We start from the raw sequence: 56822 nt of genomic DNA, 5'->3' as shown, positions 1-56822 counted from the left end.
GGCCCGCAAGGGCGCCATCGAGATGACCCCCGGCGCATCCCGCGGCATCCGTATCCCTGGCCTCGAGCCGAAGAACGACGACAACGGCCTGCCGATCATCGGTCGCGTGGCCGCCGGTGCGCCGATCCTCGCCGAGCAGCACATCGAAGAATCCTGCAACATCAACCCGGCCTTCTTCCATCCCCGCGCCGACTACCTGCTGCGCGTGCACGGCATGAGCATGAAGGACATCGGCATCTTCGACGGCGACCTGCTCGCCGTGCACACCACCCGCGAAGCCCGCAACGGCCAGGTCGTGGTGGCCCGCATCGGTGACGAAGTGACGGTCAAGCGCTTCAAGCGCGAAGGCAACAAGGTCTGGCTGATCGCCGAAAATCCCGAATTCGCCCCTATCGAAGTCGACCTGCAAGCACAGGAACTGGTGATCGAGGGCTTGAGCGTCGGCGTCCTTCGCCGCTGAAACCAGGAGGCGTCATGCAGCCGATCACCCATGCACCCCAGCAAACCCAGCTGCCGCTGTTCGAGGCTTTCCTCGCCCAGCCGGTACTACCGGGCCTCAAGCCCAGCGAAGCGCCGCGCAAAGGCAGCCAGCCCGAGCTGTTCAGCGAGCTGGCCCTGCGCGGCGCGCCCGGGCATTGCCAGAGCCTGCTGGCGCCTGTGCTGCGTGAACTCAGCGAAGAGGACGACAACCGCTGGCTGACACTGATCGCCCCGCCTGGCAGCCTGACCCAGACCTGGCTGCGTGATGCCGGCCTCAACCGTGAACGCATCCTGCTGTTGCAACCCGGCGGCAACCAGACCGCCCTGCAGCTGGCCTGCGAAGCCCTGCGCCTCGGTCGCAGCCACACCGTGGTCAGCTGGCTCGGCACCATCAACAGCAGCGCTCGCCAACAACTGCAACGCGCCGCCGCCATTGGAAACGCACAAAGCCTGAACATCCGCCTCGGCTGATGTTCAGGCTTTGCCTGTCAAACGCTTGAAACCTTGAAGCCTCAAGGTGACTCAGTGAAGGACGCGCGGCCCCTCGTCGCGCTCCAGGTCGCCCTCGACAAGGCGACCGGCCATTTGCACGCCAACACTCAGCATGGCCTTGGCCACTTCCACATGCTGTCCTTGCAGGAATGCCTTGGCGTCCTCGGAGAAGTCCAAGGTTACCAGGGAGCCTTCATCTTCGGCGCGGCGCAGCTCGATCCGGCCATCAGGCAACTCGACGATTTCTAGAAAGGACGTTGACATAAAGGGCCTGCTTTTCACGAAAGGCCAGTAGTGTACCAGCCATGAACGCCATCAGCACTCACTCAACGCGTCGCGGAATCGTCTCACCAGGTCTTTCAGGCTCCCTCGCCAGGCCTCAAGCTCCTTCCTGGAAAGCTCGACCGGCTCTGGCTCGTCCAGATTGACGGCCTGGATCAACGGCTGGGTAACGTCGCCTTTCACGATTTTCTTCGCGACCGGCGGTCTGAACAAATCGGCATAAGCCGCCAGCAATTGTGCCAGCCAGGTTTGCCGATGGCGGACCAGCTCGAGCATTTCGGCCACCTCGGGGATGGCGATGCGATCGAGCGCATCATCGGACAGCGCCTGCTCGACCGTGGCCACCACCGGCAAGCGGTAGAAACCAGCGATCTCATGGCAAAGGCCAAGCAGCGCGCCATACAGGTGAAACAGCGCCGACTCGCGCTCGGCCTGGATCAGTCCCTGGGCGTTCATCGCCTGGCTGTCGGCAGCCTTGGCCATGGACTCCAGGGCAAGCCCGGCGAAGAACAGTTTCTGGTTGGTGCGAGTGTAGAGTTCCTGGGCCATTTTCCATGACCTCCCATGGGCAACAAGGCGATATCGCAGTGTCGGGGATTGTCCGGCGTTACCGCAAGCACAAACGATCGCGGGGCAAGCCCGCTCCCACGGGTGTTATTCAACCTCGTGGGAGCGGGCTTGCCCCGCGATGAGCCTGAGACTCGGATCAGCGCTTGTCTTCGACCTTCCACACCTTGCCGTCGAAGAACGCCTTCCAGCCGGTCGGCTTGCCATCGACCTCGGACTGCACGTACTGCTCCTTGGTCTTGCGGCTGTAGCGGATCACCGCCGGACGACCGTCCGGGTCCTTCTGCGGTGCGTCGCAGAGGAAGTGGTACTTCGGATCGATCTCATGCTTGTGCGGGATGATTTCCAGCACCAGCGGCGCGCGCGTCTCGCGGTTTTTCGGGAACTGGCTGGCCGCCAGGAACAGACCCGAGGCACCATCGCGCAGCACGTAGGTGTCATCGACCTTCTCGCACTTGAGCTCCGGCATGTCCACCTTGTCCATCTTCGGCGGCGCCGCCTCGCCGCTCTTGAGCAGCTTGCGGGTGTTCTTGCACGCCGGGTTGGTGCAACCGAAGAACTTGCCGAAACGGCCAGTCTTGAGCTGCATCTCGCTGCCGCACTTGTCGCATTCCAGGCTCGGGCCTTCGTACCCTTTGATACGGTAGCTACCCTCTTCGATCTCGTAGCCCGCGCAGTCCGGGTTATTACCGCAGATATGCAGCTTGCGCTTCTCGTCGAGCAGGTAGGCGTCCATCGCCGTCGAGCAGATCGGACAACGGTGCTTGCCACGCAACACCAGAGACTCGGATTCACCCTCGTCGTCGGCCGCGATCTCATCGCCCGGCACCAGGTTGACGGTTGCCTTGCAACGCTCTTTCGGCGGCAGGCTGTAACCCGAGCAACCAAGGAACACACCGGTGGAGGCGGTGCGGATCATCATCGGGCGACCGCATTCCTTGCATGGAATGTTGGTCAGGGTCGGCTGATTGGCACGCATGCCGTGCTCAGTGGACTCGGCGGTCAGCAGCTTCTTGCTGAAATCGCCATAGAACTCGTCGAGCACGTTCTTCCAGTCACGCTCACCTTGCGCGACGTCGTCGAGGTTCTCTTCCATGCCGGCGGTGAAGCCGTAGTCCATCAGGTTGGCGAAACTCTCCGACAGCCGCTCGGTGACGATGTCGCCCATCTTCTCGGAATAGAACCGACGGTTGTGCAGGGTGACGTAGCCACGGTCCTGAATGGTGGAAATGATCGCCGCATAGGTCGATGGACGGCCGATACCGCGCTTTTCCATCTCCTTGACCAGGCTGGCTTCGGTGAAGCGCGCCGGCGGCTTGGTGAAGTGCTGGCTAGGATCGAGCTGGATCAGCTTGAGCACCTCGCCCTGGGCCATTTCCGGCAGCACGTCATCCTCGCCAGGCTTGCTCTGCTGCGGCAGGACACGGGTGTAACCGTCGAACTTGAGAATACGGCCCTTGGCGCGCAGCTCGAAGTCGCCGGCCACCACGGTGACACTGGTGGAGAGGTACTGCGCGGGCGGCATCTGGCAGGCCAGGAACTGGCGCCAGATCAGCTCGTACAGGCGCTCGGCATCACGCTCCATGCCGCTGAGCTTGCTCGGGTGGGTGCTCACGTCCGATGGACGGATCGCTTCGTGCGCCTCCTGGGCACCTTCCTTGCTGCCGTAGACGATCGGCGCGGCGGGCAGGTACTGCTTGCCGAATTCGTTCTCGATGTAGTTGCGCGCCATCTCGACCGCGTCGGTCGACAGGTTGGTCGAGTCGGTACGCATGTAGGTGATGTAACCGGCTTCGTACAGACGCTGGGCCATCATCATGGTCTTCTTCACCCCGAAGCCCAGGCGGTTGCTCGCGGCCTGCTGCAGGGTGGAGGTAATGAACGGTGCCGAAGGCTTGCTGCTGGTCGGTCGGTCCTCGCGCTTGCTCACGCTGTAGCTGGAGGACTTGAGCTTCTCCAGCGCGGCCATGGCCTGCGCTTCATTGAGCGGTTTGAACGCCTCGCCTTTCTCGCGGGCCACCTCGAAACGCACCTTGGCGTTCTTGGCGGTGCCCAGGTCGGCGTGCACCTCCCAGTATTCCTCCGGGTTGAACGCACGGATCTCGCGCTCACGCTCGACCACCAGCTTCACCGCCACCGACTGCACACGGCCAGCGGACAGGCCACGGGCGATCTTGGCCCACAGCAGCGGAGAAACCATGTAGCCGACCACACGGTCGAGGAAACGACGCGCCTGCTGGGCGTTGACCCGATCGATATCGAGCTCGCCCGGCTGGGAGAAGGCTTCCTGGATGGCTTTCTTGGTGATTTCGTTGAACACCACGCGCTTGTAGCGGCTGTCGTCGCCACCGATGGCTTCGCGCAGGTGCCAGGCGATGGCCTCCCCTTCGCGGTCCAAGTCGGTTGCGAGATAGATGGTGTCGGCGTCCTTGGCCAGGCGGCGCAGCTCTTCGATCACCTTCTCCTTGCCGGGAAGGATTTCGTACTTGGCCTTCCAGCCCGCCTCGGGGTCGACGCCCATGCGCGCAACCAGGGTACGGCGTGCCTTCTCCTTCGGCGACAAGGCCGGAGCCTCGCCCGCGGTCTTGCCGCGCTTGGCCGCCGGTTCCTTGCTCGCACTGGCGGAACCGCTGGTGGGAAGGTCACGGATGTGGCCGATACTCGACTTCACCACGTACTGGCTGCCCAGGTACTTGTTGATGGTCTTGGCCTTGGCCGGGGATTCCACAATGACCAGCGATTTGCCCATGGATCGGAGTATTCCTGAATCTGAAGATGAAAAACGCGTCAGGTGCCAGACGCGGCACCGCTATATATAGTGGCGAAAGTGCGAGGTCAAGCGCGGTCGATCACTCTTGTGCCTTGCCACGCAGCTCGGGCAAGCCCTCTTCGGCCCTGACCAAAGCAAAGCGTGGCACTTGCTCGCCGTCAACCTCGACGGACTCCTGGAACATGCAAAGCGGTCTCACCCAGAAGCTGTAATCACCATACAGGCACTGATAGAACACCATCCACTCCTCGCTCTCGGAATGGCGTGCCACGCTGAACACGCGGTACTCAGGGCCCTTGTAATGCCGGTACACACCAGGTTGTATCTGCATGTCGCTCGCCCTCTTGAACAAATCCTGTAAAAAACAAAAGCCGGGGCACATGGCCCCGGCTGCTGTCATGCGACGCGATCAGACGCGTTCGAAGACAGTGGTGATGCCTTGACCCAGGCCGACGCACATGGTCGCCACGCCCAGGGTGCCGCCATTTTGCTTCATGACGTTGAGCAGGGTGCCGGAAATCCGCGCCCCCGAGCAACCGAACGGGTGACCCAGTGCGATGGCGCCGCCGTGCAGGTTAACCTTCTCATCCATCTTGTCGAGCACTTTCAGATCCTTCAGCACCGGCAGGGCCTGTGCGGCGAAGGCCTCGTTGAGCTCGAAGAAGTCGATATCGGCGATGGTCAGGCCTGCTCGCTTGAGGGCTTTCTGCGTCGCCGGGACCGGACCATAGCCCATGATCGCCGGATCGACACCCGCCACGGCCATGGAACGAATCACGGCCAACGGCTGGATGCCCAGGTCCATGGCGCGCTGGCCGGACATGACGATCATGCACGAGGCGCCGTCGGTGATCTGCGACGAGGTGCCGGCAGTCACGGTACCGCCTTTGGGGTTGAACGCCGGTTTCAGCGACGCCAGGCCTTCGAGGGTGGTTTCCGGGCGAATGGTCTCGTCGTAGTCGAAGACCTTCAGGAAGCCGTTCTCGTCGTAGCCCTGGATCGGGATGATCTCATCCTTGAACTTGCCTTCGACCGTCGCCTTGTGGGCGAGCTGGTGCGAACGCAGGCCGAACAGGTCCTGTTGCTCACGGGTGATGCCGTGCATCTTGCCGAGCATCTCGGCGGTGAGGCCCATCATCCCGGAAGCCTTGGCGGCGTACAAGGACAGGTGCGGGTTGGGGTCGACGCCGTGCATCATGCTGACGTGGCCCATGTGCTCCACGCCACCGACCACGAACACATCACCGTTGCCGGTCATGATCGCCTGGGCGGCGGTGTGCAGCGCGCTCATCGACGAACCGCACAGCCGGCTGACGGTCTGCGCCGCGGCGGTGTGCGGAATCTGGGTCATCAGCGAGGCCATGCGCGCGACGTTCCAACCCTGCTCCAGGGTCTGGTTGACGCAGCCCCAGATCACGTCCTCGACTTCTTTCGGGTCGATCTTGTCGTTGCGCTCCAGCAGCTTGCTGATCAGGTGCGCAGACAGGTCCTCGGCACGGGTATTGCGGTGCATGCCACCTTTGGAACGGCCCATCGGCGTGCGACCGAAGTCGACAATCACCACGTCTCTTGGATTCAGGCTCATATCAATATTCTCGCTCTAGCTCGTTGGGCGCTCAGTTGAAGAAGCGCTGGCCGTTCTTGGCCATTTCGCGCAGCTTCGCAGTGGGGTGATACAGCGGCCCCAGGTCGGCGTACTTGTCGGCCAGTGCGACGAACTCGGCGACCCCGATCGAATCGATGTAGCGCAGCGCGCCACCACGGAAGGGAGGGAAACCGATGCCGTAGACCAGGCCCATGTCGGCTTCGGCGGCGGTCTCGACGATGCCGTCTTCCAGGCAGCGCACGGTCTCCAGGCACAGCGGCACCATCATCCAGTTGATGATGTCCTCGTCGCTGACCTCACGCTGTTCGAAGACGATCGGCTTGAGCACGTCGAGCACGGTGGCATCGAAGACTTTCTTCGGCTTGCCGCGCTTGTCGGTCTCGTAGGCGTAGAAGCCCTTGCCGTTCTTCTGGCCCAGGCGATTGGCCTCGTAGAGGGCGTCGACGGCGGAGCGGCGATCATCCTTCATGCGGTCCGGGAAGCCCTCGGCCATTACATCGCGGCCGTGGTGGCCGGTGTCGATGCCGACCACGTCCATCAGGTAGGCCGGACCCATCGGCCAGCCGAACTTCTCCATCACCTTGTCGATGCGCACGAAGTCGACGCCGGCGCTGACCAGCTTGGCGAAGCCGCCGAAGTACGGGAACAGCACGCGGTTGACCAGGAAGCCCGGGCAGTCGTTGACCACGATCGGGTTCTTGCCCATCTTCTTGGCGTAGGCGACGGTAGTCGCGACCGCGACTTCGCTGGACTTCTCGCCGCGGATGACTTCGACCAGCGGCATCATGTGCACGGGGTTGAAGAAGTGCATGCCGACGAAGTTTTCCGGACGCTTGAGCGCCTTGGCCAGCAGGTTGATGGAAATGGTCGAGGTGTTGGAGGCCAGGATGGCATCTTCCTTCACCTGGCCTTCCACTTCGGCCAGCACCGCCTGCTTGACCTTCGGATTCTCGACCACGGCCTCGACGACGATGTCGACGTTGGCGAAATCGCCGTAGGAGAGGGTCGGACGAATGGCATTAAGCGCCTCGGCCATCTTCGCCGGGGTCAGGCGACCCTTCTCGACGCGCTTGCCGAGCAGCTTGGAGGCTTCGTTCAGGCCCAGCTGGATGGCTTCCTCGCGGATATCCTTCATCAGGATCGGGGTGCCCTTGACCGCCGACTGGTAGGCGATGCCGCCCCCCATGATGCCAGCGCCGAGCACGGCGGCCTGTTTCACCTCGTGGGCGATTTCATCGTGAGCCTTGGCCTTGCGCTTGAGCTCCTGGTCGTTCAGGAACAAGCCGATCAGGCTTTCGGCGACCGAAGTCTTGGCCAGCTTGGCGAAGCCTGCGGCTTCGACTTCCAGGGCCTTGTCACGGCCGAAGTTGGCGGCTTTCTGGATGGTCTTGATGGCTTCGACTGGCGCGGGGTAGTTCGGTCCGGCCTGGCCGGCGACGAAGCCCTTGGCGGTCTCGAAGGCCATCATCTGCTCGATGGCGTTGAGCTTGAGCTTTTCCAGCTTGGGCTGGCGCTTGGCCTTGTAATCCAGTTCGCCGCTGATGGCGCGCTTGATCAGGTCCAGGGCACCGGCCTGCAGCAGATCCGGCGCGACCACCGCATCGACGGCGCCCACTTTCAGGGCGTCTTCGGCACGGTTTTCCTTGCCGGAGGCGATCCACTCGATGGCGTTGTCCGAACCGATCAGGCGTGGCAGGCGCACGGTACCGCCGAAGCCTGGGTAGATCCCCAGCTTCACTTCGGGCAGGCCGATCTTGGCAGCGCTGGACATGACCCGGTAGTCGGCGGCCAGGCACATCTCCAGGCCACCGCCCAGGGCGATGCCGTTGATGGCGACGACCGTCGGCACCTGCAGGTCTTCGAAGTCGCTGAAAATGCGGTTGGCTTCCAGGTTGCCGGCGACCAGTTCGGCCTCGGGCAGCTTGAAGTTGTCGACGAATTCGGTGATGTCGGCGCCGACGATGAACACGTCCTTGCCGCTGCTGACGATCACGCCCTTGACCGAAGCGTCGGCCTTGATGGCATCCACTGCCTGACGCAGTTCGTTCAAGGTGAGGCGGTTGAACTTGTTGACGGACTCACCCTTGAGGTCGAACTTCAGTTCGACGATGCCGCTTTCAAGAGCCTTAACCGTGATGGCTTTACCTTCGTAAATCATCAACTGATCTCCACGATATGGAAGCTGAACTGTACACGCCGATCGCTGGCGGGAGAGCCGGTCTGTCGGTCCCTCGCCCCAGGCACACCCGTCGGCGCGCTAATCGGGATTCTGTAAGAGCCGTCTGACATACAAACGCTCAATTCATACGCCCGTTTGATTTGGGTATGCACACATTCTCCGAAAAGAACCGCGTTGTCAAATGCTCGCGAACGCCGTGAAAATGCGACTTTCCAGTCATATTCCAGGTGCGTGGTACGAAACATGATGACAGTGATCGCCGACCATTCATGTCAGCGATAGACCATCATCGGCCTTGAATGCTGCATTTTTCTAAACGCATCCGCGGGCGATGGCTACACTGCGTCTGAATGAAGGTGTTTCCGGCCTGCCTGGCCTTTTTCTGCATGGCAGAACGTAAAACGGCGCGTCGGAGCGTAATTGCTCCGGCGCGCCGTTTTACGTTGGCGGCGGTCAGGCCAGGGTGTCGAGGGTCTGGGCAATATCCTGCAAAACAGATTTTTCGCCGCGCTCGCTCCAGTACAGCGCGATCATGCGGCTGTCGGCCTCGACCTTGTAGACGGTTTCCGGCAGGCGCGCGAAGGCCTCGCTCAGACGCGGATCCGCACAAGGCTCACGCCATTGGTTCCACCACACGCCGGGCGTGATCTGCCAGTAGCACCAGCTGTCCTCCCGCCCCTTGCGCCGTGCCCGATGGTATTGCGGACAAGGGCTGGGCGGCTCCTTTTCCAGCCAGTGCGGCCACTGCTGTGGCGCCAGCTGCATGGCCAGCCCCATGCGCCGGCCTTCAAGGCGCAGGTTCATCTGCTCGCTCTGCTTGCGCGACTGGCGCAACCAGGCCAGCGGGCTGAGCATCACTGCAAGGATTGACACCACCAGCCATACCGTCATATCTGTAGACCTTATAAAGCGTTGCAAATGAGCGGGTTACCCAGGCTTCACGAACGCCCGCCCCGAAAGCGACCATACTTCTACTATCGCGATTGTCAGGAGTACTGCACATGTCCTATGAACATCTTCTGGTCGCCGTCGACCTGACCGAGGAATGCGACCCGGTGATCAAGCGGGCCAAGGTAATCGCCCTGGCAAGTGGCGCCAAGGTGTCCCTGGTGCATATCGTCGAACCGATGGCCATGGCCTTTGGCGGCGATGTGCCAATGGACCTCTCGCAGCTTCAGCAGCAGCAGTTCGACCAGGCCAAGGAACGCATGGAGCGCCTGTTCACCAAGTATCCGGACATCCAGAAAGGTGATTCGCACTTGGTCTATGGCCAACCTCGCCAGGAAATCCACCAGCTGGCCAAGGATCAGAAGTGCGACCTGATCGTGGTCGGCAGCCATGGTCGCCATGGCCTGGCATTGCTGCTGGGCTCCACCGCCAATGACGTGCTGCATGGCGCGCCGTGCGATGTGCTGGCGGTGCGGTTGCAGAAGAAGGCCGAGTAAGCCTGTCATCGCGGGGCAAGCCCGCTCCCACAAAGCCCGTCAGACAGGGCTGCGTGGGAGCGGGCTTGCCCCGCGATGCATTTCAGCCTTCCAGCTCGGCCCAGCGCTCCACCAGCACGTCCAGCTCGCCCTGCAGCTTCTCCAGCTTGGCCAGCACCGCAGAGGTTTCATCGATCGGACGCTGGTAGAAGTTCGAGGCGTTGACCTCTTCCTGCACCTCGGCCATCTGCCGCTCCAGCGCATCGATCTGCCCCGGCAACGCCTCCAGCTCACGCTGCAGCTTGTAGCTGAGCTTCTTCTTGCTGGCATCGGCCACAGGCGCGGCGACCGGCGCAGACACCACCTCATCCACCGACTTGGCCACCACGGCACTGTTCAGTTCGGACTTGCCGCCCTTGCTTTCGGTCACACCCAGCAGTTTCGGCGAGCCGCCCTGGCGAATCCAGTCCTCGTAACCGCCAACATACTCACGAACGCCACCCTCGCCCTCGAACACCAGCGTGCTGGTGACGACGTTGTCGAGGAAGGCCCGGTCGTGGCTGACCATCAGCACCGTGCCCTTGTAGTTGGAAAGCACTTCCTCGAGCAGCTCGAGGGTTTCCACATCCAGGTCGTTGGTCGGCTCGTCCAGCACCAGCAGGTTGGCCGGCTTGCTGAACAGCTTGGCCAGCAGCAGCCGCGCACGCTCGCCACCGGAGAGCGCCTTGACCGGCGTGCGCGCACGCTGCGGACTGAACAGGAAGTCGCCGAGGTAGCTGAGCACATGGCGATTCTGGCCGTCGATCTCGATGAAATCACGCCCTTCGGCGAGGTTGTCGATGACGGTCTTTTCCAGGTCCAGCTGATGGCGCATCTGGTCGAAATAAGCCACTTCCAGCTTGGTGCCGCGCTCGACCTTGCCCGAGGTCGGCTCCAGGTCGCCCAGCATCAATTTGAGCAGTGTGGTCTTGCCAGTACCGTTGGCGCCGAGCAGACCGATGCGATCTTCGCGCTGCAGCACCATGGAAAAGTCCTTGACCAGCTTCGGCCCGCCCGGGTGGGCGAAGCTGACATTCTCCAGCACCATGACCTGCTTGCCGGACTTGTCCGCCACTTCGATCTGGATGTTGGCCTTGCCCTGGCGCTCACGACGCTCACCGCGCTCCACGCGCAGCGCCTTGAGCGCTCGCACGCGGCCTTCGTTGCGGGTACGCCGGGCCTTGATGCCCTGGCGGATCCACACTTCTTCCTGGGCCAAGCGCTTGTCGAACAGCGCGTTGGCGGTAGCCTCGGCGGCCAGTTCGGCCTCCTTGTGCACGAGGAAGCTGGCGTAGTCGCCGTTCCAGTCGATCAATCCGCCCCGGTCCAGTTCGAGAATGCGCGTGGCCAGGTTCTGCAGGAAGGAACGGTCGTGGGTGATGAACAGCACCGCGCCGTTGAAACCACTCAGAGCCTCTTCCAGCCAGGCGATGGCGCCGATATCCAGGTGGTTGGTCGGCTCGTCGAGCAGCAGCAGATCGGGCTCGGACACCAGTGCCTGGGCCAGCAGGACGCGGCGACGCCAGCCACCGGAAAGCTCGGCCAGGGTCTTGTCCGCGGGCAACTGCAGGCGGCTGAGGGTGCTCTCCACCACCTGCTGCAAACGCCAGCCGTCGCGTGCTTCCAGCTCATGCTGGACATGCATGAGCTTTTCCAGATCCTCGTCGCCCTGGATGTTCTGGCTCAAGTGGTGGTACTCGGCCAGCAGCTCGCCCACGCCATCCAGGCCAGCGGCCACCACATCGAACACGCTGCGCTCGTCCGCCACCGGCAGCTCCTGCGGCAGCTCGCCGATTTTCAGCCCCGGGGCGCGCCAGATATCACCGTCATCGGGCTTCTGCTCACCCTTGACCAGGCGCAGCATGCTCGACTTGCCCGTGCCGTTGCGGCCGATGATGCAGACCCGCTCGCCACGGGCGATCTGCCAGGAAACCTTGTCCAGCAACGGCATGGCGCCGAACGCAAGGGACACATCGCTGAATTTGAGCAGGGTCATGATCATCTCCAAAAACCGGGCGCGCATTCTACCCGACTTGCCCGGCCACGACATCAAAAGCACGCCGTGCCCAGCAGAGCGTCGGATAACAACTCGATACAAGCGCAGTGCTTTCACCGGCCCGCGGCAAACGGCTAAGCTAGGCAGTAATACCCAACAGTGCTGGCATTGCCGTCACTCTCTATGGTTCAACTGCCCGGACGTATCATGCGCAGCCGCCTGTTACAAATCGCCTCCTGCCTGCTGCTCACCGCCACCGCCGCGAGTGCCGCTCAGGCTGTCGACATCACCCAGCAACGCCAGTACTACGACGAAGCCAAGCGCGCCCTGGCCAAGGGCGACAAAGGCCCGTACCTGCGCTATGCCCAGGCACTGCGCGACTATCCGCTGACGCCCTACCTCGCTTATGACGAACTGACCGCCCGCCTCAAGAGCGCCAGCAACGAGGAAATCGAAGGGTTTCTGGCCGCCCACGGCGACCTGCCCCAGGCCAACTGGATGAAGCTGCGCTGGTTGCGCTGGTTGGCCGAGCGCGGCGAATGGAGCACCTTCTCCAAATACTACGACCCCAAACTCAACTTCACCGAGCTGGACTGCCTCAATGGCCAGTACCAGCTCAGCCACGGCCAGCGTGCGGAAGGCTTCGCCACCGCCGAAAAACTGTGGAACGTCGGCAAGTCGCAGCCTACGGCCTGCGACACCCTGTTCGGCATGTGGGCCGCCGAAGGCCAGCTCACCGAGGCCAAGCGCTGGCAGCGCGCCAAGCTGGCGGCCCAGGCACGCAACTATGGCCTGGCGAACAGCCTGGTGAAGACGCTGACCACTCTCGCCCCCCAGGGCAAGCTGCTGCTCGACGTGGCACAGAAACCCGAACTGCTCAACCAGCCCTCGCGCTTCACCCCGGTCAACGAAGCCATGTCCGACGTGGTCAGCCTCGGCCTACGCCGACTGGCACGCCAGAACCCCGAACAAGCCATGGCGCTGCTCGACGATTACGCCCAGCGCATGCACTTCTCCCGCGACGAGAAAGTCGCCATCGCCCGCGAGATCGGCCTGACGCTCGCCCGCCGCTACGATCCGCGCGCCCTCGACCTGATGACCCGCTACGACCCCGAGCTGCGCGACAACACCGTCAGCGAATGGCGCCTGCGCTTGTTGCTGCGCCTGGGTCGCTGGGAGGATGCCTACGAGCTGACCAAGCGCCTGCCCCAGGACCTGGCCAGCAGCAACCGCTGGAAATACTGGCAGGCTCGCAGCCTGGAGCTGGCGCAACCCAACAACCCGCAGATCCCTCTGCTGTACAAGAACGTCGCCCGCGAACGCGACTTCTATGGATTCCTCGCCGCGGACCGGGCACAGACGCCTTATCAGTTGAACAACAAGCCACTGGTGCTGAGCAAGGCGGTGATCAACAAGGTGCGCAACACGCCGGGTGTGCGTCGTGCCCTGGAGTTCCATGCGCGCGGCCAGATCGTCGAGGGTCGCCGCGAGTGGTACCACGTCAGCCGCCACTTCAATCGTGACGAGATGGTCGCCCAGGCACGCCTGGCCTACGATATGCGCTGGTACTTCCCGGCCATTCGCACCATCAGTCAGGCCCAGTACTGGGACGACCTGGACATCCGCTTCCCCATGGCCCACCGTGACACCCTGGTGCGCGAAGCCAAGGTGCGTGGCCTGCATTCGAGCTGGGTCTTCGCCATTACTCGCCAGGAGAGTGCCTTCATGGAAGATGCCCGCTCCAGTGTCGGCGCCAGCGGCCTGATGCAGCTCATGCCGGGCACCGCCAAGGAGACCGCGCGCAAGTTCAGCATCCCGCTGGCCTCGCCGGCCCAGGTATTCAACCCGGACAAGAACATCCAGCTCGGCGCCGCCTACCTGAGCCAGGTACACGGCCAGTTCAACGGCAACCGTGTGCTGGCTTCGGCGGCCTACAACGCCGGCCCGGGGCGCGTGCGCCAGTGGCTCAAGGGCGCCAAGCACCTGAGCTTCGATGTCTGGGTCGAGTCCATTCCGTTCGACGAGACGCGCCAGTACGTGCAGAACGTGCTGTCGTATTCGGTCATCTACGGGCAGAAGCTCAATTCACCGCAGCCGCTGGTGGATTGGCATGAGCGGTATTTCGACGATATGTGATCGGACCCTATCGCGGGGCAAGCCCGCTCCCACGGTGCGTGGGAGCGGGCTTGCCCCGCGATAGCACTATTCGAGGACCTGGACGGCCATCCCCACCCTCAGCTCCCCCTCACCATCCACCGCCAGGTTCTGGCCAAACAGCACATCCCCCTCCTTCTCGCGGAACGTCTTGAGCGTGGTCAACGGTTCACGGTCAGGGCTGCGCTCGCCCGTGGCAGGATCGAGGGTGGTGAGGATGCAGCGCACGCTCGGCTTGAGCACGCGAAAGGTCATGTCGCCAATGCGGATGCGCTTCCAGCGGTCCTCGGCAAATGCCTCGGCGCCCTCGACCACCAGGTTCGGACGAAAGCGCAACATTTCCATTGGACGACCGACACGCCGGCTCAACTCATCCAGCGAGGCCTGGCCAATCAGCAACAGGGGAAAGCCATCGGGAAATGCCGCCCGGTCACTGTTCAGGCCGTAACCGCTGGGCAGGTAGCGGGCCCGCTGTTCGGGGCAGTGCACCAGCCTTACCGCCTTGCCCAGCAGCTCGCTGAGCCAGGCCGCCGCCTCGTCTCCCGCATCCGGCACGCACAGGGTGTCACGCCAGATGGTCACACCACGCAAGTCGTCGTCGGCATTCGGCACCGCCACCGTCAATGGCGCCAGCCCTGGCGCCTCGAGCAGCAACTGGCCCTGCGCACCATAAGCGGCACTGAGTTGCCCCAGTCGCGGCCAGGCACGCTGGGTAAGGAAGCGGCCGTTCTCTTCTTCCACCACCAGCCAGCGCCGATCACCCTCCAGGCCCAGGGTGCCGACAGAAGACACCTCCAGGCCCTGGGCCCGCCCGGATTTCACCGGATAACGATACAACGCACTCAGAAACATCCTTGCCCGCCTTGCGCCAGTCGAAAGAACCTAGTGTCCTGTCTCGGAAATACGTTCTCTTTTGGCGAGTGGCTTGGGTGTCCGGGCAAGGCGCCGCGACGAGTCATAGCAGGGCTATGGCGAGGAGTGGCAACGCCGGCCGGGCGCCCAAGATGCCGCCAAAAGTGAACAGCTTATTTCCGAGACAGGACACTATCTTATACCGGCTGCGGGCCGCTATCACACCACGGCGTGATCCAGGCTCAAGCGTTGACGCACCACGTCCACCAGGCGATCTGGCTGGAACTTGGAAAGGAAGTTGTCGCAACCGACCTTCTTCACCATGGATTCGTTGAAGCTGCCCGACAACGAGGTGTGCAACACGACATAAAGACCGCGCAGGCGGGGGTCATTGCGGATCTCGGTGGTCAACCGGTAGCCATCCATCTCGGGCATTTCCGCGTCGGTAAAGATCATCAGCAGCTTCTCGCAGACGTCCTCTCCGGCATCGGCCCAGCCCTTGAGCAGGCGCAACGCCTTGAGGCCATCGCTGGCGACGTGCAGTTTCACCCCCAGTTGCGACAGGGTGTCACGCAGTTGCGCCAGCGCCACACTGGAGTCGTCCACCAGCAGCACCTCGCGACCACGGGCACGCGCCAGCACCGGATCGTCCAGCTTGTCGCGGGACACCTTGGCACTGTATGGCACGATCTCGGCCAGCACCTTCTCCACATCGATGATCTCCACCAGTTTTTCCTCGACCTTGGTGATCGCCGTGAGGTAGTGCTGGCGGCCTGCACTGGTCGGCGGCGGCATGATCGCCTCCCAGTTCATGTTGACGATGCGGTCGACGCCTCCCACCAGGAAGGCCTGCACCGAGCGGTTGTACTCGGTGACGATGATGGTGCTGTCCGGCCCTGGCTGCAGCGGGCGCATGCCGATCGCCTGGGACAGGTCGATCACCGGCAAGGTCTGCCCCCGCAAGTTCACCACCCCGCAAACGAACGCGTGCCGCTGCGGCATGAGGGTCAGCTTGGGCAGCTGCAACACCTCCTGAACCTTGAAGACGTTGATGGCAAACAACTGCCGGCCAGCCAGGCGGAACATGAGGATTTCCAGGCGGTTCTCACCCACCAGTTGCGTGCGTTGGTCTACCGTGTCGAGAATGCCTGCCATTGGACAGCCCCTTGGCTTGAGTCGGGAAATTGGATGCATCAGCCTTGTATCGGCGGATATTCGCCTGGCTTGACCCCTGATGGAAAAAGCCATCCGGAGCGATTGATATCACTTTACCATCATGCTTTACTGATGCCACACCCTCGCCTCGAACGCTCGCAACGAGCGACCCACCCGAAACTTCATCAGGGAAACCCCTAGGAGCAATCGGGTGCAACCTGATGTTCGCGATATCCATTAGCCATTAATGTGACGCCATTCTCAATGCATGAACGGAGTCAGGCTTTTGCTAGCGAACATCTTGGTATGGCCGAACTCCGCCACCGAGGCGCCATGATGGACAGCACTCCACTGCTCAACGATGCCGTGCAGGGTTTCCTGCAGGATGCGCAGGTCCTGCTGGCCAGATCCCAGGAGTGCCTGCAGCACCTGAAGCTGATCGACAGCGACCCTGACGCCTGTCACTGCCTGGGCGAAACGCTCGATACACTCGCCCACCGCGCCAGGCAGTTCGGCCTGGTGGAAGTGGCGCATTACACGCTCGCCCTGCAGCAACTGCTCGCACCAGGCTGCCAGCAAGGCCGACTGCATGGCCAGAGCCTGCCGGCACTGGCCGCCTGCCTGACCCTGCTGGACTGGCAACTGGAGCTTCTCGACCCCCTGACCGGTCGCCTGCACATGGACAGCGAAGAACAGCAGCAGCTGCTGGGTGATCTGGCCCTGTCACTGGGCATGCCCGCAACGCGGCTATGCGCTCCCTGTCAGGAGCTCGGCACCCTCTGCGCGCATCCCCATGCTCCAGGGGACCAGCCCGAAGCGCCCGCGATATCGACGGATCGCCAGCACTAACCCGCAGTTGGCAGCAACTAAGCCGTGGCCAACTTGAGAAGTTGGACAAGTTTTACCGAATGTTTAGCCGTGGCGCTTTCTTAGTTGATCAAGGCATTTTAGAAACATCATCTAATAATGGCACTCTGCTAGTCACATTTTCACTCAACTGACCTGTCGAAGCCCGTAAAACACAAGGCTTCAAGCCGCTGTATTCCCGCGACCAGATCCGATCGAAGTGATAACATGCGCACCTTTCGAACATGCGCACCCTGGATATCGGACAACCGGTCGTGCACCGGATGCGTTATTCGAAGCGGAACGCAAAAACTCCTGGCCAGACATGCGCAAAGCTTCCTACGGCACTAACTCAGTGGCTTCCCTATCCATGCTCTCACGCTTGAAGTTTCTCCAGCACTGCCGCTCCAGAGCTGCCTTGCTCCGCTGGATGACGACACTGCTGTGCATAGCCTCACTGGCTGCGAACCTGCTGTGCTACTTGCGCGCCCTTCCCCTGCCGGCGAGCGCGCTGCTGCTGCAGCTGGTGGCGATGATCGGCGTGGGCTGGCACCTGCGGCACTGGGCGCGCTCCATTACCCTGCGACCGGCAGAACTGGCCAACCGCATGCTCAAGGTCCAAGAGAGCGAACGCCAGCGCTTGAGCCGCGAACTGCATGACGACATTGGCCAACTGCTGACGGCCGCCAAGCTTCAGGTCGACTGGCTGCAACGCCGGGTGCCCGCCGAGCTCCAGGCGCACTGCACCAGGCTGCGCAGCACCCTGGACCACACCCTGGGCAACGTGCGCGACGTTTCCGCAATTCTCAATCCACGGCAACTGGCCAGCCTCGGCCTGGAAGCGAGCTTGCGCGCGCACCTGCTACGCACGCTGGAGAACAGTGACGTGCACTGGAGCCTGGAGTGCCAGCAACGCCTCGGAGGAATCAGTGAGGAGGTCACCATGGCCGCCTTTCGCATCACCCAGGAAGCGGTCACCAACATGTTGCGCCATGCCCATGCCCGCAACCTGGTGGTGCGACTGCAGCGCACACCGGCCGGGCTTGCCCTGTCGATCCAGGATGACGGCGCGGGTTTCGTCCCCATCCCGGCGCCCGCCGAAGCCGGCCAGCGTGGCATGGCCGGCATGCTGGAGCGCGCCACCGCCCTGCAGGGCAGCCTGACCATCACCAGCCAGCCCGGCAAGGGCACCCAGATCGACGCTCTCTTCCCATGGCCGCCACGCAGCCAAGAACGCGCCAGGACTTCTGCCGCCAATGACCTGTAGATTACTGCTGGTAGACGACCACTCGCTGATTCGTGCTGGTGTTCGGGCACTGGTATCGGATATCCCCGGCTATGCCGTGATCGGTGAGGCCGATGACGGCGACCAGTTGCTGGAACATGTGCGTCGACTGACCCCGGATATCGTCCTGCTGGACATTTCCATGCGCTCGACCAGCGGCCTCGATGCCCTGACACAGCTGCGCGCCAGCGGTTGCACGTGCAAAGTGCTGATTCTCTCCATGCACACCGACCCGGAGCTGATCATGCGCGCCCTGGAGAGCGGCGCCCACGGCTACCTGCTCAAGGACACCACGGCCACCGAGCTGGAACAGGCCCTGAGCGCATTGCGCAACGACGAGCGCTACCTCAGCCCGGCGATCGCCCACACCGTGATCAATCAGGCCCTGCTGCGCGCGCAGAGCAGCAAGCAGCCCAACGACGAGCGTCACAACCTGACGGCCCGCCAGCTCGAGATCCTGCGCCTGATCGTGCGCGGCAAATCCACCCGGGAAATCGCCAACGGCCTGGGCCTGTCGATCAAGACCGTGGAAACCCACCGTTCCCAGATCATGAAACGCCTGCAGATCTTCGATGTGGCGGGGCTGGTGCTGTTCGCCGTGCGCGAGCGAATCATCAGCCTGGACGACTGAGCAATGGCGAATCCACCGGCAGGTGTACGCGCAACGCCTGGGGCACGGCTTCGAAGCGCAGGCTGGCGGCTTGCAGGGGTTCACCATCGAGATTCATGTCCAGCCCTTGCGCGCTCCTGATTTCTATCCATGGCAACCGGGCGCGCACGAACAGGCCTTCACCAGCCAGCAGGTCGCGCAATACCCCGGTCATTTCCTGCGGTGCCGGCAGAATGCCGATGTCCAACAGACCATCATCGACCTTGGCATCCGGGCACAGCACATGCCCGCCACCGGCCTGACGCCCATTGCCGATGCCGAGCGCCAGCAGGTCGCCCTGCCATTGGAAGTCTGGCCCATGCAGCTCCACCGACGCGGCCTGCAGCTCACTGAAACGTGAAAGTCCGGTGAACAGGTAGGCGGCCGCCCCCAGCACTTTCTTCAGGTCTTCGGAGGTATTGGCCGTGACCTGGCTGCCGAAACCGCCGGTGGCCATGTTCAGGAACCACTGGTCCGCCACCCGCCCCAGGTCGACCGGCCGTGCCGCCACCTCCAGCAGAGCCAGGGCGGCCGCCGGCTCCAGGGGGACCGCCGCCGCCCTGGCGAAATCATTGGCCGTGCCCAGCGGCAGCAGGGCCAGGCTGGCTTGGCTGGTCGCCAGCGCCATGGCCTCGGCCACGTCGCGCAACGTGCCGTCGCCGCCTCCCGCCACCACATGGCCATAGCCCGCCTGCAGTGCCTCATCGACCAGACGCCGGGCATCACCGCCCTCCCAGGTCAGGCGCACATCCAGTGTCCAGCCACGCTCGCGCATCTGGGCAACCGCTGTGTGCACCTCTTCGTTGTCGGCCTGCTTGCCATGCAGGATCAGCAATGCCTTACGCTCGTTCATTGTCGCGCTCCCCGCAAATCGCACAGAAAAGGCCTACCGCAATCTCGACAATCGAAGCACGTGGAATGCTCCCCCGCACACACAAAACTGATCGTTTTCATGCAAATCCCATTGAAAGCCATGCAGCACAGGTGCATCATCCGACAAATATTTGGCCTTCACGGACGATGCCGCTCATAAAAGTCATTTTATTGACTTTCTGCCGCCAGATGCCTGACAGGTCGTGATTCCCTTGCATTGCGCTGCCCTCAGCGCCCTGATTCGAGGCTTTGACCATGAGCGTTCTGATCCCCTGCATCATCTCTGGCGGCGCCGGCACCCGCCTGTGGCCGGTATCGCGCGAGGCGATGCCCAAGCCGTTCATGCGCCTGCCCGATGGCATGAGCTTGTTGCAGAAGACCTACAGCCGCGCCTGCCAGCTGCCCGGCGTGGAACGGATACTGACAGTGACCAACCGCGAAGTGTTCTTCCGGACCCAGGATGAGTACCGCCAGGTCGGCAGCTCACGACTCGTGCTGGACTTCATCCTTGAACCTTTCGCTCGCAACACGGCCCCGGCCATTGCCGCCGCAGCACTGCATTGTGCCCGCCTGCATGGCGAGGACAGTCTGCTGCTGGTCATGCCAGCCGATCACCTGATCCTGGACCAGGGCGCATTCGAACAGGCCACCGAACGGGCCATCCAGCTGGCCGAGCAGGGCTGGCTGACCACCTTCGGCCTGCTGCCAACCCGCGCGGAAACAGGCTTCGGCTACATCGAACAAGGCCCGTCGATCACTGCCGACGGCTATGAGGTCGCCCGCTTCGTCGAAAAACCCGATGCCGACACCGCGCAGGCTTATCTGGAAAGCGGCCGCCACCTATGGAACGCCGGCATGTTCTGCCTTCGCGCCGGCACCGCGCTACAGGAACTGCGGACTCATGCCCCAGAACTCCTCGAGCTCGTGGCCCAGTGCCTGGAACAGAGCCAGGTCAAGGAAGGCACGAGCGGCCTGCAAGTGGAACTCGTCCCCGACAGTTTCGAGCAAGTCCCCGACATCTCCATCGACTACGCCCTCATGGAACCCTCTTCCCAGGTGGCCGTGGTGCCCTGCGACATTGGCTGGAGCGATATCGGCAGCTGGGAAGCGGTGCGAGAACTGCGCGCGAGCGACAGCCAGGGCAACCACTGCAGTGGCGAAACCGTGCTGCATGACGTGAGCAACTGCTACATCGACTCGCCACGCCGGCTGGTGGGCGCCGTGGGCCTGGACAACCTGATCGTCGTCGACACGCCAGACGCCCTGCTGATCGCCGATGCCGCACGCAGCCAGGAGGTCAAGGTGATCGCCCAGCAGCTCAAGCGCCAGGGCCATGACGCCTATCGCCTGCACCGTACCGTGACTCGCCCGTGGGGCCTTTACACCGTGCTCGAGGAAGGCCCGCGGTTCAAGATCAAGCGCATCATGGTCCGCCCCGGTGAGTCGTTGTCGCTGCAGATGCATCACCACCGCAGCGAGCACTGGATCGTGGTCAGCGGCATGGCCTGCGTGACCAATGGCGAGGAGGAGTTCCTGCTCGACACCAACGAGTCCACCTTCATCAAGCCCGGGCGCACCCACCGCCTGACCAACCCCGGCGTCATCGACCTGGTGATGATCGAGGTACAGAGCGGCGAATACCTGGGCGAAGACGACATCGTGCGCTTTACTGATATCTATGGACGCGCCCCGGCATCAGCAGCCCCTGCCTGATTGCCAGTGGGCGCGTCTTGCCATCCAGGGCCGACACCCGGCCAACCGTGAGGATTCGGGCTCATGCGCATACTCTGGACCCTGCCCTACCTGCCCTGGCCGACCACCAGCGGCAGCAAGACCCGGCAATACCACCTGCTGCGCGCCCTGGCGCAGCATGGTCACCGGATCACCTTGCTGGTGCAGTCGAAAGTCCCCTTGAGCGATGCGGCGCGCGAGGCCCTGGAGCCCTTGGTGGAGCGCTTGATCGTATTGCCTCGGCGCCCCTTGCACAGCCCGCTGAACCTGCTGGCCTCGCCCATCATCGACTATCCCATGCGCGCCATCATCAACGGTCTGGCGCCGTGCCTGAGGCACCGCTTCGAGCAACTGCTGGACGAACCCTGGGACGTGATCCAGATCGAGCACAGCTATAGCTTCCAGCCGTTCGAGAAGGCTTTGCAGGCCCGAGGCCAGCCCTACATGCTCAGCGAGCACTATCTCGAATCGGTGATGGGCGCCGCCTGCCATGACCGCATGCCGCTGTGGCTGCGCCCGCTCAACGCCTTCGATCGCTGGCGCTATCGGCGCTGGGAGCAACGGGTGCTGCGCCAACCCACCGAGGTGGTGGCGGTCAGCGCCCACGATGCCGAGCTGATTGGCCAGATCAGCGGCCGCCCGGTGAACGTGGTGGTCAACGGCGTGGATTGCGATCACTACCAGAACGTGAGCCCCACCCCGCACAGCCAGCGCCTGCTGTTCGTCGGCAATTTCGAATACGGCGCCAATCTGGAAGCCATCGAATGGGCGCTGGAAGAGATCCTTCCTCAGGTCTGGATGAGCAATCCGGCGGTGCGCCTGGCGATCGCCGGACACGCGCTGCCCGCCAGCTGGAAGCTGCACTGGAACGATCCACGCATCGAGTGGGTGGGTTACCGCCCCGACCTGCGCGAGTTGCAACGCCGCTCGGCGCTGTTCTTCGCACCGTTGCGCCATGCCGGTGGCTCCAAGGTGAAGATCCTCGAAGCGATGGCGGCGGGACTACCGGTCATCACCACCAGCAAGGGCGCCTCGGGCCTGGCCATGAACAACGGCGAGCATTACCTGGGCAGCGACGACAGCGGCCAGCTGGCGCTGCTGGTCACCCAGCTGCTCAACCAGCCCTGGCGCATGTGCCAGCTCAGCGAAGCCGGGCGCCAGTTCGCCCGCCAGCGTCATGACTGGAGTGTCGCCGCCCAGCAGCTGGAAAACGTGCACATGCGCCTGACCCAGCTGGCGCCGGCGGGCGCGACGCCCGCCAGCGGCGTGCTAGCCAAGTAGCTCGCTGAACGGGATGAACCAGACCGGCTCACCCTGGCGCGGCGTAGTGCCCTCGCGCACTTCCACCACTCCGTCGGCCCAGGCCGCGCTGCGCAGCACGCCGGAACTCTGGTTCTTGTAGATACGCACCCGACCGTCCTCGATCCGTGCCCGCAGGTACTCTCGACGCGTCCCCGGCTGGGGCCAGTCGAAGCCGGCCGGTACGCTGAAGCGCAGCGGCGCGACATTGGCGACGCCCAGGCGGCGCAGCAGGTAGGGGCGAGTCAACAGGCCGAAGGTGACCAGGGTCGAGGCCGGGTTGCCGGGCAGGCCGATCACCGGCACGCCCTGGTAATGACCGAAGGTCAATGGCTTGCCCGGCTTGATCGCCAGCTTCCACAGCGCCAGCTCCCCCGCTTCGCGCAGGGCCATGCCGAGGAAGTCGGCCTCGCCCACCGAAACGCCACCGGTGGACAGGATCAAGTCGACATCACCCAACCGGGCCAGGCACTGGCGAGTGCGCTCGAGGTCGTCCGGCAGGATACCGGCATCCACCACCTCGCAGCCCAGGCGCTGCAACCAGCTGACCAGCAGGCGCCGGTTGCTGTTGTAGATCTGCCCCGGCCCTAGTGCCAAGCCCGGCTCCACCAGCTCGTCGCCGGTCGACAGTACCGCCACCCGTGGCCTGCGCCGCACGTCCAGCGAACCGAAACCCAGGGTCGCGGCCAGGCCGAGCTGGATCGGCCCCAGCCGTGTGCCAGCGCTCATCACCGGCTCGCCCGCACGGGTTTCCTGCCCCTTGGGGCGAACGTTCTGCGCCAGCGTCAGAGGCTCGAGCAAACGCACCCGACCGTCTTCGAGCACCTCGGTGTTTTCCTGCATCTCGACACAATCGGCCCCCTCGGGCAGCGGCGCCCCGGTGAAGATCCGTGCGCAGGTACCCGGCTCCAGGGGCTGTGGCACATGCCCGGCAAAGATACGCTGGGTCACCCGCAGCGGTTCGCCCTGCCAATCGGCCAGCCGCAGGGCGTAGCCGTCCATGGCGCTGTTGGGCCAGGGCGGCAGGTCGAGCCCGGCCACCAGCTCGGTGGCCAGGACACGACCTTCGGCATCGGCCAGGGCGACGGTCTCGGTTTCGCCGATCGGTGCCGACTCGGCCAGCGCCAGCAGGCGCTCCAGGGCTTGCTCCACCGGCATCAGCGGCCGTGCCTGGGCCGCCTCAGCCACGGCTGTCACAGGCCGCTGCCTGCTTCAGGTGCGGCACGAAGTTGCACGGCCGGTGACGGGCGTCCAGCTGCTCGGCGAGAATGCCGTCCCACCCGGTGCGCACAGCATTGGTCGAGCCGGGCAGGCAGCACACCAAGGTGCCGTTGGCCAGGCCGGCCAGGGCGCGGGACTGCACGGTGGAGGTGCCGATGTCGGCCACCGAGATCTGCCGGAACAGCTCGCCAAAGCCCTCGACCTGCTTGTCCAGCAGGCAGGCCACGGCTTCCGGGGTGCTGTCGCGCCCGGTAAAGCCGGTGCCACCGGTGATCAACACCACCTGCACCTGATCGTCGGCGATCCAGGTCGCGACCTGGGCGCGGATCTTGTACAGGTCATCCTTGAGCAGCGTGCGCTCGGCCAGGCGGTGGCCGGCGGCAGTCAGGCGATCGACGAACAGCTGTCCCGAGGTATCGGTGTCGAAGGTGCGGGTGTCGCTGACCGTGAGCACGGCGATGTTCAGCGGCACGAAAGGAGTATCTGCCTTGGCTTTCATGAAGGGTCCGTCGCGAGGGAATACAGGTTGTGCGCTGTTATATCACAGGCCATCGGCCAACGATCCCGGCCTTGTTCTTGGTCAATGCCGCCACGATGGCGCTATGCTGCACTGTGCAAGGAACTTGCGTGGACGCCTCGCGTCTTAATGACATCTAGCACCATCGCACTGGAGAAACACGATGATCCAACGGACCCTTCCCGCCTTCCTGCTCGCCTTGGGCCTGGGCGCCCTCGCCGGCTGCGCTTCGCCGACCGTCATTACCCTGAACGACGGTCGCGAGATCCAGGCGGTGGACACCCCGCAATACGACGAAGACTCTGGCTTCTACGAATTCGAGCAGCTCGACGGCAAGCGCACGCGCATCAACAAGGACCAGATCCGTACCGTCAAAGAGCTGTGATTCAGCCCTGTTTTTTAGCGCAACTCCTTTTTGCAACAAGGGGTTGCGTTGAAAAAAACGATGCAGTAGGATTTTGGGCATCGGAGTGTAGCGCAGCCAGGTAGCGCGTCTCGTTCGGGACGAGAAGGCCGCAGGTTCGAATCCTGTCTCTCCGACCAAATCCCAGAAAACCCGCCTCGAGCGGGTTTTTTGTTGCCTGCGAAACAGGAACCTGCAGGTGGGGGGCAACTGTCTTGCTGAGATTTTTCAACTGGCGTGATTTCTGTAGGAGCGGCCTTTCCGACCGGTCCAACGCCTCGGCAAGGCCGCTCCTACAGCTTGGCGCCGCTCCCACGCTCAGCTCACACGGTTACTCCGGCAACACCGGCACGTATAGCAGTTGCAGGCGCGCACTGCTCCACTCGCGGGTCTTGTTGGTCAGCTCGAGGTCATCGTTCAGCTTCTGGCCGTAGGTCGGCACGATTTCCTTGAGCTTGGCCTGCCATTGCGGACTCTTGATTCGATCCTTGAAGGTCTTCTCCAGCACGCTCAGCATGATCGGCGCGGCGGTCGAGGCGCCGGGCGAAGCGCCCAGCAGCGCGGCAATGCTGCCGTCCTCGGCGGCCACCACTTCGGTGCCAAACTGCAGCACGCCACCGTGCTCGGGATCCTTCTTGATCACCTGCACCCGCTGGCCGGCCTGGAGCAGCTTCCAATCTTCGTTCTTGGCGTTGGGGAAGTACTCGCGCAGGGCCGCCATGCGGTCATCGAAACTGAGCATCAGTTGCCCCATCAGGTAGGTGCTCAGGTCGATGTTGTCGATCCCGGCATGCATCATCGGGCTGATGTTGTGGGCGGTCAGCGAGCTGAACATGTCCAGCAGCGAGCCGTGCTTGAGGTACTTGGTGGAGAAGGTCGCGAACGGACCGAACAGCAGCACTTCCTTGCCATCGATCACCCGGGTGTCCAGGTGCGGCACCGACATCGGCGGCGCGCCGACCGAGGCCTTGCCGTACAGCTTGGCCTTGTGGCGGGCGACCAGGTCGGCGTTGTCGGTCATCAGGAACTGTCCACCGACCGGGAAGCCAGCGTAGCCTTCAGCTTCCTTAATGCCGGACTTCTGCAGCAACTTGAGCGCGCCGCCACCGGCGCCGATGAAGACGAACCTGGCCTTGACCGCGGACTCCTTGCCGCCGTTGGCCAGATCGGCCACCACCACGTTCCAGCTGCCATCGTCGTTGCGCACGATGTCGCGCACCTCGTGGCTCAAATGCAGCTGCACATTGGGGTTGCGGGTCATGGCGGTGAACAGCTGGCGGGTGATCTCGCCGAAGTTCACATCGGTGCCGATGGCCATGCGGGTCGCGGCCACCTTCTGTCCAGGGTCACGGCCTTCCATCACCAGCGGCACCCACTTGCGGATCTGCTCGTGGTCCTCGCTGATCTCCATGCCACGGAACAGCGAGCTGTGGCTCAGGGCCTCGACGCGCTTGTGCAGGAAAGCAACGTTCTCGTCACCCCAGACGAAACTCATGTGCGGCACGTTGTTGATGAACGAACGCGGGTTGCTCAGCACGCCCTGCTCGACCTGGTAGGCCCAGAACTGCTTGGACACCTCGAACTGCTCGTTGACATTGACCGCCTTGCTGATGTCGATGCTGCCGTCCTTGCCGACGCTGGTGTAGTTCAGCTCGCAGAACGCCGAGTGGCCGGTGCCGGCGTTGTTCCAGGCGTTGGAGCTTTCCTCGGCGACCTGGTCCATGCGCTCGTAGACGTCGACCTTCCAGTTCGGTTCCAGCTCGGTGAGGTAGGTCCCCAGGCTCGCACTCATGATGCCGCCGCCGATCAGCAGGACATCGACGGACTTTTGCGGCTCCTCGGGCTTGGAACAACCGATGACGCCCAGGCACAGGAGCGTCAGCAGGATTTTTTTCATTAGCTCAATCCAATTGAAGTGAAGGATTGGCAGTCGTTGCCCCCGGCGTGCACGCCCGGTTGTTGTTCTGGTTCGCAGGTCGCTTGCGGGATCGGGGCACGATCGCCTCGGGCCGTGGCCCGGGGCGCCGTAAAGCAGGGAGTGTGCCAGCATGGCCTGGACCAATGGCGCAGGGCTGTGGCGTGCTGGCGCAGTGGGATTTGCCGGGGCGGGTTGGCGGCAATCCGCCAAATGGATGGGTACTTTGCCTGGGGGATGGCGGTTTTCCCCCGAACACCTGCGGGGCCGGCCTTGCCGAGGCGTCGGACCGGTCGGAAAGGGCTGCGTAGCAGCCCCAGGATATCAGCGTTGATGCAAAGATCGTCGGGGCCGCTTTGCGGCCCTTTCCGACCGGTCCGACGCCTCGGCAAGGCCGCTCCTACAGGGATCGTGCAGGCTTGTCAGGCAGTCAATCGGGAAGTGACTTCGCCCAGCTGTCCCGACAACCCATGCAGGCGCTGCCCGGCCTGCTCGGTGTGCCGCACCGCCTGCTGGTTGTCGGTGGCGATCCGAGTGATCTCGATCAGGTTGCGCGAAATGTCCTCGGCAACGCTGGTCTGTTCCTCCGCAGCAGTGGCGATCTGCCGATTCATGTCACGGATCGCCTCCACCGCCGTGGTGATGCGTTGCAGCATCTGTCCGGCGTGCTGCACCTGCTCGGCGCCCTCCTCACTGCGCTGCTGGCCGCTCTCGATGGCCTTGACCGCCTCCACCGCGCCCGACTGCACCGCCTCGATGATCTGATGGATCTCGGCGATCGACGCCGCGGTGCGCTGGGCCAGGCTGCGCACCTCGTCGGCCACCACCGCGAAGCCGCGCCCGGCCTCGCCGGCACGCGCCGCCTCGATGGCGGCATTGAGCGCCAGCAGGTTGGTCTGCTCGGCAATGCCGCGAATCACTTCGAGCACCTTGCCGATCCGCGTACTGTCATTTTCCAGGTGGCGGATCACTGCGGCGGTGCCGGCGATCTCGCGATTGACCACGGCAATGGTGTCGATGGTCCTCTGCATGACCTGCTCGCCGGCCTGGGCGCTATGGTCGGCTTCGTCCGCCGCCCGCGCGGCATCGGCGGCATGCCGCGCCACCTCTTGGGCGGTGGCGGACATCTCGTGCATCGCCGTGGCGACCTGGTCGGTGCGCTGGAACTGGTCCTGGGTGCCATGGGCCATGTCGCCGGCGATACTGCGCAGCTGGCCGCTGGCATGCTCCAGTTCCTCAGCGTTGTCCTTCAGCCGGCCGACCGTATCGGCCAGGAAGTCGCGCAGGGTGTTGGCGGCACGCGCCAGGCGCCCCAGTTCGTCTTCGCGGCGGCTGTCGACCCGCGCGCCAAAGCGGCCTTGGCTGAGCTGGGCAACGTAGTCGATCAGTTGCCGAATCGGCTCGACCAGGCTGCGGTTGACCAGCCACAGGCTGAACAGGCCGACCAGCATGGCGGACCCGAGCATCACCAGTATGCCCAGCCACACGGTGCGCTCGGCGCCCGCGCTGATCTGCTGCGCCCGCCCATGGGCCTCGGCACGCAACTGCTCGACCAGCGCGCTCATCTGCTCGCTGGCGGCACGGTCCACACCCTTGACGGCCAGGTCGCCGGCCACCGGGTCGCCGCCTGCGGCAAGAAATGCCTGGCGCCCCCGTTCATAAGCCGCACCCAGCTGTCGATGGCTGGCCTCGAGCTGCTCCAGGCGCGCCTTGACGCTCGGGTCGCTGCTGTCGATCAGCTGCCCCAGCAACTGCTGCACCTGCCGCTCGCGGGCCTGGAACTGCTGCCAGTACTTGTCCAGCTCGGCCGGCTGGCGACCGCGCAGCAGCACGTTCTTCCATTCCTGCACCTGGATCTTGAACTGCAGGTTGGCCTCGTCGATCAACTGCGAAGCGCGCAATGGCCCGTCCACCAGTTCGGCATAGCCGCGCACGCTGGACGACAGGAACTGGAAGCACACCAGGGCGATCAGCAGGATCGCCGCCAGGCTGCCGCCAAGCAGGGTGAGGATTTGCACTCGGAGGGATTTACGCAACATCGCGGATCTCGGAACAAGGAGGAGGGAAAACAGCGCATGGCAGCGCCGCCGACAGACATCCTTGTCCTCGTTCGCAGACCCAAAAAAAGCCGCCATCGATCGATGGCAGCCAGGTCGAGCACTTGCACAACAGTGGCTTCAGATAGTCTCAGGCAAATGCTACAAAATTGTTACAAATCCGCGACAAGCTACGAGCAGGCCGAAATACCTCATCATCCTGGGTTGAACTGCAGCGACGCCAGCCGTGCATAGAGCGGACTCTCCTCCATCAACTGCCGATGACTGCCGAACGCCACCAGCCGGCCTTTGTCGATCACCGCGATGCGGTCGGCATGCTGCACGGTGGCCAGGCGATGGGCGATGACCAAGGTGGTGCGCCCGGCCATCAATTGCGGCAGCGCCTGCTGGATCAGGTACTCGCTCTGCGCATCCAGGGCACTGGTGGCCTCGTCCAGCAACAGGATCGGCGCGTCCACCAGCAACGCCCGGGCAATCGCCAGGCGTTGCCGCTGGCCACCGGACAGGCCCACGCCACCTTCGCCCAAGGGCGTCTGGTAACCCTGCGGCAACTGCACGATGAACTCATGGGCATGGGCACCACGGGCCGCCACCTCGACCTCGGCCAGGCTGGCCTCAGGCCGGCCATAGCGGATATTGGCCTCGACCGTGCCACGGAACAGCGCCGGCTGCTGGGCCACCAAGGCGAACTGACGGCGCAACTCGGCCGGCTCCAGCCCGGTGATCGGCTGGCCGTCGAGGTAGATCGCGCCTTGCTGCGGGTCGTAGAAACGCAGCAGCAGGTCGAACAGCGTCGACTTGCCCGCGCCCGATGGCCCTACCAGGGCCACGGTCTGGCCCGCCTGGATATCCAGGCTCAATCCGTCGATGGCCGGCAACGTGGGGCGCGACGGGTAGGCAAAGCACACCTCGCGCAACTCGATGGCGCCGCTGGCGCGCCCGCCCGGCAACGCACCCGGCCGTGGCGGCGCGAGGATCGCCGTGGGTGCGGCCAGCAGCTCGGCAATGCGCTCGGCGGCGCCGGCGGCGCGCTGCAGTTCACCGATCACCTCGCTCAGCGTGCCGAAGGCGCTGCCGACGATCAGGCTGTAGAACACGAAGGCGGCCAGCTCGCCGCCGGAGATGCGCCCGGCGATCACATCCATGCCGCCGACCCACAGCATCACCCCCACCGCGCCGAGCACCAGCACGATCACCAGGGTGATCAGCCAGGCACGCTGGGCGATGCGCCGCCGCGCCACCTCGAACGCCGCCTCCACCGTCTCGGCGAATAGCGCGCGGTCGCGCCCCTGATGGTTGTATGCCTGCACCGTCTTGATCTGGCCGAGGGCTTCGGCGACGTAGCTGCCCACGTCGGCCACCCGGTCCTGACTCTGTCGCGACAGGCTGCGCACGCGCCGGCCGAACAGCAGGATCGGCGCGAGTACCAGGGGCAAGGCCAACACCACGATGCTGGTCAGCTTGGGGTTGGTGACGAACAGCAAGATCACACCGCCCACCACCATCAAGGCGTTGCGCAGGAACATCGACAGCGAGGAACCGATCACCGACTGCAGCAGCGTAGTGTCGGCCGTCAGTCGCGATTGGATCTCCGAGCTGCGGTTGTCCTCGAAGAAACCGGGATGCAGACCGACCAGATGGTCGAACACGGCCCGACGGATATCGGCCACGCAACGCTCGCCGATCCACGACACCAGGTAGAAGCGGGCGAACGTGCCCACCGCCAGGGCCATGACCAGCAGCAGGAACAGGCCGATCGTCTGGTTGAGCTGGTGGGCCGAGCCGGTCATGAAACCCTGGTCCACTAACAGGCGGATCCCCTGCCCCATGGACAAGGTGATGGCGGCGGTAGTCACCAACGCCAGCAAGGCCAGCAAGGCCTGGCGTCGATACGGACGAATGAACCGCCAGCCCAGGTGCAAGGCCAGGCGTTGGCGTGGGGAGATCGGATCTGGCATGGCGACCGTCATTCGGCAGAAAGAGGCAACAAGACTACCATTCGTCCACCGCGAGGAACGCCCGCGAATGCGACGCCGTCGCATGAACGAACGAGGCAACAGTACCTATGCGCATTCGTTCTAACGTGTTGCTGGAGCTTTACCGCGCTTTCTGGTGGACTGATCCAGCACGACGCCGAAGAAGCTGTCACAGACCAGTCACGGCGAAGCGATACCTTGAGCTCGAACCTGAAAGAGGAGAAAGGACATGAGCTTGCAGCACACCGAAACGCCCAAGACCCAGAACCCTCCAAAACCTCAGGTCTGCGGCTCGATCATCGACGCCCAGGGCCGCGAGGTGCCGATCACCGAGAAGATGATCCAGAAGGCCTGCAAGGACCTCGAAGACAGCCGGGTCGAGAAAGTCAGCAAGGGCTGACCCCAGGATGGCGTGCAACCCTGTGGGGGCGGGTTTACCCGCAAAGCAGACAACGCAGGCTTCGCCCGTGTTCGCGGCGGTTCGGCGCCCCGACAAGCCCGCTCCCACAGGGATCGCGTCAGATTGAGAAATCTGAACAAGACAGTTGCCCCCACGCGAATGGTGCTTTTACAAGAACCCCTCAGGCCAGCACCGCCCCCAGCGCACTGACCACCTGTGCCAGTTGCGGCGCCTCCCCACGTACTCGCACCGCCAGCCCCTCGATCTCACGCCGTACCGGATAGTGCTTGCGCAGCAGGTCGAACGACGCGCGCTGCTCGACCGGATCATCACTCAGGCTGCGACGGAAATCCGCATCGTCACGGCGCGGGTCATACACTGCCCGACAAAGCGTTGCCAGCACCCAAGCCGTGTCAGCGCCCGCGTCGAACTCGATCTGCGCCAGCGCCGGTGCCGGCAGCAGATCGGCCAGGCGCACCTGCTCGGGCTCGGCGCGCCAGCGGCAGAATGCCTGGTAGATCTGCGCCGTGCCGCGCTGCTTGCCGTCGAGGCTGTAACCGGCGATATGCGGCGTCGCCAAGGTACACAGGTCGGCCAGTTGCAGCTCTACCTGCGGCTCGCCTTCCCACACATCGAGCACCGCATGCACATCCTCGCGATCGAGCAGCAATTCGCGCAGGGCCGCGTTATCCACCACCGGCCCACGGCTGGCATTGATCAGCCAGGCGCCGGCACGCAGGCGCGCCAGGCGAGGCTGGTCGAGCAGGTGCCAGGTCGGGTGCTCACCGCCGCGTTGCAGCGGGGTGTGCAAGCTGATGACATCGCACTGCTCGAGGATCGTATCGAGGTCGACGAAGTTGCCGCCCTCGCTGGCCTGACGCAGCGGGTCGCACACCAGCACCTTCCAGCCCAGGCCATGCAGCACCCGCACCAGACGGCCACCGACCTCGCCGGCCCCGACCACGCCGTAGACCCGCGTGCTCAGGTCAGCCCCTTCCAGCTCGGCCAGGGTCAACAGGCTGCCCAGCACGTAGTCCACCACGCCGCGGGCGTTGCAACCGGGCGCGCTGCTCCAGTGGATACCGGCCTCGGCGAAGTAATCGAGATCAAGGTGATCGGTGCCAATGGTGCAGGTGCCGACGAATCGCACCCGGCTACCTTCGAGCAGCTGCCGGTCGACGCGGGTCACCGAGCGCACCAGCAGCACGTCGGCGTCCTTGACGCAGGCAGCGTCGATGGCCCGGCCAGGATAACGGCGGATCTCGCCGAAACCGGCGAAGAAGGCATCGAGCAGCGGGATATTCTCGTCGGCAACTATCAGCATGGCGCTCTCCTGTCAGGGGAGCGCAGTGTAGCGCGATCGCCGCGGCTCAGTCGGCCTTCTTGCGGATCCAGTACAGGTAGGTGCCGGCCTCTTCCTGCTGACCAAGCAGCTCGTGGCCGAGGAAGACGCAGAACTTGGGAATGTCGCGACGGGTCGACGGGTCGGTGGCGATCACCTTGAGCACGCCGCCGCCGGCCAGCTCGCGCACGTGCTTGTGCAGCAGCATCACCGGCTCCGGGCAGTTCAGGCCGGTGGCGTCAAGGATCGCGTCGTGGGTGAAATCGGTCATGTAGGGCTCCGCAAAATGATCGTCATTGTGGCGCATGAAGCGGGGCTGTCACAGCCCCGCGATGGCCTCAGCGCGGTTTCAGGTCCAGCCGGCGCAGGTGGCAGGTCACTTCCTCGCGGTCGTGATACAGCTGCTTGCAGGCGATCGACACTTTCACTTTGCGTGCCTTGAATCCAGCCTCGATGCGCTCGAGCAGCTTGCGTACCTCGGCATGGCGCTGCTTCATCGGCAGCTTGAGATTGACCACCGCTTCGCGGCACAGCCCTTCACCCAGCCAGGTTTCGATCAGCGAGGCGGTGCGGGCCGGCTTTTCGACGATGTCGCAGACCATCCAGTCAACCGTGTGCTTGGGCTTCCAGGTAAAGCCATCGGCCATCAGGTGAGTGACCAGGCCAGTGTCCATCAGGCTCTCGGCCATCGGGCCATTGTCGATGGCGGTCACCAGCATGCCGCGCTTGACCAGCTGATAGGTCCAGCCACCGGGAGCGGCGCCCAGGTCGACGCCGGTCATGTCATCGTTCAGACGCTGGTCCCACTGGTCGCGGGGAATGAACTGGTGCCAGGCTTCCTCCAGCTTGAGGGTCGAGCGGCTGGGCGCCTCGCGGGGGAACTTCAGGCGCGGTATGCCCATCGGCCACAGCGCCGAATTGTCGGCCTCGGCAAGGCCGAGGAAGACCCGCCGACCACTGATGAAGCTCAGCAGCAGGCGCGGCTTGCGCACGTCGTCGACCAGCCGACCGGCCTTCTCCAACGCCTTGCGCAGCGGCACCTCGAACTTGCGGCAGAACGTCGACAGCTCCTTGCCTTCGTTGCTGTCGAGCACTTCCAGCCACAGGCTGCCACACACCGGCAGCCCGGCCAGGTGCTCCAGCAGCACGCTGATGCGGTCGCTCTCCGGCAGCTCGACGAAGGCGCCGCGCGCCCACTGGCGCGGGAAGATCAGCTGCGAGAAACGCAGCGTCTGCATCATGCGCTCGGCGCCGTCCGGCTCGCTGCAGACGAACTCGGCGCAAGCACTCTGCGGCTTGCCCTTGGCGTAGCCGGCCACGCCCAGGTGGGCGGCGTGCTCGCTGATTTCGGCGCAGACCTCGCCCTCGAAGCCGGGCCGGCAATGCATGAACAGGGTATTCATTTCTCACTCCACATCACTGACGCAGGTGGCGCCAGGGCGGCGAATGATAAAGGAAGATCGGAACCTGCGACACGTCCCACCGGTCCAGAAAAAGGGCAGGAGGGCCAAACCGGTCTAACCTGTCTGTTCAGCCAGGTCCGTGCCGTGCGGACCAATCCAGAGCGGTGACACCGGCGAGCGACCCGCAGTCGCCGGGCACCGGAGCACAAGGAGTTGTAAATGCCCTCGCTCGATAGCCTGAAAACCCTCAAGACCCTCCAGGTAGCCGATCGCACCTATCACTATTTCAGCCTGCCCGAGGCTGCCCGTCAGCTCGGTGACCTGCAGCGCCTGCCCATGTCGCTGAAAGTGCTGCTGGAAAACCTGCTGCGCTGGGAAGACGGCAAGACCGTCACCGGCGACGACCTGCGCGCCCTGGCCCAGTGGCTGCAGGAGCGCCGCTCCGACCGCGAGATCCAGTACCGCCCGGCGCGCGTGCTGATGCAGGACTTCACCGGCGTGCCGGCGGTGGTCGACCTGGCCGCCATGCGCGCGGCCATGGCCAAGGCCGGTGGCGATCCGCAACGCATCAATCCGCTGTCGCCGGTGGACCTGGTGATCGACCACTCGGTGATGGTCGACCGCTACGCCAGCCCCAGCGCCTTCGCCCAGAACGTCGACATCGAGATGCAGCGCAACGGCGAACGCTACGCCTTCCTGCGCTGGGGCCAGAGCGCCTTCGACAACTTCCGCGTGGTGCCGCCGGGCACCGGCATCTGCCACCAGGTCAACCTCGAGTACCTGGGCCGCACGGTCTGGACCCGCGACGCGGACGGCCGCACCTATGCCTTCCCCGACACCCTGGTCGGCACCGACTCGCACACCACCATGATCAACGGCCTGGGCGTGCTCGGCTGGGGCGTGGGCGGCATCGAGGCCGAGGCGGCGATGCTCGGCCAGCCGGTGTCGATGCTGATTCCCGAGGTGATCGGCTTCAAGCTCACCGGCAAGCTGCGCGAGGGCATCACCGCCACCGACCTGGTGCTGACGGTGACACAGATGCTGCGCAAGAAGGGCGTGGTCGGCAAGTTCGTCGAATTCTATGGCGACGGCCTGGCCGACCTGCCGCTGGCCGACCGCGCCACCATCGCCAACATGGCCCCCGAGTATGGCGCCACCTGTGGCTTCTTCCCGGTCGATCAGGTGACCCTGGACTACCTGCGCCTGTCCGGCCGCCCCGAGGAGGCCGTGCAACTGGTCGAGGCCTACAGCAAGGTGCAGGGCCTGTGGCGCCTGCCGGGCCAGGAGCCGCTGTTCAGCGACACCCTGGCGCTGGACATGAACGACGTCGAAGCCAGCCTTGCCGGCCCCAAGCGCCCACAGGACCGCGTGCCGCTGAACCAGGTCAGCCAAGCCTTCGACCAGTTCATCGAACTGCAGCCCAAGCCACTGACCAAGGCCGTTGGCCGACTCGAAAACGAAGGCGGTGGTGGCGTGGCGGTCGGCAGTGCCGACCAGGCTGGTGAAATCGACTACACCCACGCCGGCCAGACCCACACCCTGCGCGACGGCGCCGTGGTGATCGCCGCCATCACCTCCTGCACCAATACCTCCAACCCCAGCGTGATGATGGCTGCCGGGCTGGTGGCGAAGAAGGCCGTGGAAAAGGGCCTGACACGCAAGCCCTGGGTCAAGAGCTCGCTGGCGCCCGGCTCCAAGGTGGTCACCGATTACTTCAAGGCGGCAGGGCTGACGCCCTATCTCGACCAGCTCGGCTTCGACCTGGTCGGTTATGGCTGCACCACCTGCATCGGCAACTCCGGACCGCTGGACGAAGCGATCGAGAAGGCCATCGGCAGCGCCGACCTCACCGTCGCCTCGGTGCTGTCGGGCAACCGCAACTTCGAAGGCCGGGTGCATCCGCTGGTCAAGACCAACTGGCTGGCGTCTCCGCCCCTGGTAGTGGCCTATGCCCTGGCCGGCAGCGTGCGCGTCGACCTGACCCAGGATGCGCTGGGCACCGGCAAGGACGGCAAGCCGGTATACCTGCGTGACATCTGGCCGAGCCAGCAGGAGATCGCCGAGGCCGTCGGCAACGTCGACACGCGCATGTTCCACAAGGAATATGCCGAGGTGTTCGCCGGCGACGCCCAGTGGCAGGCCATCGAAGTGCCCCAGGCGGCCACCTATGTCTGGCAGGACGATTCCACCTATATCCAGCACCCGCCGTTCTTCGACGGTATCGGCGGCCCGCTGCCGGAAATCGGCGATATCCACGGCGCGCGCATCCTCGCCCTGCTCGGCGACTCGGTGACCACCGACCACATCTCCCCGGCCGGCAACATCAAGGCCGACAGCCCGGCCGGGCGCTACCTGCGCGGCAAGGGCGTGGAGCCGCACGACTTCAACTCCTATGGCTCGCGGCGCGGCAACCATGAAGTGATGATGCGCGGCACCTTCGCCAACATCCGTATCCGCAACGAGATGCTCGGCGGCGAGGAAGGCGGCAACACCCTGTACGTGCCCACGGGCGAGAAGCTGTCGATCTACGATGCCGCCATGCGCTACCAGCAGGACGGCACGCCGCTGGTGGTGATCGCCGGGAAGGAATACGGCACCGGCTCCAGCCGCGACTGGGCGGCCAAGGGCACCAACCTGCTGGGGGTCAAGGCGGTGCTGGCGGAAAGCTTCGAACGCATCCACCGCTCCAACCTGGTGGGCATGGGCGTGCTGCCGCTGCAGTTCAAGGCCGGCGACGACCGCAAGAGCCTGGGGCTGACCGGCAAGGAACGCATCGATGTATTGGGCCTTGATGGCGCGCAGATCCGCCCGGGCATGAGCCTGCCGCTGCGCATCATCCGCGAGGATGGGCGCCAGGAGCAGATCGAGGTGCTGTGCCGGATCGATACCCTCAATGAGGTCGAGTACTTCAAGTCGGGAGGGATCCTGCATTATGTGCTGCGACAGTTGATCGCAGGATAAGGCTGGGCCTATCCCTTTCCAATTCAAGATTGCCGGGGGTCGCTTTGCGACCCTTTCGCGGCACAAGGCCGCTCCTACAGGAGACCGCGCCGTCCTGTAGGAGCGGCCTTGTGCCGCGAAAGGACCGCAACGCGGTCCCGGCATTACCCGCCCAAACGCGCAAACATCCAAGTGTCCTGAAGGCCATGGTGTAAGTCCTACCCTCCTCGGATTCACCGGCACTAAGGAAATGTCATGCCTCTTCCCCACTGGATCGCCCTGCTCCTGCTCGCCCTCGGCTATACGATCGCCCTGGCCTACGGCAGCCTCGGCCTCGCCGCCCTGCCCGCCTTGCTCGCCCTGCTAGGCAGCGCCCTGCTCGCCCGCCGTCCGGTACGCTGGCAACAAAGCCTCGGCCACCTGCTGTTCATCGCGCTCGCCGTCGCCCTGGCGTTGCACTGGCTACCCGGTTTCCATGGTGCCCGGGTGATCGACAAGGCCGTGCTCAGCGAAGGCGCGGTGCCATTCTCCATGTACCTGAACCTCGACAAACCGCTGATCGGCCTGTGGCTGCTGCTGGCCTGCCCCTGGCTGGTGATGCTGCGTGGGCGCGGCCTGGCCATGAGCCTGGCGCTGATCCTGCCGCTCACCCTGCTCGCCTGCCTGGGCGGCGCCTGGGCCCTGGGCATGGTGGCCTGGGCACCGAAATGGCCCGACCAGGCCTGGCTGTGGCTGCTGAATAACCTGCTGCTGGTGAGCCTGACCGAGGAATTGTTGTTCCGTGGCTACATCCAGGGCGGCCTGCAACGTCTGTTCAGGCACGAGGGGCTGGCGTTGCTGGTGGCCGCGCTGCTGTTCGGCCTCGCGCACCTGGCCGGTGGCTGGCAATGGTTCTACCTGGCCACCCTGGCCGGGGTGGGGTATGGTCTGGCCTATCGCCATGGCGGGCTGGCGGCGGCGGTGCTGTGCCATGTCTGCGTCAACCTGGCGCACTTCGCGGCTTTCACCTATCCGATGCTGGCCCTGTCGTGAGCGATCGGTCATGATCCGACCTAGCCGTCATAATTCCAGAGTAAAACTGCAATACAGGGGTCAACGTCTGCGATCAGGCCACCTTCTGTTAACCCAGCCAGCCTAAGCGCGCCTTGCTCCAGGTCAACGTAGTTAAATATCCATTCAATAAAACCAGAAGCTTGCCGATACCTGTCGAAAGCCTCGCGGATTGAACAGCCAATGCGTAACAACCAGCCGATTACCCAGAGAGAACGGACTTTCCCTGCCCAGCAGCGGTTGATCTCCACCACCAATGCCAAGGGCGTGATCACCTACTGCAACGATGCCTTCGTCGAGATCAGCGGTTTCTCCCGCGAGGACCTGATGGGCGCGCCGCATAACCTGGTACGCCATCCCGATGTGCCGCCGGCGGTGTTCGCCCATATGTGGCAGACCCTGAAGCAGGGCCTGCCGTGGATGGGCATCGTCAAGAACCGCTGCAAGTCCGGCGACCACTATTGGGTCAACGCCTACGTCACACCGATCTTCGACAACAACCAGGTCATCGGCTACGAGTCGGTCCGGGTCAAGCCCACCGCCGAACAGATCCGCCGCGCCGAAGGCCTGTACCAGCGCATCAACCAGGGCAAGTCGGCCATTCCCAAGCGCGACAAGTGGCTGCCGGTGCTGCAGGACTGGCTGCCGTTCATTCTCGTCAGCCAGATCGGTTTCCTGATCGGCAACTGGCTCGGTCACTCCTGGGGCTTCGCCCTGGCCGCGGGCCTGTCGGTGCCGCTGGGCCTGCTTGGCTTGGGCTGGCAGCAGCGCGGCCTCAAACGCCTGCTGCGCCTGGCCGAGCAGACCACCTCCGACCCGCTGATCGCACAGATGTATACCGACAGCCGTGGCGTCCAGGCGCGCCTGGAAATGGCCATGCTCAGCCAGGATGCGCGGATGAAGACCTGCCTGACCCGCCTGCAGGACAGCGCCGAACAGCTCAGCGACCAGGCCCGCCAGTCCGACGCCCTCGCCCACCAGAGCTCGTCGGGCCTGGAGCGTCAGCGCGTGGAAACCGAGCAGGTCGCCGCCGCCGTCAACCAGATGGCCGCCACCACCCAGGAAGTGGCCAACCACGTCCAACGCACCGCCGATGCCACCCAGGAAGCCAATCGCCTGACCAGCCAGGGCCGCAACATCGCCGGCGAAACCCGCGACGCCATCGAGCGCCTGTCGGCTGCCGTGGGCGAAACTGGCCTGACCGTGACGCAACTGGCCAAGGACAGCGACGAGATCGGTGGCGTGGTCGATGTGATCAAGGGCATTGCCGACCAGACCAACCTGCTGGCGCTCAACGCCGCCATCGAAGCCGCCCGTGCCGGTGAAATGGGCCGCGGTTTCGCCGTGGTCGCCGACGAGGTTCGCCAGCTGGCTCAACGCACCGCCGAGTCCACCGGGCAGATCCACACCCTGATCGCCAAGCTGCAACAGACCGCCAACAACGCGGTGCAGACCATGGAGACCGGGCACCGCCAGGCCCAGGAAGGTGTCGAACGGGTCATGGAAGCCGACTAGGCACTGGTCGGTATCAGCGAGGCCGTGGCCAACATCACCGACATGGCGACCCAGATCGCCGCCGCCACCGAGGAGCAGAGCGCGGTGGCCGAGGAGATCAGCCGCAACATCAGCACCATCGCCGACCTGGCCGACCAGACCGCGGGCCAAGCCCAGCGCTCGGCGCTGCTCAGCGAGGAGCTGACCAGCACCGCGGGCACCCAGTACTCGCTGGTGGAACGCTTCAACCGCTGAAGCCTGTAAAAGCATCGCGGGGCAAGCCCGCGATGCTTTACCAGTCGAGCGTCAGACGGCTCTCGAAGTACCGTACCTCACCCGTCAACGGATCCGCGAAGCGCAGGCTGTGGGCCAGCAGCTTCAGTGGCCGCGCGTAATCATCCTGCTCGTTGACCAGCTGCGGATAGAACGGATCGTTGCAGATTCCCGCGCCCAACGCCGCCATATGCACCCGTAGCTGATGGGTCTTGCCAGTCACCGGCGACAGCCCGTAGCGCCACAGCTCGCCATTTTTCTCCAGCACGCAAGCATGGGTTTCGCTGTTGTCGGCCCCTGCCACCTCATGCATGCGAAAGAACGGCTCGCCATGCACCAGGCGGCTGCGATGCACCAGCGGGTAGTCGTGCTGCGGCATGGCGGCGGCGATCGCCTGGTAGTGCTTGTCGATGCGCCGCTCGGGGAACAGGCGCTGATAGGCGCCACGGCTTTGCGGGTTGGCGGAAAACAGCACCAGCCCGGCGGTGTGCCGGTCGATGCGGTGCAGCGGCACCAGGTGCGGGTTGTCCAGGCGCCGGATGAGCCGGCGCAGCAGCGTCTGTTCGACGTACTCGCCGGTGGGCGTGACAGGCAGGAAGTGCGGCTTGTCCGCCACCACCAGGTGTTCGTCGACATGCAGGATTTCTTCCTGCACCGGAATCACCTTCTCGTTGGGCACCTCACGGAAATAGTGCAAGCGCATGCCCCGCCGATAGAGCGTATCCGCCGCAATAGGCTGGCCGTCGGCATTGAGCACCCGGCCCCGGGCGAATCGGTCGAGCCATTGCTCACGGCCGATGCCCTTGAAATGATCACACAGGCAGTCGAGCACCGTCGTCCAGTGCCCTGGGGGCAGGCATACGGTGCTGGCTTGCTGGCGGGCAGGGTCGAAAGGCATGATCATCAGGCTCGGTTTTGCAGGGGGCGGCATTATCCCCTACCCCGCGCCCCTCAACCAGCCTCGCTGGCCGGCTCGCAGCGCGCCTTGAGCCAGCGCAGCACCTGCACCGCGTCCCAACGGCCCGGGTCGTAGAGCGCATAGCTCAGCCCCTGGTAGCCCACCACATCCAGCGGACGGTGGAAACCGGCGCGCTGGAACAGCGCCTCGATCTCGGCGAAACAGGTATTGAAATGGACCTTGCCGAACGGGGTCCGCTCATCGGTGACGATGCCATCGAGGCGCAATTCCAGTACCGCCTCGCACACACGCTCGGGTGCCATGTGGTTGATGCTGTACTTGAGTTGCTCGACATTGAGCATGGTTTCACCTCGGACACTGTATTTATATACAGCATACGGAGCGTGCCGTGCCGCCGTCAATGCGAGGCTCAGCCCAGGAAGGCCACCACCTGCTCGGCATCGAACGGCCAGCCTAGCTCGGCGCCGCTGTCGCAACGGCGCAGCACCGGGATGCTCAGGCCATAGCGCTCGAACAGCACCTCGCTGTCAGCGATATCGACCAGCTCGACCATCAGGCCGTGCTCGACGAACGGCATGAGCACAGCCTCGGCGACTTCGCACAGGTGGCACCCGACGGTGCCGAACAATTGGGTTTCAGGGAGCATGCAGGCATCCACGAATCGCATGGGTGGATGCTCATTCTAGGTCCCTGTCCGCGAGCGCGCACCTGCCCTGGCTCAATCCTGGCTGGTGGCGCCGATCCGATGCAGCGAGAGATCCGCGCCCTGGAACTCCTGCTCGTGACTCAGGCGCAGGCCATGCAGCACCTTGATCGAACCATACACGGCGAATCCACCGACCAGCGCCACCACAACGCCCGCCAGGCTGCCCAGCAACTGGCTGACCAGGCTGACCCCACCCAGCCCGCCCAGGGCCGCCTGCCCGAACACGCCACAGGCAATGCCGCCCCACACACCGCACAAGCCATGCAGCGGCCATACCCCGAGCACATCGTCGATCTTCCAGCGGTTCTGGGCCGCCGTGAAGGACCAGACGAACACGCCACCGGCCACCAGCCCGGTGACCAGCGCCCCTACCGGGTGCATCAGGTCGGAGCCGGCGCACACCGCCACCAGGCCCGCCAGCGGGCCGTTGTGCAGGAAACCAGGGTCGTTGCGTCCGAGCAGCAACGCCGACAGCGTGCCGCCCACCATGGCCATCAGCGAATTGATCGCCACCAGGCCGCTCACGCCCTGCAGGGTCTGCGCGCTCATGACGTTGAAGCCGAACCAGCCGATGATCAGAATCCACGAGCCCAGCGCCAGGAATGGAATGCTCGACGGCGCGAACGCCACCAGACGCCCGTCGCGGTAGCGGCCACGGCGCGCGCCCAGCAGCACGACCGCCGCCAACGCCAGCCATCCGCCCATGGCATGCACCACCACGGAGCCGGCGAAGTCATGGAACGGTGCGCCGAAGCGCGCCTGCAACCAGGCCTGGATGCCCAGGTTGCCGTTCCATACCACCCCTTCGAAGAACGGGTAGACGAACGCCACGATCAACGCCGTCGCGCAGAGTTGCGGCACGAAGCGCGCCCGCTCGGCGATGCCCCCGGAAATGATCGCCGGGATGGCCGCGGCGAAGGTCAGCAGGAAGAAGCACTTGACCAGCCCATAGCCGTGGTCGCTGGCCAGTGTCGCCGCCGGATGCAGGAAGCTTACGCCGTAGGCGATCCAGTAGCCGATGAAGAAGTACACCAGCGCCGATACCGCGAAGTCGCTGAGAATCTTCGACAAGGCGTTGACCTGGTTCTTGTGGCGGACGGTGCCGACCTCGAGAAAGGCGAATCCCGCGTGCATGGCCAGGACCAGGATCGCGCCCATGAGGATGAACAGAGTGTTGGAGCCATGGACCAGGGAGTCCATCGCGCTATGCATGTTTTCCATGAAGTGGCAGACCTGCGAAAAGGCACCAGGACAGTTCAAGAACCGGCATCCATGCACCTGATCGGTGCCAGGCCCCTGCCCTGTTTCGATGACCGGACGGAGCCTGCGTGGTTTTTTCTTGGGTTTGTCGTGGATTGGGTTAAGGTTTATCGGTATCCATGGCGCCAGCGCATGATTTCGGCGCAGCCCCGGCGAATACGCACCGCATTACAGCAAGCGTCGTACCAACACATTTCGCTGAACCTTCCGCACCCTCGATCACTCGAAATAGCCACATGCATCCACAGGGAGAGGCCCATTCCATGGCCAGCAAATCGGCAAAGACTGCACAAGAGATACTGATGGCTGACTTCCAGGCCCTGGTCCGCGACACCGAGAAGCTGCTCGCCGACACCGCCAACCTGGCGGGCGACCAGGCCGATGAACTGCGCGAGCAGATCCACGAGCGCCTGGTCCAGGCCCGCGAGACCTTGCAACTGACCCAGGAGTCGGTGCGCCAGCGCGGTCAGGCCGCACTGGGAAGCGCCGAACAGTACGTGCAGGAGAATCCGTGGCAGGCGATTGGCATCGCCGCGGGTGTCGGCCTGCTGATCGGCCTGCTGGCCAAGCGCTGAGGAAGCTCCATGGATAACGATGCCATCGGCGCCAGCGCCTCCGGCAGGCGCCTGGGCGCGGCCATACTCGGGCTGCTGCACAGCCATATCGAGCTGTTCGGCATCGAGTTGCAGGAGCAGAAAGCCCGCACCCTCAGCCTGCTGCTGTTCGCCGGCCTGGCACTGGTGTTCGCCCTGCTGCTGCTGACCGCCTTGTCGGGATTGGTGCTGGTCCTGTTGTGGGACAGCTATCGCCTGGCCGGGATCATTGGCCTGTGCGTGTTCTACGGGATCGCCGCGCTGTATTGCGGCCTGCGCCTCAAGGCCGCGGTGTTCGACGAGTCGTCGCCATTCAACGCCACGCTCGAGGAGCTGGCCAAGGATCGGGAGCGCCTGCTGCCATGAGCCTGCCCGAACTGCCCGACACCCGCAACCCGCGAGAGCTGCGCAAGGCGCTGCTGCGCCTGCGCATGGAAATGCATCGCCAGGAAATTCGCCACGAGTCCGCCCAGCTGCTCGAACCGGTCCACCGCCTGCGCGGCATGGGCAGCGCGTTCGGCGAGGGCATGGGGGTCAAGCATGGCTCGCTGTGGGGGATCGCCGGCGTCGTCGCCCTGGGATTTCTCACCGGCAAGGGCGTGCGTAGCGGCAACCTGGTACGCCTGGTGCGCCTGGGCACCAGCCTGGTGCCCTTGATCCGCCTGCTCATTGGCAACACCTCCCGCCGCTGAAACCCGAGCGCTGGCGCTTGCGCCAGCGCCCCGGACACCGGAAGCTATCCGGACTCTACGATGGGAGACGAAGCCTTGGACTGGCAAACCCTGTTGACCCGCGAACGCCTGGGCAAGGCGCTCTACAGCCCTGAAGAACTCGGCCGCAGCCCCTTTCACAAGGACCACGACCGCATCATATTCTCGGGCGCATTCCGCCGCCTGGGCCGCAAGACCCAGGTACATCCGGTTTCCAGCAACGACCATATCCACACCCGCCTCACCCACTCGCTGGAAGTCAGTTGCGTCGGCCGCTCGCTCGGCATGCGCGTCGGCGAAACCCTGCGCGGTCAGTTACCGGACTGGTGCGAACCCAGCGATCTGGGCATGGTCGTGCAGTCAGCCTGCCTGGCCCATGACATCGGCAATCCGCCGTTCGGCCATTCGGGGGAAGACGCGATCCGTCACTGGTTCCAGCAGGCCGCGGGGCGAGGCTGGCTGGATGACATGAGCGACGACCAGCGCGCCGACTTTCTCAATTTCGAAGGCAATGCCCAGGGCTTTCGTGTCCTCACCCAACTCGAGTACCACCAGTTCGACGGCGGCACGCGACTGACCTACGCCACCCTCGGCACCTATCTCAAGTATCCCTGGACCTCACGCCACGCCGATGCGCTGGGCTACAAGAAGCACAAGTTCGGCTGCTACCAGAGCGAACTGGGCCTGCTCGAACAGATTGCCGGGAAGCTCGGCCTGCCCCAGCTCGAGGACCAGCGCTGGGCGCGCCATCCGCTGGTGTACCTGATGGAGGCCGCCGATGATATCTGCTATGCGCTGATCGACCTCGAGGACGGTCTGGAAATGGACCTGCTGCAATACGCCGAGGTCGAGGCGCTGCTGCTGGACCTGGTCGGAGACGACCTGCCGGAAACCTATCGCCAACTCGGCCCCGACGAGTCACGTCGGCGCAAGCTGGCGATCCTGCGCGGCAAGGCCATCGAGCACCTGACCAATGCCGCCGCCCAGGCCTTCGTCGAGCAGCAGGATGCCCTGCTGGCAGGTCACCTGCCGGGCGACCTGGTCGAACACATGCATGGCCCGGCGCAACGCTGCGTACTCCAGGCCAAGGACATGGCGCGCAAGAAGATCTTCCAGGACAAGCGCAAGACCCTGCATGAGATCGGCGCCTATACGACCCTGGAGATTCTGCTCAACACATTCTGCAGCGCAGCGCTGGAGCAGCATGGCGGGCGCACGCCATCCTTCAAGAGCCGGCGCGTGCTGGACCTGATAGGCAACAACGCACCCAATCCGCACGGTTCGCTGCATGGTGCGTTCTTGCGCATGATCGACTTCATCGCGGGCATGACCGACAGCTATGCCAGCGAAATGGCGCTGGAAATGACAGGGCGCTCCAGTTCCAGATGAAGGGGTGGTGACGGCAGACCGGCGTTTGCTGTCACCGCCAATTTTGAAGGACTTTTCCCACAAGTTTGAAAACCTATTAAACAAACTACGCTTTATTACAACGCCACGCTTTAAAAAAATCATCTGCCGTCACCACCTTCCACCCCTCTCGTAGCAGTATTTATCGACAACTGTAAGCAAATTCCTATATCTGGGATTTGGCATGGCCTTTCCTGCAAACCGCCATTCAACTGAGCTAATGTGCGACTGCCTTAGCCCCGCTGCATGGAATGTTGAATATGTACTCAGTGTTTATCGTTGACGACCATCCCATTATCCGATTGGCCATTCGGATGCTGCTGGAAAATCAGGGTTACAAGATTGTCGGCGAATCGGACAATGGCGTGGATGCCATGCAGATGATTCGTGAGCTGCGCCCTGACCTGGCGATCCTCGACATCAGCATCCCGAAGCTCGATGGCCTGGAAATGCTCTCGCGTTTCCAGGCCATGGCCTTGCCGCTCAAGGTCCTGGTGCTGACCGCGCAATCACCCGCCCTGTTCGCCACCCGCTGCATGCATTCCGGGGCCGCCGGTTATGTCTGCAAGCAGGAGGACCTCAGCGAGTTGCTGAGCGCCATCAAGGCGGTGCTCTCCGGGTACAACTATTTCCCCAGCCAGGCACTCAGTTCACCCCACGTCAAAGATAGCGAGGAGTTGGAGTTGTTCCGCCAGGTCAATGATCGTGAACTGATGGTATTGCAACTTTTTGCCCAGGGTCGCAGCAACAAGGAAATAGCCAAAGGCATGTTCCTCAGCAACAAGACCGTCAGCACCTACAAGAAGCGCCTGATGCACAAGTTGCGCGCCAGCACCCTGGTGGAGCTGATCGACGTCGCCAAGCGCAACGCACTGGTCTGAGGTCATGATGTGGAGGTACCTTGCTGCATCACTGTTGTGGCTGAGCCTGGGCGCTCCCTTGCAATGCGCCAGCGGAACCGTCGATGCAGGCCGCACGTATACCCTGCTCAGTCGCTCCTCACCCACGTCGGTCCACCCGGTGCTGACCCCCACGCAACGGCAGTGGCTGGGCACGCGTCGCGAACTGGTGCTGGGCACCTCGGCGCCAGACTATCCCCCCTTCGATATCTCCACGGGCGGCCGTGAATACCAGGGACTCACCGCCGACTATGCGGGGCTGATCGGCAATGCCCTGGGCCTGCCGGTGCGCATACGCCGCTTCCCCAGCAGGCCCGCGGCGGTGGCGGCGCTCAAGAATGGCCATATCGACATGCTCGGCAGTGCCAATGGCTATGAAGCCACCACCCAAGGTCTGGCGCTGTCACGTCCCTATGCCATCGATCAACCCGTCCTGGTAACCCGTGAAGACGAGACCCGGGCGCTGGATACAGGCCTGGAGGGTATGCGCCTGAGCATGCTCTACCATTACCTGCCCACCGAGGAAATCCGCACCAACTACCCCAAGGCCGAGCTACTGACCTTCGAATCGTCCACCCAGGCGTTGAATGCCGTCGCCTTCGAACAGGCGGACGTGTTCATTGGCGACACCGTTTCCACCCATTACCTGATCAGCCAGGGACACTTGCCGCACCTGCGCATGGCCAACTTCGGCAAGCACGAAGCCGTGGGCTTCAGTTTTGCCCTGCGCGAAGACGAGCAGACGCTGCTGACGCTGGTGGATGCCGCGCTCGATGCTCAGTCCACCGCCACGCGCAACGATATCTTCAAACGCTGGAGCGCCAGCAGCGGCAATCTGCTGACCGACCGTAAACTGCAGCTGTCGCCACGGGAGGAAAGCTGGTTGCGCGACAATCCAGTCATGCGCGTGGTGGTCAACGAAACCGCGGCTCCGCTCACGTACTTCGACAACAACGGCCGCCTGCGTGGCATCGTCGCCGACCTGCTCGAGCTCATTCGCCTGCGCACCGGCCTGCGCTTCGAAATACGTCGCGCCAGCGGCGATGGCGACATGGTCGACCAGCTCGAGTCCGGCCGCGCCGACATTATCGCCAGCCTTTCCATCGACACTCGCCGAGGAAGCACACTGCAGGTGAGTCGGCCCTACCTGGAAAGCGCCTATGTCCTGGTCAGCCATACCGGCGCCGATCAACCCAGCAGCCTGAAGCAGCTCAAGGGCAAACGCGTAGCCATTCCCCGTGACAGCACGGTGGCCGCCCTGCTCACCGCACAGCACCCGCGGATTCACCAGGTAGCCACCGAAAGCACCTATTACTCGATGGCCCTGCTCGGCAGTGGTGCGGTGGACGCGGTCATCGCCACCCTCATCGATGCCAATCACATGGTGGCCGCCGCCAACGACCTGGTCATCCGCAGCACGGTCGGCACCGAGCCGGCGACCTTCTCCATGGCCACCCGGCCTAAAGCCGGCGAACTGGCGTCGATACTCGACAAGGCCTTGCTGAGCGTCTCCCCCGAAGAGCTCGGCGTGATCAACAGCCGCTGGCGCGATCACGGCCTGCGCGAAGACGCCTACTGGCGCAGCTACAGGCGGATCATCCTGCAGGTGGTGGGGGTCATCGGCGTGCTGCTGGTGCTGGCACTGGTCTGGAATGCCAGGTTGCGCCGCCAGATCAAGCAACGCCAACGCGCCGAGCGGGCCCTCAACGATCAGCTCGAGTTCATGGGCGCACTGCTCAATGGCACGCCTCACCCCATGTACGTGCGCGACCGCGAAGGGCGCCTGAAGAGCTGCAACGAAAGCTATCTGCTCGCCGTGGGCGCCACCCTTGAACAGGTCATGGGCAAGCGCCTGGAGGACAGCCAGTTCAGCGACCGCGACTACACCCGCCAGGTCCAGGATGACTACCGGCGCGTGATGGAAGAAGGCCGACCGCTAATCCTCGACCGACCGCTGCGCCTGAAGGACAAGGAGCTGACCATCTATCACTGGATCCTCCCCTACCGCGACTCGCTGGGCGAGATGCAAGGCATCATTGGCGGCTGGATCGACATCAGCGAGCGGCGCAACCTGGTCCAGGACCTGCGCCTGGCCAAGCAGCAGGCCGACGACGCCAACCGCGCCAAGAGCGTGTTCCTCGCCACCATCAGCCACGAGATCCGCACCCCGATGAATGCACTGATCGGCATGCTGGAGCTGGCGCTCAAGCGTGCCGAACAGGGGCAGCTCGACCGCCCGGCGCTCGAGGTCGCTCATCACTCGGCAAGGGACTTGCTGGGGTTGATCGGCGATATCCTGGACATTGCCCGCATCGAGTCCGGCCATTTATCCCTCGCCCCGGAACCGGTCGACCTTGCCGCGCTGATCGAATCCGTCGGTCGCGTGTTCGACGGGCTGGCCCGGCACAAAGGCCTGACACTGGATGTGACCATCTCCCCGGAGGCGCGCTGCCACGCGATGCTCGATCCGCTGCGCTTCAAACAGGTGCTGTCGAACCTGGTCAGCAATGCGATCAAGTTCACCGAGCAGGGCCAGGTGCACATCACCGCCAAACTGCACACAGGGGGCGAGCCGACGCTCACCACGCTGGATCTGGAAGTGCGCGACACGGGTATCGGCATCCATGAGCAGGACCAGCAGCGCCTGTTCTCCCCCTTCGTCCAGGCCAATCCGTACAGCGACGGCGCTCGGGCTGGAACCGGGCTCGGCCTGGTCATCAGCCGCAACCTGTGCGCCATGATGGGTGGCGAACTCACCCTGCAAAGCCTCCAGGGCGTCGGCACCCGTGTGCGGCTGGTCATGCCCCTGCAACGCGTCGACCCGGTCGATTCGCCCCTGCCAGCCAGCACGGGCATCGAACGCCCCGATACACGCCTGAGGATCCTGGTGATCGATGATCACCCGGCCAACCTGCTGCTCATGGCCCAGCAACTCGGCTACCTGGGGCTGCGCCAGGAAAGCGCCAGCGATGGACGCGAAGGCTTGCGCAAGTGGCGCGAAGGTTGTTTCGACGTGCTGGTGGTCGACTGCAACATGCCGCAGATGAATGGCTACGAACTGGCCAGGACCGTGCGGGCAGAGGAACGCCTGCAAGGGCGACCACGCTGCGCCATGCTCGGCTACACCGCCAATGCCCAGCCCGAGATACGCCAGCAATGCCTCGATGCCGGCATGGACGACTGCCTGCTCAAACCTATCGGACTGCAGATGCTCGGCCAGCGCCTGGCTGCCATCACCGGGCTTTCCCGGCAATGCATCGGCCGTAATCCGCCCCGGCATCGCTTTGACCTCGAAGGCTTGACCGCCATCGTCGGTGACAGTGTCGTCGATCGGAACCGGATTCTCAGCACGCTGCACCTGAGCCTGCGCCAGGACCTGGAAATTCTGATGGCGATCGACCCCGAGCATGACGCCAACGAACTGGCCGCCCACGCACACAAGATCCTCAGCGCGGCAAGGATGCTCGATGCAAGGATGCTGATTCAGGCGTGCGAGGCGTTGGAAGCGACCGGGTTGACCCTGGCCGAACTGAAGACGCGCCGTCAGGCGCTGGCGCGACATATGCGCCGGGTGGAGCAAGCCTTGGCCAGGCAGTTGGACAACCTGGCCGAGGCAGGGTAAGGCGGCACGTTCAGGGGTGCCGCCACCAGGGATCAGGAAGCCGGGTTGATCGGCTTGTCCGGATACCAGGCGTCCAGCAGCGGGCTGACTTCGATCTTGGTCAGTTCGCTGCGGCCCTTGAGCCAGGCTTCGACGGTGGCGCGCTGCTCTTCGCTGACCGAGCCACGCTTGGCCGAGCAGACCAGGCCGAAATCGTCGCCGCCGACATAGTCCAGGCCGTTGGCATCCATGGCGTCAGCCAGGAAGGCGTCGAGGAAGGCATCGATGGCTTCATCGGACAGGTCTTCCTTGAAGTCCAGGTTCAGTTCGAAACCCAGCTCCTGGAACTCGTCAACGCACAGCTTCTTGCGCAGACGACGGGAACGGTTGGTAGCCATGAAACAATCCTCTCAATTAATTACGCGCGGCACTTTACCAGTTTCCGGCGCGCAACGGCGCTTTTCCGTCGAACGAAACCCATGTGCGTCGCGCTTGGGGCATAATGCGCACTATATTTCGAACCGGGGCCACCATTTCTTACAGCCCCTTTTTCTTTTTCCCTCGTCTGCAGGGTTCGCGCACCTATGATCAAGACGCTCCGCCCACTGCTGCTCGCCGGCCTGTTCCTGCCCCTCGCCTTGCCTGTCCAGGCCGCCGCCGTCAACACCACCTTGCCACCCAAGGTGCAACAAGCCCTCAAGACCAACAAGCTGCAGGACTCCGCCCTGTCTCTGGTCATGCTGCCGCTCGATGGCCCGGGCACACCGACCGTGTTCAACGCCGACGTGTCGGTCAACCCGGCCTCGACCATGAAACTGGTGACCACCTACGCCGCGCTGGAGCTGCTGGGCCCGACCTTCCAGTGGAAGACCGAGTTCTACACCGACGGCACCCTGAGCAACGGCGTGCTCAATGGCAACCTCTACCTCAAGGGCGGTGGCGACCCCAAGCTGAACATGGAAAAGCTCTGGCTGCTGATGCGCGACCTGCGCGCCAATGGCGTGCGCACCGTGACCGGCGACCTGGTCCTGGATCGCAGCCATTTCGTCCAGCCCAACCTGCCACAGTTCAATGACGATGGCGGCGACGAGAACAAGCCGTTCCTGGTCAAGCCGGACTCTCTGCTGGTCAACCTCAAGGCCCTGCGCTTCGTTGCCCGCAACGACGGCGGCAAGGTGACCGTCTCGGTCGAGCCGCCGATCGCCAGCATCCGCATCGACAACCAGGTCAAGGCTTCGGCCGGCAAGCAGTGCACCGGCGATGTGCGCTACAACCCGGTGATGCAACCCGACGGTGTCAGCGTGACGGTGAGCGGTCAGCTGGCCGACGGCTGCAACTCGCAGACCTACCTGTCGCTGCTTGACCATCCCACCTACGCAGCCGGCGCGGTAAGGGCCATCTGGAGCGAGCTGGGCGGCAGCATCCAAGGCCGCGACCGCATCGAGAACGTGCCCAAGAGCGCCCGCCTGCTGGCCCGGGCCTTCTCGCCGGACCTGGTCGAGGTGATCCGCGACATCAACAAGTACAGCAACAACACCATGGCTCAGCAGCTGTTCCTCAGCCTCGGCGCGCAGTTCCGCACCGATGCCGACGGCGACGACGCCCGGGCGGCACAACGCGTGGTACGCCAGTGGATGGCCAAGAAAGGCATCACCGCGCCACACCTGGTGATGGAGAACGGCTCCGGCCTGTCCCGCGCGGAACGGGTCAGCACCCGCGAGATGGCCACGCTGCTGCAGGCAGCCTGGAAGAGCCCGTACGCCGCCGAGTTCATCAGCTCGATGCCGCTGGTAGGCATGGACGGCACCATGCGCAAGCGCCTCAAGCGCACCGCCATGAGCGGCGAGGCGCACATCAAGACCGGCACCCTCAACACCGTGCGAGCGATCGCCGGGTTCAGCCGCGACAGCAACGGGCACACCTGGGCCGTCGCCGCCATCCTGAACGACCCCAAGCCATGGGGCGCCTCACAGGTGCTTGACCAGGTCCTGCTGGATCTCTACCGACAGCCGAAGCTGGCGAACGGCACGGCGACCACGGCGCCCTGACCGGGACATCGACCGGGGCCACCCACCTGGCCCCGGCGCACGCCTAGTGTGGTGTTTTGCAAATACGACCAATAACTCGCGAGCGATTTTTTCGCTCAGGCAAGGCGTCGCGACGAGTCGTAGCCCAGCTACGGCGAGGAGCGACAACGCCGCATGAGCGCAAAAAGCGCCGCGAGTTATGGTCGTTATTTGTGAAACACCACACTAGGTACCGAGTCGATACGCCAGGCACCGCTCACGCAGCGCCTGTACCAGCAGGCTCACCTCGGGGCTGTGCCGATAGGCCTGCGAATAGCCCACGTACATCGGCACCTCCCGCGCTTGCTGGTGCCGCAGGTTGACCCGGCGTAACCGTCCTTCGGCGAGCCCGTGCTGGACGCGATGCAACGGCAACCAGGCGAAGCCGAACCCTTGCTCGACGAAACGCTCGGCCGTCGCCAGGCTGCTCACCGTCCAACGCTGGGAGGTGCCCAGCCAGCCGCTGCTCTGGGGGTTGCGCACCCCGGAGTCACGAATCACCAACTGGCGATGCTGCTTCATGTCGTCCAGGCTCAACGGATCATCCTCCTGCCCCAGGGGATGACCGGCGCCGACCACGCAAACCAGCGTTACATTGAACAGGAACTCCTGCAGGTAGCCGGACGGCAGGCTGCTGGCTATGCCCAGCTCGACCTTGCCGTCTTCCAGCAGTTCGCGGGTGCCGGACAACGCGCTCTCGTACAGGCGGACCCGGTGATCCGGATAGTGTTCGGCGAAATCCGTCAACAGCTGTTGCAACAACTCCATGGGGAACAGCACGTCCACCGCCAACGCCTGTTCGGTGAACAACCCCGGTTGGTACTGGTTGGCCAGGTCCTCAAGCTTCTGCGCCGCCCCCAGCAAGTGCTTGGCCTGAGGCAGCAGCGCCCTGCCCAATGGAGTGAGCACGGCCTTGCGGCCTTCGATGATGAACAGCTCCTGGTCCAGCAACTGCTCCATGCGGTTGACCGAATGGCTGATCGCCGACTGTGACTTGAACAGGTGCTCGCCGGCCTGCTGGAAACCGCCACACTCCACGGTACTGACGAACGCTTGCCACTGGTCGAGACTGATCCTGGAAAACATGGCTCCCTCCTTGTATGCCTGCGGGCCACGCATCCCGTGGCCGGATGATTATGCCCGATGCCGCGCAGGCTTGGCCGCGGGCCACCACCATCCCTGCTGCATGCCGGCCGCGGCCAACAGGATCAGTGCCACCCCCAGCCACTGCAATGGCGCCAGACGGTGACCGAAGGCCAGCCAATCGACCAGGATCGCGGCAATCGGGTAAATGAAGGACAACGCTCCGGTCAGCGCCGTGGGCAAGCGCTGGATGGCGCTGTACAACAGCACGTACATCAACCCGGTATGCACGATACCCAGCGTCACCAGACTGCCGAGCGCTGGCAACGCGCCCGGCAGCGCGCCAGCATTCACCCAGGGAGCCAGCAGCAGCACGCCGGTACTCACCTGGACCAGGGCGATCAGGTGCGGTGGCGTGCCCGTCAGCCGCTTGATGATCAGCGCCGCCACGGCATACAGAAAGGCGGCGCCCAGCGCCAGGACGATACCTTGCAGGTACTCACCAGCTCCCGCCTGCCCACTGCCATGGGCGCCGACGATGGCCAGCATGCCGAGAAAGGCCACGCTGAGCCAGGTCAGCTTGGCCGTGGTGATCTTCTCGCCCAGGAACACCGCCGCCAGCCCCACCAGCATGAACGGCTGCACGTTGTACACCGCCGTACCGATGGCGATGGAGGCGCGAGAGTAGGAGGCGAACAACAGCACCCAGTTGCCGACGATCGCCACGCCGCTGGCCACCGCCAGCAGGAAAGTGGCGCGGGTCAGGATACCGGGCTTGAGAAAGCCCATGCCTGCGCAGATGGCCAGCAAGGTGATGGCGCCGAACACGCAGCGCCAGAACACCACCTCCAGGACCGGCTGCCCAGACACCATCACGAACCAGCCGATGGTGCCGGAGATCAGCATGGCGGCAATCATTTCCAAGGATCCACGGCGCAGCGAATTGTCCATTACATGCCTCCTGTCGACGATGGGCACAGTATGCGGAGGGTGAAGTGCAACCTTCCAGCGGATAGCGAAGGCAAGCCATAGATCCTGCCTTTACTATCAAGGCAAATCACGCCGATCACCTAACGAGGTGCTTATGACCGATGCCATCGACCAATTGCTGATCAACGCCCTGATGGAAGACTCGCGCCGCTCGCTCAAGGCCCTGGCCCAGGTCAGTGGGCTGTCGGCCCCCAGCGTCGCTGAACGGCTACGCAAGCTCGAGGAACGGGGTGTGCTGCGCGGCTACACCGTGGAGGTGGACCCGCGCAGCTTCGGCTACCAGTTGCAGGCCATCGTGCGCATTCGCCCGTTGCCGGGGCAGTTGCAGGAGGTGGAGCGGCAGATCGTGGCGATTCCCGAATTCACCGAGTGCGACAAGGTGACGGGCGAGGATTGCTTCATCGCGCGCCTGCACGTGCGCTCGATGGAGCAACTGGACACCCTGCTCGACCGCTTGAATGTGCTGGCCGAAACCAACACCGCGATCATCAAGAAGACCCCGGTGAAGCGGCGGCTGCCGCCAATGGCGTGAGACGCGGATCGTCTTGCGCCGGCATCTCCCCACGCCCGCTCTGGCGGCGACATCCTACAGACACAAAGAATATGTACACAAAAACGTCACCATAAGTGCCATTTTTGTGTGCAATAACTCAGGGTAACGCCCCAATAAGTTACACCCGTGCGATTATAAAATCTGACCAAATGATCAACTAAATTCATGTACAAAAAATAAACCTGCTCATTTGGTCAACTTATATTCCATTTATTTCATTTAGTTATCTTTCAACAAGATAAATATCAAAACATCCCCTTCTGAGCCGCGGCTCCTGGCTGGCATGGAACTGGCTTTTGTGTGTCTGTGTTTTGTATACAAAGTTGACGAAACATAAATACACAATAACTCGCAGCGTCGCTTCCCTATCGACCGTTGCGCCCTGAACCCAGAGATGCCAACGCCTGCACCGACGAGATGGCGAGCCCGTGCGCCAGCGCCCGCTCATCGCAGTCACACGCATCAGGAGCCGCCGGAATGAGTAGCAGTCTCCCCCTTGCCCCTGAACTTTCCGTTGCCACGACCTCTTCCCCCACCGCCCTCGACGGCCATGCCGCCGACCTGGAACTCAGCCCGCGCCTGCACAACCGCGACCTGGCCCCGACCAAGCTCGAAGGTCGCCGCTGGGGTGGCTACAGCATCTTCGCGCTGTGGACCAACGATGTGCACAACATCGCCAACTACTCCTTCGCCATGGGGCTGTTCGCCCTTGGGCTGGGAGGCTGGCAGATCTTCCTGTCACTGGCGATCGGCGCGGCGCTGGTGTACTTCTTCATGAACCTGTCCGGCTACATGGGCCAGAAGACCGGAGTCCCCTTCCCGGTGATCAGCCGCATCGCCTTCGGTATCCATGGCGCACAGATCCCCGCGCTGATCCGCGCAGTGATCGCCATCGCCTGGTTCGGCATCCAGACCTACCTGGCCTCGGTGGTCCTGCGCGTGCTGTTGACCGCGATCTGGCCGCAAGTGGCGGCCTACGACCATGACAGCATCCTCGGGCTGTCGAGCCTGGGCTGGATCTGCTTCGTGGCGATCTGGCTGGTGCAACTGGTGATCCTCGCCTACGGCATGGAGATGGTGCGGCGCTACGAAGCCTTCGCCGGCCCGGTGATCCTGCTGACGGTGGCCAGCCTGGCGGTGTTCATGTACTTCCAGGCCGACGCCCGCATTGCCTGGTCGGTCGCCGAGCCGCTCACCGGCTACGAGATGTGGCGCAACATCTTCGCCGGTGGCGCCCTCTGGCTGGCGATCTACGGCACGCTGGTGCTCAATTTCTGCGACTTCGCCCGCTCCTCGCCCTGCCGCAAGACCATCCGCGTAGGCAACTTCTGGGGCCTGCCGGTGAACATCCTGGTGTTCGCGGCCATCACCGTGGTGCTGTGCGGCGCGCAGTTCCAGATCAACGGCCAGGTCATCGACAGCCCCACGCAGATCGTCGCCAGCATCCCCAACACCGCCTTCCTGGTGCTGGGCTGCCTGGCCTTCCTGATCGTCACCGTGGCAGTGAACATCATGGCCAACTTCGTCGCCCCGGCCTTCGTGCTGAGCAACCTGGCGCCACGCCACCTCAACTTCCGTCGCGCCGGACTGATCAGCGCCACCCTGGCCGTGCTGATCCTGCCGTGGAACCTCTACAACAGCCCGCTGGTGATCGTGTACTTCCTCTCCGGCCTGGGTGCCCTGCTCGGCCCGCTGTATGGCGTGATCATGGCCGACTACTGGCTGCTGCGTAAGGGCCGCATCAACGTGCCCGAGCTTTACAGCGAAAACCCCAAGGGCGCCTACCACTACAGCCGCGGCGTCAACCTGCGCGCCGTGGCGGCGTTCATTCCCGCCGCGCTGCTGGCCATCGTCCTGGCCCTGGTACCGAACTTCCATGGGGTCGCGCCGTTTTCCTGGCTGATCGGTGCCGGCATCGCGGCCGCCATCTACCTGCTGATCGCGCCGCGCAACTGCCACTACCACGACGTCAGCGGCGAATGCATCGCTGTCGACCACAGCAACCACTGACTCAGGAAGAGCCGTCATGCGTATTCTGATCGCCAACGTCAACACCACCGAAGCCATCACCGAGGCCATCGCCGAACAGGCAAGCAGCGTCGCCGCGCCCGGCACCGAGATCGTCGGCCTGACCCCCTGGTTCGGCGCCGAGTCGGTCGAGGGCAACTTCGAAAGCTACCTCGCCGCCATCGCCGTGATGGACCGGGTGCTTGCCTACGACCAGCCTTTCGATGCCGTGATCCAGGCCGGCTACGGCGAGCACGGCCGCGAGGGACTGCAGGAGCTGCTCGACGTGCCGGTGGTGGACATCACCGACGCTGCCGCCAGCACCGCCATGTACCTGGGGCATGCCTATTCGGTGGTG

The 56822-nt window shown here is 64.0% G+C and carries 49 protein-coding genes, 1 tRNA gene and 2 pseudogenes (2 of these 52 running past the window's edge); 25 read left to right on the top strand and 27 right to left on the bottom strand.

Annotated elements, in window-relative coordinates; all coding sequences use genetic code 11:
* Both lexA and sulA read left to right on the top strand, forming a co-directional pair.
* Window positions 1-460, top strand: the 3' portion of a protein-coding gene (lexA, locus tag ACYUME_RS08675; RefSeq protein ID WP_279881106.1) for a transcriptional repressor LexA. The gene continues 149 nt to the left of window position 1, outside the view; 460 of the gene's 609 nt are visible here — the last part of the coding sequence; its start codon lies beyond the left edge, outside the window; it ends in the stop codon at window positions 458-460.
* A gap of 14 nt (window positions 461-474) precedes the next feature.
* Window positions 475-951, top strand: coding sequence for an SOS-induced cell division inhibitor SulA (gene sulA / locus ACYUME_RS08670; RefSeq protein WP_279881103.1), 477 nt, complete (start codon window positions 475-477; stop codon window positions 949-951).
* 51 nt (window positions 952-1002) lie between these two features.
* On the opposite strand, the gene ACYUME_RS08665 is transcribed toward sulA, so the two are convergent.
* The 7 genes from ACYUME_RS08665 to ACYUME_RS08635 all read right to left on the bottom strand — a co-directional run bounded on the left by ACYUME_RS08665 (window position 1003) and on the right by ACYUME_RS08635 (window position 9267).
* Window positions 1003-1236: a hypothetical protein gene (locus ACYUME_RS08665; protein WP_279881101.1), complete on the bottom strand. Its 234-nt coding sequence runs from the start codon at window positions 1234-1236 to the stop codon at window positions 1003-1005.
* A 51-nt stretch (window positions 1237-1287) separates the two neighbouring features.
* Window positions 1288-1803, bottom strand: a complete 516-nt coding sequence (locus ACYUME_RS08660) for a DUF6586 family protein (RefSeq protein ID WP_460418576.1) — start codon at window positions 1801-1803, stop codon at window positions 1288-1290.
* A gap of 157 nt (window positions 1804-1960) precedes the next feature.
* Window positions 1961-4570, bottom strand: coding sequence for a type I DNA topoisomerase (gene topA, locus ACYUME_RS08655; RefSeq protein WP_460418575.1), 2610 nt, complete (start codon window positions 4568-4570; stop codon window positions 1961-1963).
* Window positions 4571-4670: 100 nt separating this feature from the next.
* The gene (locus ACYUME_RS08650) at window positions 4671-4922 is read right to left on the bottom strand and encodes a DUF1653 domain-containing protein (protein ID WP_279881094.1); all 252 of its coding nucleotides are present in this window, start codon (window positions 4920-4922) and stop codon (window positions 4671-4673) included.
* A 78-nt stretch (window positions 4923-5000) separates the two neighbouring features.
* Window positions 5001-6176 carry an acetyl-CoA C-acyltransferase FadA gene (fadA, locus tag ACYUME_RS08645; protein ID WP_279881091.1) on the bottom strand — a complete coding sequence of 392 codons (1176 nt, stop codon included), beginning with the start codon at window positions 6174-6176 and terminating at the stop codon, window positions 5001-5003.
* Window positions 6177-6207: 31 nt separating this feature from the next.
* The gene (gene fadB / locus ACYUME_RS08640; RefSeq protein WP_279881088.1) at window positions 6208-8355 is read right to left on the bottom strand and encodes a fatty acid oxidation complex subunit alpha FadB; all 2148 of its coding nucleotides are present in this window, start codon (window positions 8353-8355) and stop codon (window positions 6208-6210) included.
* A 474-nt stretch (window positions 8356-8829) separates the two neighbouring features.
* Window positions 8830-9267, bottom strand: a complete 438-nt coding sequence (locus tag ACYUME_RS08635; RefSeq protein WP_279881086.1) for a hypothetical protein — start codon at window positions 9265-9267, stop codon at window positions 8830-8832.
* A 110-nt stretch (window positions 9268-9377) separates the two neighbouring features.
* Between ACYUME_RS08635 and ACYUME_RS08630 the strand changes: the two genes are divergently transcribed.
* Window positions 9378-9821, top strand: a complete 444-nt coding sequence (locus ACYUME_RS08630) for a universal stress protein (protein ID WP_460418574.1) — start codon at window positions 9378-9380, stop codon at window positions 9819-9821.
* A gap of 82 nt (window positions 9822-9903) precedes the next feature.
* Here the strand turns inward: ACYUME_RS08630 and ACYUME_RS08625 are convergent, their stop codons facing one another.
* Window positions 9904-11835, bottom strand: a complete 1932-nt coding sequence (locus ACYUME_RS08625) for an ATP-binding cassette domain-containing protein (RefSeq protein WP_460418573.1) — start codon at window positions 11833-11835, stop codon at window positions 9904-9906.
* 207 nt (window positions 11836-12042) lie between these two features.
* On the opposite strand from ACYUME_RS08625, the gene ACYUME_RS08620 reads away from it, so the two are divergent.
* Window positions 12043-13971, top strand: coding sequence for a transglycosylase SLT domain-containing protein (locus tag ACYUME_RS08620; protein WP_460418572.1), 1929 nt, complete (start codon window positions 12043-12045; stop codon window positions 13969-13971).
* Between the two features lie 66 nt (window positions 13972-14037).
* Here ACYUME_RS08620 and ACYUME_RS08615 read toward each other — a convergent pair whose 3' ends face one another.
* Both ACYUME_RS08615 and ACYUME_RS08610 read right to left on the bottom strand, forming a co-directional pair.
* Window positions 14038-14841, bottom strand: coding sequence for an MOSC domain-containing protein (locus ACYUME_RS08615; RefSeq protein WP_460418571.1), 804 nt, complete (start codon window positions 14839-14841; stop codon window positions 14038-14040).
* A gap of 219 nt (window positions 14842-15060) precedes the next feature.
* Window positions 15061-15996: a chemotaxis protein CheV gene (locus tag ACYUME_RS08610; protein ID WP_460418570.1), complete on the bottom strand. Its 936-nt coding sequence runs from the start codon at window positions 15994-15996 to the stop codon at window positions 15061-15063.
* A 336-nt stretch (window positions 15997-16332) separates the two neighbouring features.
* Between ACYUME_RS08610 and ACYUME_RS08605 the strand changes: the two genes are divergently transcribed.
* The 3 genes from ACYUME_RS08605 (at window position 16333) to ACYUME_RS08595 (ending at window position 18758) form a co-directional block, all read left to right on the top strand.
* Complete coding sequence (locus tag ACYUME_RS08605) at window positions 16333-16845, top strand: histidine kinase (RefSeq protein WP_460419313.1); 513 nt, start codon at window positions 16333-16335, stop codon at window positions 16843-16845.
* A 367-nt stretch (window positions 16846-17212) separates the two neighbouring features.
* Complete coding sequence (locus ACYUME_RS08600) at window positions 17213-18109, top strand: sensor histidine kinase (protein WP_279881070.1); 897 nt, start codon at window positions 17213-17215, stop codon at window positions 18107-18109.
* Window positions 18099-18758 (top strand): response regulator transcription factor, encoded by a 660-nt coding sequence (locus tag ACYUME_RS08595; protein ID WP_460418569.1) that lies wholly within the window; start codon window positions 18099-18101, stop codon window positions 18756-18758. The genes ACYUME_RS08600 and ACYUME_RS08595 overlap by 11 nt, the downstream gene beginning before the upstream one ends.
* Here ACYUME_RS08595 and yegS read toward each other — a convergent pair.
* Window positions 18742-19629 carry a lipid kinase YegS gene (gene yegS, locus ACYUME_RS08590; RefSeq protein WP_460418568.1) on the bottom strand — a complete coding sequence of 296 codons (888 nt, stop codon included), beginning with the start codon at window positions 19627-19629 and terminating at the stop codon, window positions 18742-18744. The genes ACYUME_RS08595 and yegS overlap by 17 nt on opposite strands.
* 275 nt (window positions 19630-19904) lie before the next feature.
* Here yegS and ACYUME_RS08585 point away from each other — a divergent pair, with 275 nt between their 5' ends.
* Window positions 19905-21362, top strand: coding sequence for a mannose-1-phosphate guanylyltransferase/mannose-6-phosphate isomerase (locus ACYUME_RS08585; RefSeq protein ID WP_460418567.1), 1458 nt, complete (start codon window positions 19905-19907; stop codon window positions 21360-21362).
* A 63-nt stretch (window positions 21363-21425) separates the two neighbouring features.
* Window positions 21426-22661: a glycosyltransferase family 4 protein gene (locus tag ACYUME_RS08580; RefSeq protein WP_460418566.1), complete on the top strand. Its 1236-nt coding sequence runs from the start codon at window positions 21426-21428 to the stop codon at window positions 22659-22661.
* Here the strand turns inward: ACYUME_RS08580 and ACYUME_RS08575 are convergent.
* Window positions 22650-23876 carry a molybdopterin molybdotransferase MoeA gene (locus ACYUME_RS08575; protein ID WP_460418565.1) on the bottom strand — a complete coding sequence of 409 codons (1227 nt, stop codon included), beginning with the start codon at window positions 23874-23876 and terminating at the stop codon, window positions 22650-22652. The genes ACYUME_RS08580 and ACYUME_RS08575 overlap by 12 nt on opposite strands.
* Window positions 23860-24399 (bottom strand): molybdenum cofactor biosynthesis protein B, encoded by a 540-nt coding sequence (gene moaB, locus ACYUME_RS08570; RefSeq protein WP_279881057.1) that lies wholly within the window; start codon window positions 24397-24399, stop codon window positions 23860-23862. The genes ACYUME_RS08575 and moaB overlap by 17 nt, the downstream gene beginning before the upstream one ends.
* A 181-nt stretch (window positions 24400-24580) precedes the next feature.
* Here moaB and ACYUME_RS08565 point away from each other — a divergent pair, with 181 nt between their 5' ends.
* Window positions 24581-24802 (top strand): YgdI/YgdR family lipoprotein, encoded by a 222-nt coding sequence (locus ACYUME_RS08565; RefSeq protein WP_279881055.1) that lies wholly within the window; start codon window positions 24581-24583, stop codon window positions 24800-24802.
* Window positions 24803-24883: 81 nt separating this feature from the next.
* Window positions 24884-24960, top strand: a tRNA-Pro gene (locus tag ACYUME_RS08560).
* A 191-nt stretch (window positions 24961-25151) separates the two neighbouring features.
* Here ACYUME_RS08560 and ACYUME_RS08555 read toward each other — a convergent pair.
* The 4 genes and pseudogenes from ACYUME_RS08555 to ACYUME_RS08540 all read right to left on the bottom strand — a co-directional run bounded on the left by ACYUME_RS08555 (window position 25152) and on the right by ACYUME_RS08540 (window position 30750).
* Entirely contained in the window at window positions 25152-26717 is a 1566-nt protein-coding gene (locus ACYUME_RS08555; RefSeq protein WP_460418564.1) for a malate:quinone oxidoreductase, read from the bottom strand.
* Window positions 26718-27157: 440 nt separating this feature from the next.
* A complete protein-coding gene (locus ACYUME_RS08550; protein ID WP_460419312.1) occupies window positions 27158-27862 on the bottom strand; it encodes a methyl-accepting chemotaxis protein in 705 nt (234 codons plus the stop codon).
* Window positions 27863-28090: 228 nt separating this feature from the next.
* Window positions 28091-28186: pseudogene (locus ACYUME_RS08545) on the bottom strand (hypothetical protein); the annotation flags it as partial.
* 800 nt (window positions 28187-28986) lie between these two features.
* Entirely contained in the window at window positions 28987-30750 is a 1764-nt protein-coding gene (locus ACYUME_RS08540) for an ABC transporter transmembrane domain-containing protein (protein ID WP_460418563.1), read from the bottom strand.
* A 247-nt stretch (window positions 30751-30997) separates the two neighbouring features.
* On the opposite strand from ACYUME_RS08540, the gene ACYUME_RS08535 reads away from it, so the two are divergent.
* Window positions 30998-31168 carry a PA1571 family protein gene (locus ACYUME_RS08535; protein WP_279887173.1) on the top strand — a complete coding sequence of 57 codons (171 nt, stop codon included), beginning with the start codon at window positions 30998-31000 and terminating at the stop codon, window positions 31166-31168.
* 181 nt (window positions 31169-31349) lie between these two features.
* Here ACYUME_RS08535 and pdxB read toward each other — a convergent pair whose 3' ends face one another.
* The 3 genes from pdxB to rlmM all read right to left on the bottom strand — a co-directional run bounded on the left by pdxB (window position 31350) and on the right by rlmM (window position 33913).
* Window positions 31350-32492, bottom strand: a complete 1143-nt coding sequence (pdxB, locus tag ACYUME_RS08530; RefSeq protein ID WP_460418562.1) for a 4-phosphoerythronate dehydrogenase PdxB — start codon at window positions 32490-32492, stop codon at window positions 31350-31352.
* Between the two features lie 46 nt (window positions 32493-32538).
* Window positions 32539-32781: a sulfurtransferase TusA gene (tusA, locus tag ACYUME_RS08525; protein ID WP_279887170.1), complete on the bottom strand. Its 243-nt coding sequence runs from the start codon at window positions 32779-32781 to the stop codon at window positions 32539-32541.
* A gap of 67 nt (window positions 32782-32848) precedes the next feature.
* Window positions 32849-33913, bottom strand: coding sequence for a 23S rRNA (cytidine(2498)-2'-O)-methyltransferase RlmM (gene rlmM / locus ACYUME_RS08520; protein WP_460418561.1), 1065 nt, complete (start codon window positions 33911-33913; stop codon window positions 32849-32851).
* Between the two features lie 219 nt (window positions 33914-34132).
* Between rlmM and acnA the strand changes: the two genes are divergently transcribed.
* The 3 genes and pseudogenes from acnA (at window position 34133) to ACYUME_RS08505 (ending at window position 39652) form a co-directional block, all read left to right on the top strand.
* Entirely contained in the window at window positions 34133-36874 is a 2742-nt protein-coding gene (gene acnA, locus ACYUME_RS08515) for an aconitate hydratase AcnA (protein ID WP_460418560.1), read from the top strand.
* Window positions 36875-37108: 234 nt separating this feature from the next.
* Window positions 37109-37885: a CPBP family glutamic-type intramembrane protease gene (locus ACYUME_RS08510; protein ID WP_460418559.1), complete on the top strand. Its 777-nt coding sequence runs from the start codon at window positions 37109-37111 to the stop codon at window positions 37883-37885.
* Between the two features lie 201 nt (window positions 37886-38086).
* Window positions 38087-39652 (top strand): annotated as a pseudogene (locus ACYUME_RS08505) (methyl-accepting chemotaxis protein).
* A 37-nt stretch (window positions 39653-39689) separates the two neighbouring features.
* Here ACYUME_RS08505 and ACYUME_RS08500 read toward each other — a convergent pair.
* From ACYUME_RS08500 to ACYUME_RS08485, 4 genes are all read right to left on the bottom strand, one after another.
* Window positions 39690-40574 carry a pseudouridine synthase gene (locus ACYUME_RS08500; protein WP_460418558.1) on the bottom strand — a complete coding sequence of 295 codons (885 nt, stop codon included), beginning with the start codon at window positions 40572-40574 and terminating at the stop codon, window positions 39690-39692.
* 47 nt (window positions 40575-40621) lie between these two features.
* Window positions 40622-40930 carry a hypothetical protein gene (locus ACYUME_RS08495; protein ID WP_050704807.1) on the bottom strand — a complete coding sequence of 103 codons (309 nt, stop codon included), beginning with the start codon at window positions 40928-40930 and terminating at the stop codon, window positions 40622-40624.
* Window positions 40931-40998: 68 nt separating this feature from the next.
* On the bottom strand, window positions 40999-41235 hold the full coding sequence (locus tag ACYUME_RS08490; RefSeq protein ID WP_279887161.1) for a glutaredoxin family protein: 237 nt from the start codon (window positions 41233-41235) through the stop codon (window positions 40999-41001).
* Between the two features lie 72 nt (window positions 41236-41307).
* The gene (locus ACYUME_RS08485; protein WP_279887160.1) at window positions 41308-42516 is read right to left on the bottom strand and encodes an ammonium transporter; all 1209 of its coding nucleotides are present in this window, start codon (window positions 42514-42516) and stop codon (window positions 41308-41310) included.
* A gap of 302 nt (window positions 42517-42818) precedes the next feature.
* Here ACYUME_RS08485 and ACYUME_RS08480 point away from each other — a divergent pair, with 302 nt between their 5' ends.
* From ACYUME_RS08480 to ACYUME_RS08455, 6 genes are all read left to right on the top strand, one after another.
* Window positions 42819-43130 carry an ElaB/YgaM/YqjD family protein gene (locus tag ACYUME_RS08480; RefSeq protein ID WP_279887159.1) on the top strand — a complete coding sequence of 104 codons (312 nt, stop codon included), beginning with the start codon at window positions 42819-42821 and terminating at the stop codon, window positions 43128-43130.
* Window positions 43131-43139: 9 nt separating this feature from the next.
* Window positions 43140-43514: a phage holin family protein gene (locus ACYUME_RS08475; protein WP_279887157.1), complete on the top strand. Its 375-nt coding sequence runs from the start codon at window positions 43140-43142 to the stop codon at window positions 43512-43514.
* A complete protein-coding gene (locus tag ACYUME_RS08470) occupies window positions 43511-43840 on the top strand; it encodes a hypothetical protein (protein ID WP_279887155.1) in 330 nt (109 codons plus the stop codon). The genes ACYUME_RS08475 and ACYUME_RS08470 overlap by 4 nt, the downstream gene beginning before the upstream one ends.
* A 75-nt stretch (window positions 43841-43915) precedes the next feature.
* Window positions 43916-45247, top strand: a complete 1332-nt coding sequence (locus ACYUME_RS08465; RefSeq protein ID WP_279887177.1) for a deoxyguanosinetriphosphate triphosphohydrolase — start codon at window positions 43916-43918, stop codon at window positions 45245-45247.
* Window positions 45248-45525: 278 nt separating this feature from the next.
* Window positions 45526-46146 carry a response regulator transcription factor gene (locus ACYUME_RS08460; RefSeq protein WP_279887153.1) on the top strand — a complete coding sequence of 207 codons (621 nt, stop codon included), beginning with the start codon at window positions 45526-45528 and terminating at the stop codon, window positions 46144-46146.
* Between the two features lie 7 nt (window positions 46147-46153).
* Complete coding sequence (locus tag ACYUME_RS08455) at window positions 46154-49786, top strand: transporter substrate-binding domain-containing protein (protein ID WP_279887176.1); 3633 nt, start codon at window positions 46154-46156, stop codon at window positions 49784-49786.
* Window positions 49787-49818: 32 nt separating this feature from the next.
* Here ACYUME_RS08455 and ACYUME_RS08450 read toward each other — a convergent pair whose 3' ends face one another.
* On the bottom strand, window positions 49819-50163 hold the full coding sequence (locus tag ACYUME_RS08450; protein ID WP_201176117.1) for a YggL family protein: 345 nt from the start codon (window positions 50161-50163) through the stop codon (window positions 49819-49821).
* A 186-nt stretch (window positions 50164-50349) separates the two neighbouring features.
* On the opposite strand from ACYUME_RS08450, the gene dacB reads away from it, so the two are divergent.
* Complete coding sequence (dacB, locus tag ACYUME_RS08445) at window positions 50350-51813, top strand: D-alanyl-D-alanine carboxypeptidase/D-alanyl-D-alanine endopeptidase (RefSeq protein WP_279887152.1); 1464 nt, start codon at window positions 50350-50352, stop codon at window positions 51811-51813.
* A gap of 204 nt (window positions 51814-52017) precedes the next feature.
* Here dacB and ACYUME_RS08440 read toward each other — a convergent pair whose 3' ends face one another.
* Entirely contained in the window at window positions 52018-52917 is a 900-nt protein-coding gene (locus ACYUME_RS08440) for a LysR family transcriptional regulator (RefSeq protein ID WP_460418557.1), read from the bottom strand.
* Between the two features lie 48 nt (window positions 52918-52965).
* The gene (locus ACYUME_RS08435; RefSeq protein WP_460418556.1) at window positions 52966-53865 is read right to left on the bottom strand and encodes a DMT family transporter; all 900 of its coding nucleotides are present in this window, start codon (window positions 53863-53865) and stop codon (window positions 52966-52968) included.
* Window positions 53866-53998: 133 nt separating this feature from the next.
* Between ACYUME_RS08435 and ACYUME_RS08430 the strand changes: the two genes are divergently transcribed.
* The 3 genes from ACYUME_RS08430 to ACYUME_RS08420 all read left to right on the top strand — a co-directional run.
* The gene (locus ACYUME_RS08430) at window positions 53999-54436 is read left to right on the top strand and encodes an Lrp/AsnC family transcriptional regulator (protein WP_279888717.1); all 438 of its coding nucleotides are present in this window, start codon (window positions 53999-54001) and stop codon (window positions 54434-54436) included.
* 498 nt (window positions 54437-54934) lie between these two features.
* Window positions 54935-56467, top strand: a complete 1533-nt coding sequence (locus tag ACYUME_RS08425; RefSeq protein ID WP_460418555.1) for an NCS1 family nucleobase:cation symporter-1 — start codon at window positions 54935-54937, stop codon at window positions 56465-56467.
* A 16-nt stretch (window positions 56468-56483) separates the two neighbouring features.
* Window positions 56484-56822: the 5' end (the start) of an aspartate/glutamate racemase family protein gene (locus ACYUME_RS08420; RefSeq protein WP_460418554.1), read on the top strand. It continues 390 nt past the right edge of the window; 339 of the gene's 729 nt are visible here — the first part of the coding sequence; the start codon lies at window positions 56484-56486; the stop codon falls past the right edge of the window.

The organism is Pseudomonas sp. microsymbiont 2, assembly GCF_054788395.1.
Note: the sequence above shows the minus strand (reverse complement) of the source record. Positions and strands in the feature narration are given on the sequence as shown.

What these genes read in the sequence shown, in the direction of transcription:
- sulA (WP_279881103.1), top strand. Translation starts at nt 475, where the DNA reads ATGCAGCCGATCACCCATGCACCCCAGCAAACCCAGCTGCCGCTGTTC.
- ACYUME_RS08665 (WP_279881101.1), bottom strand. Translation starts at nt 1,236, where the DNA reads ATGTCAACGTCCTTTCTAGAAATCGTCGAGTTGCCTGATGGCCGGATC.
- ACYUME_RS08660 (WP_460418576.1), bottom strand. Translation starts at nt 1,803, where the DNA reads ATGGCCCAGGAACTCTACACTCGCACCAACCAGAAACTGTTCTTCGCC.
- topA (WP_460418575.1), bottom strand. Translation starts at nt 4,570, where the DNA reads ATGGGCAAATCGCTGGTCATTGTGGAATCCCCGGCCAAGGCCAAGACC.
- ACYUME_RS08650 (WP_279881094.1), bottom strand. Translation starts at nt 4,922, where the DNA reads ATGCAGATACAACCTGGTGTGTACCGGCATTACAAGGGCCCTGAGTAC.
- fadA (WP_279881091.1), bottom strand. Translation starts at nt 6,176, where the DNA reads ATGAGCCTGAATCCAAGAGACGTGGTGATTGTCGACTTCGGTCGCACG.
- fadB (WP_279881088.1), bottom strand. Translation starts at nt 8,355, where the DNA reads ATGATTTACGAAGGTAAAGCCATCACGGTTAAGGCTCTTGAAAGCGGC.
- ACYUME_RS08635 (WP_279881086.1), bottom strand. Translation starts at nt 9,267, where the DNA reads ATGACGGTATGGCTGGTGGTGTCAATCCTTGCAGTGATGCTCAGCCCG.
- ACYUME_RS08630 (WP_460418574.1), top strand. Translation starts at nt 9,378, where the DNA reads ATGTCCTATGAACATCTTCTGGTCGCCGTCGACCTGACCGAGGAATGC.
- ACYUME_RS08625 (WP_460418573.1), bottom strand. Translation starts at nt 11,835, where the DNA reads ATGACCCTGCTCAAATTCAGCGATGTGTCCCTTGCGTTCGGCGCCATG.
- ACYUME_RS08620 (WP_460418572.1), top strand. Translation starts at nt 12,043, where the DNA reads ATGCGCAGCCGCCTGTTACAAATCGCCTCCTGCCTGCTGCTCACCGCC.
- ACYUME_RS08615 (WP_460418571.1), bottom strand. Translation starts at nt 14,841, where the DNA reads ATGTTTCTGAGTGCGTTGTATCGTTATCCGGTGAAATCCGGGCGGGCC.
- ACYUME_RS08610 (WP_460418570.1), bottom strand. Translation starts at nt 15,996, where the DNA reads ATGGCAGGCATTCTCGACACGGTAGACCAACGCACGCAACTGGTGGGT.
- ACYUME_RS08605 (WP_460419313.1), top strand. Translation starts at nt 16,333, where the DNA reads ATGGACAGCACTCCACTGCTCAACGATGCCGTGCAGGGTTTCCTGCAG.
- ACYUME_RS08600 (WP_279881070.1), top strand. Translation starts at nt 17,213, where the DNA reads ATGCTCTCACGCTTGAAGTTTCTCCAGCACTGCCGCTCCAGAGCTGCC.
- ACYUME_RS08595 (WP_460418569.1), top strand. Translation starts at nt 18,099, where the DNA reads ATGACCTGTAGATTACTGCTGGTAGACGACCACTCGCTGATTCGTGCT.
- yegS (WP_460418568.1), bottom strand. Translation starts at nt 19,629, where the DNA reads ATGAACGAGCGTAAGGCATTGCTGATCCTGCATGGCAAGCAGGCCGAC.
- ACYUME_RS08585 (WP_460418567.1), top strand. Translation starts at nt 19,905, where the DNA reads ATGAGCGTTCTGATCCCCTGCATCATCTCTGGCGGCGCCGGCACCCGC.
- ACYUME_RS08580 (WP_460418566.1), top strand. Translation starts at nt 21,426, where the DNA reads ATGCGCATACTCTGGACCCTGCCCTACCTGCCCTGGCCGACCACCAGC.
- moaB (WP_279881057.1), bottom strand. Translation starts at nt 24,399, where the DNA reads ATGAAAGCCAAGGCAGATACTCCTTTCGTGCCGCTGAACATCGCCGTG.
- ACYUME_RS08565 (WP_279881055.1), top strand. Translation starts at nt 24,581, where the DNA reads ATGATCCAACGGACCCTTCCCGCCTTCCTGCTCGCCTTGGGCCTGGGC.
- ACYUME_RS08555 (WP_460418564.1), bottom strand. Translation starts at nt 26,717, where the DNA reads ATGAAAAAAATCCTGCTGACGCTCCTGTGCCTGGGCGTCATCGGTTGT.
- ACYUME_RS08550 (WP_460419312.1), bottom strand. Translation starts at nt 27,862, where the DNA reads ATGTCCGCCACCGCCCAAGAGGTGGCGCGGCATGCCGCCGATGCCGCG.
- ACYUME_RS08540 (WP_460418563.1), bottom strand. Translation starts at nt 30,750, where the DNA reads ATGCCAGATCCGATCTCCCCACGCCAACGCCTGGCCTTGCACCTGGGC.
- ACYUME_RS08535 (WP_279887173.1), top strand. Translation starts at nt 30,998, where the DNA reads ATGAGCTTGCAGCACACCGAAACGCCCAAGACCCAGAACCCTCCAAAA.
- pdxB (WP_460418562.1), bottom strand. Translation starts at nt 32,492, where the DNA reads ATGCTGATAGTTGCCGACGAGAATATCCCGCTGCTCGATGCCTTCTTC.
- tusA (WP_279887170.1), bottom strand. Translation starts at nt 32,781, where the DNA reads ATGACCGATTTCACCCACGACGCGATCCTTGACGCCACCGGCCTGAAC.
- rlmM (WP_460418561.1), bottom strand. Translation starts at nt 33,913, where the DNA reads ATGAATACCCTGTTCATGCATTGCCGGCCCGGCTTCGAGGGCGAGGTC.
- acnA (WP_460418560.1), top strand. Translation starts at nt 34,133, where the DNA reads ATGCCCTCGCTCGATAGCCTGAAAACCCTCAAGACCCTCCAGGTAGCC.
- ACYUME_RS08510 (WP_460418559.1), top strand. Translation starts at nt 37,109, where the DNA reads ATGCCTCTTCCCCACTGGATCGCCCTGCTCCTGCTCGCCCTCGGCTAT.
- ACYUME_RS08500 (WP_460418558.1), bottom strand. Translation starts at nt 40,574, where the DNA reads ATGATCATGCCTTTCGACCCTGCCCGCCAGCAAGCCAGCACCGTATGC.
- ACYUME_RS08495 (WP_050704807.1), bottom strand. Translation starts at nt 40,930, where the DNA reads ATGCTCAATGTCGAGCAACTCAAGTACAGCATCAACCACATGGCACCC.
- ACYUME_RS08490 (WP_279887161.1), bottom strand. Translation starts at nt 41,235, where the DNA reads ATGCTCCCTGAAACCCAATTGTTCGGCACCGTCGGGTGCCACCTGTGC.
- ACYUME_RS08485 (WP_279887160.1), bottom strand. Translation starts at nt 42,516, where the DNA reads ATGGAAAACATGCATAGCGCGATGGACTCCCTGGTCCATGGCTCCAAC.
- ACYUME_RS08480 (WP_279887159.1), top strand. Translation starts at nt 42,819, where the DNA reads ATGGCCAGCAAATCGGCAAAGACTGCACAAGAGATACTGATGGCTGAC.
- ACYUME_RS08475 (WP_279887157.1), top strand. Translation starts at nt 43,140, where the DNA reads ATGGATAACGATGCCATCGGCGCCAGCGCCTCCGGCAGGCGCCTGGGC.
- ACYUME_RS08470 (WP_279887155.1), top strand. Translation starts at nt 43,511, where the DNA reads ATGAGCCTGCCCGAACTGCCCGACACCCGCAACCCGCGAGAGCTGCGC.
- ACYUME_RS08460 (WP_279887153.1), top strand. Translation starts at nt 45,526, where the DNA reads ATGTACTCAGTGTTTATCGTTGACGACCATCCCATTATCCGATTGGCC.
- ACYUME_RS08455 (WP_279887176.1), top strand. Translation starts at nt 46,154, where the DNA reads ATGTGGAGGTACCTTGCTGCATCACTGTTGTGGCTGAGCCTGGGCGCT.
- ACYUME_RS08450 (WP_201176117.1), bottom strand. Translation starts at nt 50,163, where the DNA reads ATGGCTACCAACCGTTCCCGTCGTCTGCGCAAGAAGCTGTGCGTTGAC.
- dacB (WP_279887152.1), top strand. Translation starts at nt 50,350, where the DNA reads ATGATCAAGACGCTCCGCCCACTGCTGCTCGCCGGCCTGTTCCTGCCC.
- ACYUME_RS08440 (WP_460418557.1), bottom strand. Translation starts at nt 52,917, where the DNA reads ATGTTTTCCAGGATCAGTCTCGACCAGTGGCAAGCGTTCGTCAGTACC.
- ACYUME_RS08435 (WP_460418556.1), bottom strand. Translation starts at nt 53,865, where the DNA reads ATGGACAATTCGCTGCGCCGTGGATCCTTGGAAATGATTGCCGCCATG.
- ACYUME_RS08430 (WP_279888717.1), top strand. Translation starts at nt 53,999, where the DNA reads ATGACCGATGCCATCGACCAATTGCTGATCAACGCCCTGATGGAAGAC.
- ACYUME_RS08425 (WP_460418555.1), top strand. Translation starts at nt 54,935, where the DNA reads ATGAGTAGCAGTCTCCCCCTTGCCCCTGAACTTTCCGTTGCCACGACC.